A 57206-nucleotide genomic window follows, 5' to 3' on the forward strand; every position below is an offset into this window, starting at 1 on the left:
TCGCTGTGCATCGGCGGCGGCATGGGCGTGGCGCTCGCGCTCGAGCGCGCTTGATGTCACTGCCGGAGCGGACTGCGAGTGGTCCGCTGCGGCGCTTGTGACCAGCGGGGTGACCAATAACCGCGAACGGCGCAGCCGGAAAACGATAATGGAGTGTGGTTTATGTCAGAGCGTATTGCGTATGTAACGGGCGGGATGGGCGGCATCGGCACGGGCATTTGCCAGCGCCTCGCCAAGCAGGGTTTCAAGGTGGTCGCAGGCTGCGGCCCGCATTCGCCGCGCCGCGCGAAGTGGCTGGAAGACCAGAAGGCGCTCGGTTTCGACTTCGTGGCCTCTGAAGGCAACGTGGGCGACTGGGATTCGACGCGCCAGGCGTTCGACAAGGTCAAGGCCGAGGTCGGTGAAATCGACGTGCTCGTGAACAACGCCGGTATTACGCGCGACGTCGTCTTCCGCAAGATGACGCGTGAAGACTGGACGGCCGTGATCGACACCAATCTCACGAGCCTCTTCAACGTCACGAAGCAGGTGATCGACGGCATGGTCGAGCGCGGCTGGGGCCGCATCATCAACATTTCGTCGGTGAACGGCCAGAAGGGCCAGTTCGGGCAGACCAACTATTCCACGGCCAAGGCCGGCATTCACGGCTTCACGATGGCGCTGGCCCAGGAAGTGGCGACCAAGGGCGTGACGGTCAACACCGTTTCGCCGGGCTATATCGGCACGGACATGGTGAAGTCCATCCGTCCCGACGTGCTGGAAAAGATCGTCGCGACGATTCCGGTGCGCCGTCTCGGCGCGCCGGAGGAAATCGCGTCGATCGTGGCGTGGCTCGCGTCCGACGAGTCAGGCTTCGCAACCGGTGCTGACTTCTCGCTGAATGGCGGGTTGCACATGGGCTGATCCCGAGCGCAGCGCGCCTGCAGGGGACGCGCGAAGCTGGGATCGAGGACGGCAGCGGGCCTGTTTGCTCACCGGGGCAGGCCGTTTCCGGGCTAGACCAACGCGCGACGGCAATGGCCGCCGCGCGTTGGCGCTAACAAGGGCGACACATGACGACTACAAAGAAAACCGCCGAACGTCTCATCAAGAAATATCCGAATCGTCGGCTGTACGACACGGAGACGAGCACGTACATCACGTTGACGGACGTGAAGCAACTCGTGCTGGAGCAGGAGGAGTTCAAGGTCATCGACGCGAAGACCAACGAGGATCTGACGCGCAGCATCCTGCTGCAGATCATTCTCGAAGAGGAAAGCGGCGGTCTGCCGATGTTCTCGTCATCGATGCTGTCGCAGATCATCCGTTTCTATGGACATGCGATGCAGGGCATGATGGGCACTTACCTGGAAAAGAACATCCAGGCGTTCATCGACATCCAGAACAAGCTCGCGGACCAGTCGAAGAGCCTTTACGAAGGCAACGCGATGAATCCCGAAGTCTGGTCGCAGTTCATGAACATGCAGGCGCCGATGATGCAAGGCATGATGACGAGCTACATCGAGCAGTCGAAGAACATGTTCGTGCAGATGCAGGAGCAGATGCAGAACCAGGCGAAGAACATGTTCAGCAGCTTCCCGTTCAAGCCCGTGACGCCGGGCGGCGCGGCGGCGCCGGCACAGGGCGCGCCTGAAGGTGGCGAAGAAGAGAAGAAGTAAGCGGCGCGGCGCACACGGCGGGTGGCGCGCGCCGCCAGGTCGCGGTGCGCTGTCGCTTACCCGGCGCGCCGTGGCGGCGCGTTGCCGCGCGAGCGCTGTGCTTCGCTTTGCGAGGCGGCTGGCGCGGGTGCAATGCCGCCGCCCTCATTTGCCATCAAGCGCTTTGCAGGTCGCGCAACGCTTCAGGGTGCGCCACGGCCACCCGCAAGAGGGTTTGCGCGGCGCCGGTCGGCTTGCGGCGGCCTTGCTCCCAGTCCTGCAGCGTGCGCGTGGAAACGCCCAGCAGTGCCGCGAACGCGCTTTGCGAGAGGCCGGCCCCCGCACGCGCGAGCGCAGCGGCGGTGGGCTTGTGGCCGGTGACGCGCAATGCGCCACTCGAGGCACGGCGGCATGCTTTCAACTCGCGCGCCGGCTTTAGCAGTTCAGGCTGAAACAGTTCCATTTTCTCGTTCATGTTTTCGTTCTCTCCGCGCAACGGTCCAGGTTGCGTTGTCCGTGCTCGAGGCGCACTCGGCGAAAATTATCCGGATGCGCAGTTCACAGGCGAGCGATAGCTGAACGAAGTTTGATTCCGTCCATATTCAATCCGACCCCGGCGCCACAACGCGCGCATCCACCATGCTGCGCCGCACGATACGCCAAACGGGTAAAATGGCGGATTGGCTTGACCCCGCGCGGCGCTACCTTCGCTCTGCGCCCCACATCCGGACGTACACGTGAAAAACCCTGTTGAATCAATGACCTCCCGCAATCCTGCTCCGCGCGTCGGGATGGTTTCCCTCGGCTGCCCGAAGGCGCTTGTCGACTCCGAGCAGATCATTACCCAGCTGCGCGCCGAGGGGTACGAAATCTCGGGGTCCTACGACGGCGCGGATCTCGTGGTCGTCAATACCTGCGGCTTCATCGACGAAGCGGTGCAGGAGAGTCTCGACGCCATCGGCGAAGCGCTTTCCGAGAACGGCAAGGTGATCGTCACCGGGTGTCTCGGCAAGAAGGCGAGCGCGAGCGGCTCGAACCTGATCGAGGAAGTGCATCCGAAGGTGCTTGCCGTGACCGGCCCGCACGCCGTGGGCGAAGTCATGCAGGCCGTGCACAGCCACCTGCCTAAACCGCACGATCCGTTCGTCGACCTCGTGCCGCCGGCGGGCATCAAGCTCACGCCGCGCCATTACGCGTACCTGAAGATCTCCGAAGGCTGCAACCACCGCTGCACGTTCTGCATCATCCCGTCGATGCGCGGCGACCTCGTGTCGCGCCCGGTCGCCGAGGTCATGCTCGAAGCGGAAAACCTCTTCAAGTCCGGTGTGAAGGAGCTGCTCGTCATTTCACAGGACACGAGCGCTTACGGCGTGGACGTGAAGTTCCGCACCGGCTTCTGGAACGGCAAGCCGATCAAGACGCGCATGACCGACCTCGTCGCGGCATTGGGCGAGCTGGCTGCGCAATATGGCGCCTGGGTGCGCCTGCACTACGTCTACCCGTATCCGAGCGTGGACGAAGTGATTCCGATGATGGCCGAAGGCCCGTTCAAGGGCCACGTGCTGCCGTATCTCGATGTGCCGTTCCAGCACGCGCATCCCGAGGTGCTCAAGCGCATGAAGCGTCCCGCAAACGCGGAGAAGGTCATGGAGCGCGTGAAGGCCTGGCGCGAAATGTGCCCCGATCTCACGATCCGCAGCACGTTCATCGCCGGCTTCCCCGGCGAGACCGAAGCGCAGTTCGAAACGCTGCTCGACTTCATCCGCGAGGCCGAACTCGACCGCGTGGGCTGCTTCGCCTATTCGCCGGTCGAAGGCGCAACGGCGAACGAGCTCGACGGCGCGCTGCCCGACGACGTGCGCGAGGAACGCCGCGCGCGCTTCATGGAAGTGGCGGAGCAGGTCTCGGCCAAGCGCATCCAGCGCAAGGTGGGCAAGACTCTCAAGGTGCTGATCGACGAGATCAACGTCGACGGCGGCATTGGCCGCACTGCGGCGGATGCGCCCGAGATCGACGGCGTGGTGTATGTCGCGCCGGCGACCAAGGCATCGAAGCGCTACAAGGTCGGCGACTTCGTTTCGGTGAAGATCACCGGCGCGGATGGCCACGATCTCTGGGGCGAGGTCTGAGGGGCATGACGAGCGTCGCTCCGCAAGTCCTCGCTTATGGCGAGGCCATGGTCGAGTTCAACCAGGCGTCGAAAGACCGCCCCGAGTATTTGCAGGGCTTTGGCGGCGACACGTCGAACTTCGCCATCGCGGCGGCTCGCCAGGGCGCACGCACGGGTTTCGTCTCGGCCGTCGGCGACGATCATTTCGGACGCCTCCTGATCGACCTGTGGACGCGGGAAGGCGTCGACACCTCGACGGTGCGAGTGGACGCCACGCCGCCTACGGGCGTCTACTTCGTCTCGCACGGCCCGGCCGGCCATGCCTTCGACTATCTGCGCAAGGGTTCGGCCGCGAGCCGTTACACACCGCGCGATTTGCCGCTCGACATCATCGCGGCTGCGCGTGTGCTGCATCTTTCCGGCATCAGCGTGGCGATCAGCGATAGCGCCTGCGACGCGGCACTCGCCGCCGTCGAGCATGCCCGCGCCAACGGCGTGCGCGTGAGCTTCGACACCAACCTGCGCCTGAAGCTGTGGCCGCTCGCGCGCGCCCGCGCCGTGATGAACGAGGTGCTGCGCCTCACCGATATCTGCCTGCCCAGCTGGGACGACGTGGCGGTGCTCACAGGCCTCGACGATCGCGACGCGATCCTCGATTACCTGCTCGCGCGCGGCGCCCGAGTGGTCGCGTTGAAGCTGGGCAAGGACGGCGCCTATGTGGCGACGCCCGATGAACGGCGCGTCGTGCCGGGCCACGTGGTCGCGGCTGTGGATGCCACGGGCGCTGGCGACTGCTTCGGCGGCGCATTCGTCGCGCGGCTCGCAGCCGGCGACGATCCGTTCGCGGCGGCGCGCTATGCGAACGCGGCCGCCGCGCTTTCGACGCTCGGCTTCGGCGCGGTTGCGCCAATCCCGTATCGCCAGGATGTCGAGCGTTTGCTGGCAAATCTGCCTGAAAGCGCAGCACACGAATAACAAGATTCATCCATCCAGGAAGACGAGGAGCAAGACTATGGAACGCGAAGTAGTGGTGGCAAGTGGCGTGCGCACGGCAATCGGCGACTTCGGCGGCAGCCTGAAGGACTTCTCGCCGACGGATCTCGGCGCGCGCGTGGTGCGCGAAGCGCTCTCGCGCGCGAACGTGGAAGGCGACGCGGTGGGTCACGTGGTGTTCGGCAACGTCGTGCACACGGAGCCCAAGGACATGTACCTCGCGCGCGTGGCCGCCATCAACGGCGGCGTTGCGCAGCACGCGCCGGCCTTGACCGTGAACCGCCTGTGCGGCTCCGGCCTGCAGGCGATCGTTTCGGCGGCGCAAACCATTCTGCTCGGCGACGCCGATATCGCGATCGGCGGCGGCGCGGAAAACATGAGCCGCGCGCCGTACTCGATGCCGGCCGCCCGTTTCGGCCAGCGCATGGGCGACACGCAGCTCGTCGACATGATGACCGGCGCGCTGCACGACCCGTTCCAGACGATCCACATGGGCGTGACGGCGGAAAACGTCGCGAAGAAGTTCGGCATCACGCGCGAGGCGCAGGACGCGCTCGCGCTCGAATCGCATCGCCGCGCCGAGCGTGCGGTCGTCGAAGGCCGCTTCAAGGATCAGATCCTGCCCATCTCGATCAAGTCGAAGAAGGGCGAAGTGCTGTTCGATGCCGACGAGCACGTGCGCCATGGCGCGACGCTCGAGGACTTCTCGAAGCTCAAGCCCGTGTTCGCGAAGGAGAGCGGCACGGTGACGGCGGGCAACGCGTCGGGCATCAACGACGCGGCCGCCGCGGTGCTGCTGATGAGCGCGGACGCTGCCCGCGCGCGCGGCGTGAAGCCGCTCGCGCGCCTCGTCTCGTACGCGCACGCGGGCGTCGATCCGGCGTACATGGGCATCGGCCCCGTGCCGGCCACGCAGAAGGCGCTCGAGCGCGCGGGTCTCGAGGTCAGCGACCTCGACGTGATCGAAGCCAACGAAGCCTTTGCGGCGCAGGCCTGTGCGGTGTCGCAGGAGCTCGGGCTCGACCCGGCCAAGGTCAATCCGAACGGCTCGGGCATCTCGCTCGGCCATCCGATCGGTGCGACCGGTGCGCTCATCACCGTGAAGGCGCTTTATGAACTGCAGCGTATCGGCGGCCGCTACGCGCTAGTGACGATGTGCATCGGCGGCGGCCAGGGGATTGCGGCCATCTTCGAACGGATTTGACGCCGACTCGTGACGCGCGGCTCGCGGCTCGCGCAAGGCCGCTGCGCAAGTGAAGGAAGGATGCAGATGGAAGGATTGACGCAAGCACAGCGGCCGCCGCGCGCGGCCGCCCGACAGCGCAGCGCCAGCAAGGCGCGCGGCTGGATCGTGGCCGTGGCCGCAGCGGCCATGGTCCTCGCGCTGCCGATCGCGGCGCACGCGCAGGACGCAGGCGCGCAGCCGCCGGTCAAATCCACGCTCAAGCCGAACCCCGAGTTCGCGAAGCTGCCGCAATACGTCGGCACGCTCGGCAAGCGCCAGATCGTCATGCGTCTCGGCGCCAAGGCCGGCGACGACGACCCGACCGGCGTGCATGGCGAATACCAGTTCACGGACACCGGCGAGGTGATCCTGATCGCCGGCGATCGCGCCGACGCGACGCTCGAAGCCGAGGACTCGAACGACGGCACGCATATCACCGGCAACTGGGTGGGCACGTTCGCCGAGGACGGCTCGCTTTCGGGCGACCGCATGGACCCGGACGATTCCCATCCGGTGCCGTTCGATCTGAAGCCGCTCGCGGCGGGCGCCGCGGCTCCGGCCGTGTCGACCGGCGCGGCGAGCGCGAGCGCGTCGACGTCGAACGGCGCACATGCCGTGAACGGCGTGAGCAATCTCATCCTCGGGCAGTAAGCGCCGCTGCGGGTGTTACTCTTCGGTATGCGGCGTTGCGCGCGCCATCGCGCAAGCCGCGCGCCGCAACGTCATCGCGCCTCAACCGAATACGCTCCGACATGACCAAATCCGACTCCAGCCGCGCATTGCAGACGCGCATCGTTCATCCGCAAGACGACCTCACGCCCGGCTTCGAGTCGTTCGCCGCGCCAGTCACGCGGGCGTCGACCGTGGTGTTTCCCGACCTCGCTTCGGTTCGCGCGCTCGACTGGCGCAACGACGCGCAATGGCGTTACGGCCTGCACGCCACGCCCACCTCGGCCATGCTGCAAAAGCGCATCGCCGAGATCGAAGGCGGCGAGCATGCGCTGCTGCAACCCTCGGGCCTCTCGGCCATCTCGAACGTCTACTTCGGACTGCTGAAGTCGGGCGACGATGTGCTGATTCCCGATAACGTCTATTCGCCGAACCGCGACCACGGCGATTGGCTCGCGCGAGACTTCGGCCTTACGGCACGCTATTACGATCCGATGATCGGCGCGGGCATCGCTGAGCTGATCCAGCCGAACACGAAGCTGATCTGGCTGGAAGCGCCCGGCTCGGTGACGATGGAAGTGCCCGACGTGCGCGCGATCACCGCGGCGGCGCGCGCACGCAACGTCGTGACGGCCATCGACAATACGTGGTCGGCGGGCCTCGCCTTCAGGCCGTTCGAGCACGGCATCGACATCTCGGTGCAGGCGCTCACGAAGTATCAATCGGGTGGCAGCGACGTGCTGATGGGCGCGACCATCACGGCCGAGCGCGATCTCTATCTCAAGCTGAAGGCCGCGCGCATGCGGCTTGGCATCGGCGTCTCGGTCGACGACTGCTCGCTCGTGCTGCGCGCGCTGCCGAGCATGAAGGCGCGCTTCGAGGCGCACGATCGCACCGCGCTCGGACTCGCGAGCTGGCTCAAGACGCGCCCCGAAATCGCGGTGATGCTGCATCCGGCGTTCGAAGACTGCCCGGGTCACGAGTTCTACAAGCGCGACTTCACGGGCGCGGGCGGTCTCTTTTCCGTGGTGTTCGACGAGCGCTATAGCGCGGCGCAGATCGACACGTTCTGTGAGTCGCTCGAACTCTTCGCGTTGGGCTGGAGCTGGGGCGGGGCGCATAGCCTGGCAATGCCGTACGACGTCGGTTCGATGCGCACGGCCGAGAGCTGGCCGCATCGCGGCACGCTGGTGCGTTTCTACATCGGCCTCGAAGACGAAGCCGATCTGCGCGCCGATATCGAGCGCTCGCTGGCCAGGCTCGCGGAAAAAACAAGCACGCCTGAATAACCTGCATAAAGCCACAACGGCCACTTGCGTCCACACGGACACGAGCGGCCGTTGGCGTATCTGCCTGCCGCGAAACCCGAATCAGAACAGACGCAGCAAGCCGTCGAGCCCGACGAAGTTGAACGCGACGCTCGCCGCCTCGCGTACCACGGGCTTGGCGCGGAACGCGACCGACAAACCGGCCACGCCCATCATCTTGAGGTCGTTCGAGCCGTCACCCATCGCGATTGCGCGGCGCGGGTCGATGCCGATTTCGGCACAGGCTTCGACGAGCGTACGCGCCTTCACGTCGGCGTTGACGATCTCGCCCGTCACGCGGCCCGTGAGCTTGCCGTCGACGATCTCTAGCGTATTCGCGCGCGTGTAGTCGAGCCCGAGACGCGCTTTCAGGCGCTCGGTGAAGAACGTGAAGCCGCCGGAAACCAGTAGCGTCTTCAGCCCCGCGGCCTTCGCGCCCGCGAGCATCGGCTCGGCGCCCGGCGAGAGCTGCAGGCGTTCCTCGTACACGCGCTCCAGCGCGCTCGCGTCGAGCCCCTCGAGAAGCGCCACGCGGCGTGTGAGGCTTTCGTTGAAGTCCTTGATCTCGCCGCGCATCGACGCTTCGGTAATCGCCGCGACCTCGGCCTTCAGACCGCAGAAGTCGGCGATTTCGTCGATGCATTCGATCGTGATGAGCGTCGAGTCCATGTCCATTGCCAGCAGGCCGAAATCGGCGAGTGTGCGGCCGGCGTCGACGAACGCATAGTCGAGCTGATGCGTGCCGCAGTAGACCTCGAGGTCGGCGCGCTGGGCCGGCTCGGCGTTCTCGATGCGCAGCGCGTGGGCGTCGATCGGCGCGAGGCGGCTGCCGCGGGCGAGGCCGAGGAGCGGCTTGTGATGGACGATGTCGAGCGGGGCGGGACTCTGGATGACGAGGTTCATGGCAGGACGGGCAAAGCCGACGCACGGCGTCGCCGGATCGATCGGATGAATAAGGGCGCAGTCGCGCGTGTGCGTGCAAGACCTCGCAGTGCTCCCTGCAGTGCGCGGCAAAGCCCGTCATTGTAACGTCCCGCCGACCGCTGCGGTCGCCTGCGCCGCCCGTCGCGTTGGCGCGCCTGGCGGATGCTTCCCTGTTTTTGGCGTGCGTTTGCGGACACCTTACAGCGACGAAAGCGCCCATTCGAGGCACAATGAAAGTTCATGCGGCGATCCGACGGGGGCGGCCGCCGCGTGCCGTCAACCGAACGTGTCGCGACTCGCGTCGCGCGATGCGTCATGTGCGCCAAGGCGCCAGGGGAACCGGTATGCAGGACGCTCGCAAGGCCCCAACCACGACATCTGCCCGAACGCCGCGCGGCGAGCGGGCCCCGACATCGGACGCCGCCGCACCGGCCACGCCTGGCGCGTCCGTGCACCGCTTGCCTCGTAGCGCACGGCGCCGGCGCGACGACTCGGCCGACAGCGAAATCGACGGCATACGCATCACGAGCGCAAGGCGCGTCATCGATGCGGACAGCGGCACGCACAAGCTCGAACTCGTCCGCTACTACGAGCGCGCCGCGCGCTGGATCCTGCCGCATCTGGCCGATCGCCCCGTGTCGCTCGTGCGTGCACCACGGGGCTTGAGCGGCGAGATGTTCTTTCAGCGCCATCGCGCTCGCGCCCCGCTGCCTGAACTCAGCGAACACGAAGGGCTCGACCCGGGCCATCCGCCGCTGCTCACGATCGATACGGCGCGAGCGCTGATCAGCGCCGCGCAGATGGATGTCATCGAGCTGCACACGTGGAACGCCTGCGTCCACGACATCGAGCGGCCGGATCGGGTCGTGTTCGACCTCGACCCCGATCCGGCACTGGGCTGGGACCGCATGATCGAGGCGGCGCAGTCCACGCGCGCCTTGCTTGCGGAACTCAGGCTGGAATCGTTTTGCAAGACGAGCGGCGGCAAGGGGCTGCATATCGTCGTGCCGCTCACGCCGGAGGCGGGCTGGGACGACGCGAAGGCGTTCGCCCGTGCGGTTGCGCAGCATCTGGCCTCCGTCTGGCCCACGCAGATCACGGCCACCATGGGCCCCGAACACCGCAAGAAGAAGATTTTCGTCGACTATCTGCGCAATGCGCGCGGGGCGAGCACGGCGCTCGCGTATGGCGTGCGGGCGCGGCCGGGCCTGGGCGTGTCCGTGCCGATCGGCTGGGACGAACTGGAGGCGACGACGGGCGGCGCGCAATGGACGCTTGCGACGATCGACGCGCGCCTCGCGCAGATCGGGCAAGCCGACCCTTGGGCCGCCTATGGGCGCGTGCGCCAGACGTTGACGGCGGAACTGACGCTGGGTCTCGAAACCGCCGGCAAGTAGCGGCACCAGGTGAGGGTTGGCGCGTGCCGTGTATGCATGGCGCGTCGACCATACAGACGCCGCCCCAAGCCAGCCGCGCGTCGTCGGACGGCAAGCAAATCGCTCGTGATGACAAGCAGGATAAAACCTGGTCCGCTCGATGCATGTGCTCGGCGCAAGGCGGCGCGCAGCGCGCTAGACTGCTAACAGACCATCCGCCGCACGGGAGCGGAGCGTCGTACCTGGCGTTTCGCGGCTCGCCGCGTTCGTTGCGTACGCCGCTTTTCGCTCGCGGGCGCGGCCGTTCCCGCCAGGAGGTGACGCATGCCTTGCCGCAGCTCCCGCCATACTCGCCGCCGCCACGCGGCGCTCGTCCAGTTTGTCCTCGCCGCTTCCTGCGCGATCGCGCTGCCGGCACTCGCGGCCACGCCGATCACGGTCACCTCGAAGGCCGCAACCGACGGGCCGATCCGCTATACGGTTCGGGTCGCGTCGAAGGCGTTCGGCGACGCCCAGGAGACCCGCACGCTGCGTTCGGGCGATACCGACGACTTCACCTGGCGGACCACGCCGCCGGGCGGCGCGGTCGCGACGCCGCAAGGCTGCCCGGACTACGCTTCGTTGCCGCTCGACGCGAACGGCGCGATGGTCCGGCAGACCCAGTTGCGTCTTGCGCCAATCGTCGCGAGCAATGGCACGGCCACCGTGCAGGTGAGCTTCCGCGCCCAGGCGCCGCACGGCACGCAATCGGTGTCGAGCAACGGCGCTTCGATCACGTGCCCCGCCGTGGTCGCGCATAGCGAAGTCGCCCACCTTACGATGCCGACCAATGGCACCGCGAAGACGCTCAAGCTCGGCGACGGCACGCAGATCACCATCTCGGCGCAGCGCTAGGGCGCGCCTTGAGCGCGGGATGGCCGGCGAGGCGCACAACGCGCGCCGGCCGCGCACGGCGCCCCGGCGTTAAGCGCGTGCCTTGCGCTCGATGAGCCGCGCAGCGAGAAAGCGATGCTGGGGCGAGAAGAGGCGCCGGTACGCGAGCAGCACCGCGCCCACCGTGCCGAGTGCCGACGAAGCCGCGATCAGGAACATGATCACGATCTGATAGCGCACGGCCTGTAGCGGCGATTGCCCCGCGAGCACCTGGCCCGTCATCATGCCGGGCAGGCTCACCACGCCGACCACGGCCATCTGGTTGAGCGTCGGAATCATGCCGGCGCGCACGGCCTCGCGGGCGCTCGCCTGCGCGGCTTCCCAGCGTGTCGCGCCGAGTGCGAGCGCGCTCTCCACACGATCGCGCCGCGCGGTCAGCTCCTGCATCATGCGCTCCACGCCGAGCGACACCCCTGTCAGCGTGTTGCCGAGAATCATGCCTAGGATCGGAATCGCATATTGCGGCTCGTACCACGGCCGGATGCGGATCACCACGAACAGCCCGACCGCCGCGACGAGCCACGCGCTCACCCAGATCGACACGATGCTGTCCGCACGTTGCCCGCCATAGGTGCGCGCGCCGCGCTGCGCCCCTGCGAAGCCCGCGATCAGCGTCATGAGTGCCATGAGCGGCAGCACGACGTACCAGCGGTTGAACGCGAACACCCAGCCGAGCACGTAGCCGATCGCAAGCAGCTGCACGACGGTGCGCACGGCGGCCCACGCCAGCTTGCGTTCGAGATCGAGTTTGAGCAGCACAGAGACCGCGCCGTTGACGAACACGAGCAGCGCCGCAATGGCGACGTCGCCGATGCCGAGGTTCTGCAGCACGCCCGGGCTCATTGTGCGGCTCCCTGTGTGAATGCCGCGCGCGTGGCGGGTTCTTCGAGCACACCTGCGCGCATCGTCAGATGCCGCGCGCCTACGCGCTGTGCCTGGGCGGGATCGTGCGAGACCCAGACCGTGGCGCGCGCCGTGCGCGCTTCGTCGAACCAGCCCGCGACGAGTGCTTCGACGGCGCGCGCCGATTCGGGGTCGAGAGACGCGGTCGGCTCGTCGAGCAGCAGCGCTTCGGGGTCGAGCTGGAGCACGCGCACGAGCGCCACGATCTGCGCTTCGCCGCCCGAAAGCTCGGAGGTGTCGCGCGCGAGGAAGTCGCTGGAACGGCCGGTGGCGGCGAAGAGCGCGCCGACGCGGGCCGGGTCGAATCGCGCGTCGCGGTATACCGCTAGCGTATAGGGGTAGCGCAGATTGTCCTCGACGCTGCCGTCCAGCAGCGCGGGCCGCTGCCGCAGGTACGCAATATGCCGCCGATAGTGGACAATGCGCCCGCGCGTGACCGGTTCGCCATGCCAGCGCACGTCGCCGCCGTCGAGCGGGTCGAGCAGCGCGAGCGCGCGCAGGAACACACTCTTGCCGGAGCCGGACGGTCCCGTCAGCACGGCGCGCTCGCCCGCCCGCAGGGCGAAATCGGTGGGATGCAGCAGCCACTGGCCGCGTTGCGCATTGCGCCGGGCGACCCGGTGCGCCTCGACGAGCGGCGCGCCATCAGTTTGGGGCGGGGGAAGCGGGTTGTGCTTGAGCATCGAAAGATTGCAAACAGGGTCGGCATACAGATCGTGCGAGGCAGACATGCCGATGTAACCGGGCACGCTGACTGCTCTTGCGGTATTGCAACATAGCAGGCCATACAACAACGCATAACGTGGAGTACGCATGACGTCATCGCAGCCCAAGCCTTTCCGCCTTGGCCGCACGCTCGCCAGGATCATCGCATGGCTCGCCGCGGTTGTCGTCGTGTTGATTGTCGTGCTCGTCGTTTTCATCCTGACATTCGACTGGAACCACGCCAAACCCTACGTGAACGAGAAGGTCACCGAGGCCATTGGGCGGCCGTTCGCAATCGAAGGCGACCTCAAGGTAGGCTGGCAGCGGCCGCCCGGCGAAACGGGCTGGCGCGCGTGGGTGCCCTGGCCGCGTTTTTCCGCCACGCAGATCCAGATTGCCAATCCCGAGTGGACCAGGTCCCCGCAGTTCGCCACGATCGACGAGATCGACTTCGAGGTGGCCGTGCTGCCGCTGCTCGCGCACGACATCGTGATTCCGGCGATCAATCTCGTAAATCCGTCGATCGACGTCGAGCGCCTCGTCGACGGGCGCAACAACTGGACCTTCAAGCTGCCCGCCTCGAGCGGGCCGTCGACGTGGCGGCTCGATCTGCACGACATCACGTTCGCGAGCGGCAATATCGCCGTGAGCGACCAGCAGACGAAAACCGACGTGAAGATCGGGGTGAGCCTGCTCGGCCACGGCATCCCGATCGGCAAGGTGATGGAGGAGCAGGCAGCGGCGTCGCGCCGGGGCTCCGAGCAGGTCATCGGACGTGCGGGCGCGAACCGGCTGACCCAGCAGGTCAACAAGGAGCAGGCTTCGGAGGCGGCGGCCGCCAGCGCGGCCAGCGAGGCGAGCGGAGCGGCGGCTTCGGGCGTGCCGGCGGCCGCGAGTGTTGCCGGCGCAACCACGGGTACGTCGAGCGCAACCAGCGCGCCCGCAGCCGGCTCCCAGTCGCTCGCCGCGAGCGGCGCCAGCGGCGCTGTGGTGGGCTCGGGCGCGGCGCCCGCGCAGCCGCCCGTGAAACAGCCGTTTTACGCGATCGGCTGGACGATCAAGGGCACGTATGGCAAGACGGCGCTTTCGGGCGATGGCAAACTCGGCGGCGTGCTCGCCCTGCAGGACGCGAAGCGACCGTTCCCGATCCAGGCCGACGTGCGCGTGGGCGACATGCACATCGCGCTGGTCGGCACGGTCACCGACCCGATGCATCTGGCCGCCGTCGATCTGCGCCTGTGGCTGCAGGGGCAAAGCCTGGCGCATCTCTACAACCTCACCGGCGTGACGTTGCCCGAAACGCCGCCGTATGCCACCGAAGGCCGCTTCGTCGGCAATTTCAAGCGCGGTGCGAGCGTGTTCCGCTATGAGAACTTCACGGGCCGCGTCGGCGGCAGCGATCTGAACGGCACGGTGGTCTACGAACAACGCACGCCACGGCCGTTTTTGTCCGGTCAGCTGGTGTCGAACCTGCTGCAGTTCTCGGATCTCGCGCCGATCATCGGCGCCGACAGCAAAGCGAGCAAGGAAAAGCGCGGCGACACCGTGACCCAACCGGCCGATCGCGTGATTCCGGTCGAGCCGTTCCGCACCGACCGCTGGAACGCCATCGACGCCGACGTCAAGTTCACGGGCCGGCGCATCATCAAGCAGGGCAGCCTGCCGGTTCAGGATCTCTACACGCACGTCATGATGACGAACGGCGTGCTCGTGCTCGACCCGCTGCAGTTCGGCGTGGCAGGCGGCACGTTCGGCACGCGGCTGAACCTGGACGGCGGCGGCGCGCCGCTCAAGGCGCGCGGCACGCTGGAGGTGCGCCACCTGAAGCTCAAGCAGCTTTTCCCGAACTTCAAGACGATGCAGTCGGCGCTCGGCGAGATCAACGGCGACGCCTCGCTCACGGCGACCGGCAACTCGCCGGCGGCGCTCGCTGCGACCTCGAACGGCGAGGTGAAGCTGCTCGTCACGCAGGGCACGATCAGTATGCTGCTCATGGAGGCGGCGGGCCTGAACGTGGCGAACGTGGTCTACGAAAAGCTGTTCGGCTCGCGCGACGTGAAAATCAACTGCGCCGCGGCCGATTTCGTCGCCACCAACGGCGTGCTCGATCCGCGCGTGTTCGCTCTCGACACCGACGACGCCGTGATCGACATCGACGGCCCGATCGATCTGCGCGACGAGTCGATGAACATGAAGGTCCATCCGCATACCAAGGGGTTTCGCGTTTTCACGCTGCGCTCGCCGCTCTACGTGAAGGGCACCTTCAAGAACCCGCACGTGGGCGTGGATGCGACGGCGCTTGCGCTGCGCGGCGGGGCGATGATCGGGCTCGGGCTGATCAACCCGTTCGCTGCACTGATTCCGCTCATCGCGCCGAGCAACAACAAGCCGCTGCCGTGCGACACGCTGTTCGCGCAGATGCATCAGCATCCCGTGGCGCCGCCGCCGGGCCAGAAAATGCACGCGCTGCCGAAGCCCGACCTCGGCAGCGCCGGCACGGGCGCGAGCGCCGCTGCGGCGACTGACAAGGCCGGCAAGGCTGATAGGGGCGATAAGGGTGACAAGGGCGCGAAAGCGGGGCCGGCCACGCGCAACGCGCCGTCGCCCGCCTCGGCGGGTAAGCCGACGCAAGGGCAGGAGCCGCTCTACAAGGGAAGCTGACTCAGGAGGCTTAGGCGGAAAACCACTGCGCCGGGTCAATCGACCGGCGCAGTGGCATGGTGAACTTCGTTGGAAGCGCGCCCTAGCGCAACGAGCGCGGTGCGGTGTCGCCGGCGGCGTCCTGGCGGCGCGTCACGCGCCGTGTGGTCATGGTCGGACGCGCTGCGCCGAACTCGGGCAGGACCCGGCCGCGCGCGCGGCTCGCGAACACCAGAAAGCCGAAGCCGTCCGCCTCGTACCAGTAACCGCCGTTTTCGAGGCCTTCGATCGGCTGCTCGAGCGCGTGAGCGATCGATTCGATGCAGCGCTTGCGCAACTCGCTCGTGCCCGGATAGGGCGGCTGCGCACCGCGCACGCTGCACAGGAGCACGTCGAGCCCCGGCAGGATATGCGCATAGAGCACGGGCTCGTCCTGCGCGCGCGCACGCGCGATCTTGGTATCGAGTTGGCCGAACGGTTTGAAATGACTCAGCACGGCGAGAAATGACTCATCGCCGTCTGCCTTGACGCGTTTGCGCTTTTTCGGGAAGGACATAAAAATTCGCCTGAAAAAGGTGGATTGCAGTACACGCAGCGTTCCCATGCGACCACTCCCGGACTGGTGCGCCGCACGTCGATCCTTTATAGCACACGGATTTGCAGTGTTCATGAGGATAGAGATGGGGACGGTCCGCTTTGACGGCGCGCGGACCGCCTGAAGCGATCCGGCCTGCGCGGCGCGGTTTGCTGCCCCTGTTTCAAAACCCTCATCGCGTTCGCAAACGCCATGCCGGATCGCACGTCGCGCTCATGTAGATATCCCGGCGCTCTCTCGCTTGTCTCCGTCTCAATAATAGACCTGTGTGTGCGCTCGGTGTGGCGAATTGCCGCAAAAAAGCGGGTTTTCCACGACGGGAGTTGTGGGGTGTCACATACATTGTCATCCTGAAAAATCGCGCAGATAATGTTGCGGTTCTGGTGCCCGCGGTTGCCCCAGGGCGCCCTCAGCCAACTGGCATCGCGAGGGCGCACTCGGCGCGAGTACCTGCAAAACGCATTGCAAAAAGCATGGCGAAAAGCACGGCGCGCCGCCCGGACCCGCCACCGAACCGGACCGACATGAAACTCTTCGCCAAGGGGCTCTTGCTGATCGCGATTCCGAGCATCGTCGAACTGGCGCTGCTCGGCGTCGTGTTCGACACACAGGGAAAGGCCGCGCTCGCGGCCAAACGCGCCGAGAACACGCAGCAAATCCTTTGGCAAGCCAACAGTCTCGTCGACCCGTTGCTGCGCGAAGCCGCGCGCGTGCGCACCGGCATCGTGCTCGAAGACCCTTCCTTCATCGATCGTCACGCTGTCTGGACCGAGTTCTCCGATCGCATCACGCTGCTCGCGCGCATGGTCGCCGACAATCCGCCCCAGCTCGCGCGCGTCGAGCGCATGCGCGACGCCGCCTATGCATGGCGCAAGGAAGCGGGTGATATCGCCGATGCGCTGCGCACGGGGCATAGCGCGCCGTTTGCGCGCGCGGCGGCCAACGGCATGCCGCCCGAGATCGAGACGGTGCGCGAGGTGCTGGGCGAGTTCATCGCCGAGGAGACGCGGCTCGACGAGGCCCGCGCCGCAATGCTGCGCGAGACGCGCGAGCGCCAGCAGGACGCGCTGATTTTCGCCGTGGTGGGCTCGATGCTGATCTGGGCGTTCACGGCTATGGCGTTTGCGCGCAACGTGGGTGCGCGCCTCGCCGCGCTCGGCGCGAACGCCGAGCGTCTGGGCGATGGGGCGCCGCTCGCGCCGCCGCTCTCCGGCGACGATGAAATCGCGGCGCTCGATGCGGTGCTGCATCAGACCAGCGCGCGTCTGCGCGTGGCCGAGCGCGAACAGACCGCGCTGAAGGCGCAGCTGCAGGCGCGCGCCGCGGATCTCGCGAGCGCCAACGAGCATTTGCGCCAGGAGAGTCAGGACAACGAGATGTTCATCTACAGCGTGTCGCACGATTTGCGCTCGCCGCTCGTGAACCTGCAGGGTTTTTCGAAGGAGCTGCAGGTATCGTGCGACGACTTGCGCACGCAGGTCGAGGCGGCGGGGCTGCCCGAACACGAATATCGCGCGATGGCCGAAGTGCTCGACGGCGATGTCGACGAATCGCTGAAGTACCTGCGTCAGGCGGTGGCGCGCGCGGCGGCCATCATCGACGCGCTGCTGCGCATCTCGCGCGCCGGACGCCTCGAATACCGCTGGCAGCGCGTCAACGTCGCGCGGCTCGTCGAGCGCGTGCTCGGTGGCCTCGCCGAGGAACGCACGAAGGCCGCGCGTATCGAAGTGGGCGAGTTGCCGCCCGCGTGGGGCGATCCCGCCGCGCTCGAGCAGATCTTCGGCAACCTCATCGAGAACGCGCTGCAGCATCTCGATACCGCGCGCCCGGGCCGGGTCGAGATAGGCGCGCTGGAGGCCGGCGCGCAATCCGCCGGCGAACCCGGCAAAAGCGCGGGAAAGGACCCCGGAAAATCAGCGGGCGGAGCGCCTGGCGAACGTACGCGGACTTATTTTGTGCGCGACAATGGCGTCGGTATCGCGCAGGCGTATCTGCCGAAGCTGTTCCGCGCCTTTCAGCGGCTGCACGGCGGAGAATCGCCCGGGCAGGGCACCGGCCTCGCGCTCGCCAGGCGGATTGCGGAGCGGCATGGCGGGCGCGTCTGGGTCGAATCGACTGAGGGCGCGGGCTCGACGTTCTTCGTCGCGCTGCCGGACCAGCCGTTGCGTACCACATAGCGGGTATTCTGGCCCGCTGCGCGGCAAGCTTTCAACAAGCCTTAAAAAATTCATGCAGGTCGTAGGAGAGTCGAGATGACGAACGGGGAACAGGTCAGCATCGTGCTGATCGAAGACGACGACGGGCACGCCACGCTGGTCGAGCGTAACCTGCGGCGTTCGGGGATCTCGAACGGTTTTCTGCGCTTTCGCGACGGCCAGGAGGCGCTCGATTATTTTTTCGGCACCCCGGGCGATCACCCGGCTGCGCACGCGAACTGGCCGTCGCGCGACACACTCGGCAATTTTGTCGTGCTGCTCGACCTGCGTATGCCACGTGTGGACGGCTTCGAAGTGCTGCGGCGCCTGAAAGCGGAGTCCGCCACGGCGTCGGTGCCGGTGATCGTGCTCACGACCACCGACGACCCGCGCGAAATCGAACGCTGCTATGAGCTCGGTTGCAACGTGTACATCACGAAACCGGTCGAATATGACGCGTTCATCGAGGCCGTTCGCCGGCTCGGCTTCTTTCTCCAGGTCGTCAAGCTGCCGCCGGGACATCGCTTCGTTCAGCCCCGGCCGGGCGGCGCCCGATAACGCACTACGCATGCATCAAGCATGGATTCATCACGCATTGGCAATCGAATGGAACAACGGCGGCAAGAACGGCGGCAAACCGGACCCGTGCCCGAAGGGACGCTTCGCGCATGACTGAGGAACCCACGATGCTGGACGGCGCGCGCGTGCTCGTCGTCGACGACGACGAAGGCATCCTGCGCCTCGCACGCAAATCGCTGCTGCGCGCCGGGGCGCGCGTGGACACCTGCACAGGTGTCGGGGAGGCGCGCGCGCTGCTCGCCGTGCAAACGCCCGACGTGCTGGTGCTCGACTATCAGCTCGACGGCGCGGAAACGGGCCTTGACTTCTTCCGCCGTCTGCGTGCCGACGACGTGCGCGTGCCGGCCATTCTCGTGACCGGTTTCACCGACGAGTCCCGCGTGATCGCCGCGTTGCGCGCGGGCGTCTCGGACGTGGTGCCGAAATCGGGTGACTACCTCGACTATCTGCCTGAAGCCGTCGCGCGCGTGCTATCGCAGGTCGCGCTGCAGCGCGCCTCCGACGAAGCGCTGCTCCTGCGCGACCGCGAAGAGCACTATCGCACGCTCTCCGAAGCCTTGCCGCACCTCGTGCTCACCTGCGGCGCGGACGGCAATTGCGACTTCGTCTCGAAGCAGTGGCTCGACTACACGGGTCTCGACGCGGGCCAGTCACACGGTCTCGCTTGGCTCGACGCCGTGCATGCCGACGACCGCGAAGAGATTCGCCACACCTGGCTCAAGGCCGTGAGCAGCGGCGCCGCCGATTATCGCCACGAATTGCGGATTCGCCGCGACGATGGCGCTTATCGATGGTTCGATGTCCGAATCGTTCCGATGCGCGACCCGCGCGGCGGCGTGAACAAATGGTTCGGCAGTTGCACCGACATCGACGCACAGCGTGAAGCGACCCAGGAGCGCGAGCGCCTGCTCGCCTCGGAGCAGGCCGCGCGGCAGACCGCTGAAGAAGCCAACCGCGCGAAAGACCGCTTCCTCGCCATGCTTTCGCACGAGCTGCGCACGCCGCTCACGCCGGTGCTCGCGGGCACGCGTCTGCTGGAGCAGATCCCGGGCCTGCCCGATGCGGCGCGCGCGGGCGTGCTGATGATCCGCCGCAATATCGAGCTCGAGGCGCGTCTGATCGACGACCTGCTCGATCTCACGCGCGTGGCCAACGGCAAGCTGAGCCTTGCGCTGGAGACCGTCGATGTCCACGAGGTGATCGAGGCCGTGCTCGAGCTCTTCCATAGCGAAATCCAGATCAAACAGCAGGACGTCCACGTCGATCTGCGCGCGCAGCAGCATTACGTGCGCGGCGACCGTGCGCGCCTGCAGCAGATGCTCTGGAACCTCGTGCGCAACGCCGCGAAGTTCACGCCAGACGGGGGCCACATCTACGTGCGCACGCGCGACGAGCGCATGCAGGTAGAGATCGAGGTCGAGGATACGGGCATCGGCATTGCGCCCGAGCAAATCGGCAAGCTCTTTCATGCCTTCGAGCAGGGCAGCCACAATCTCACGCGCCAGTTCGGCGGACTCGGTCTAGGCCTTGCCGTGACGCGGGCGCTGACCGAGGCGCACGGCGGTAACGTGAGCGCGAAGAGCCCCGGCGCGCATTGTGGCGCGACCTTCACGATCGTGCTGCCGACTGCGGCGCGAGGCGAAGGGGCGGCCGCGACCGCCGAGCTGCGCGGGCGGCACCCGGTGGGCGCGATGAACATCCTGTTGATCGAAGATCACGAGGACACCGCCGAGGTCATGTCGCATCTGATGCGCGCGGGCGGCCACGAGGTGGCGGTGGCGGGCAGCGTGGCCGGCGCGCTCGCGCTCACGGCCAGCATGGCCTTTGACCTCGTGGTGAGCGATATCGGCCTGCCGGATGGCTCGGGCATCGACTTCATCCGGGCGTTTCGTGCGCAATCAACGGCGCCCGCTGTTGCGCTCACCGGCTTCGGCACCGACGACGACGTGCGACGCAGCGTGGAAGCGGGCTTTACCGCGCACCTCACGAAGCCCGTCAACTTCGAGCAGCTCGAACGGCTCATTGAAGAGGCCGCAGCGGCGCGCAGCGCGGCGGCCGAGTCCGATTCCGCCGCGCCTCGTCCCTGACGCTGTCTCGATCCGGGCACAAAAAAGCCCGCGCGACCTTGCGGCGGCGCGGGCTTTTGTCTGGGCGCTCGTGCGGGCTTAGCGCGGATTGTTCTGCAACGAATCGCGGATCTCGCGCAGCAGCAGCACGTCTTCCGGCGTGGGCGGCGGCTCGGCGGGCGCGGCGGCTTGCGGCTGGCGCAGCTTGTTGATGAACTTCACCATCAGAAAGATGATGAACGCGAGAATGACGAAGTTGATCACCGCGGTAATGAACGAGCCATAGCCGAACACGGCCACGCCCGCGGTCTGCAGATCCTTGTACGACTCGGGGTTGCCTTTGTAGCTGGCCGGAATATGGCCGAGCCGAACGAACATGTTCGAGAAGTCGAGGCCGCCCGTGATCACGCCGATGACCGGCATGATGAGGTCTTTCACGATCGAGTTGACAATGCTCGAGAACGCACCGCCGATGATCACACCGACGGCGAGATCCATCACGTTGCCTTTGACGGCGAATTCCTTGAACTCCTGGACGATGCTCATGAGCGGGCTCTCCCTGAATGGTGCAGCACGGGGCTGGGGTCAATACGGCGTATTGGCGCAATCATAGCGAACGCATCCGTATCGCGGTAGCAATTTGACATTCCCTGACCTTTTGACGGGGACCGGCGACGGAGTCCCGGCGAACGCATGCGGCGTGCCCACCGCGCGTGCGCTGAGTTAGCGCGCAAGCGAGATCTGCTGGTGAAAGGTCGCTGGATCGGTGTTGGTGCCACACAGCAGCACGCCGACGCGTTTGCCTTGCAGCGTGTCGCGCAGCGGCCCGAGCAAGCCCGCCGTGGCGGTGGCGCAAGCAGGCTCGACGGCGAGTTTGAGTTGCTCGAAGAGCACGCGCATCGCGCTGCGCAAGGCGTCGTCGGAGACCGTAACGACGCGCTCGAGATGACGGCGGCACAGCGTATAGCTGTATTGCTCCGCATGCGGCGCCATGAGCGAGTCGGCGATCGAGTGCATGTGGGTCAGGCGCACCGTATGGTTCGCGGCGAAGCTGCGCGCCATCACGTCCGCGCCCTCGGGCTCGACGCCATACACGTGCACGCGGGGATTCGCGAGCCGCAGCGCGGTGGCGACGCCCGCTGCGAGCCCGCCGCCGCCGATCGGCACGACGACCGCGTCGAGATCGGGCGCCTGGGTGGCCCATTCGTAGCCGAGCGTGGCCGTGCCGAGCACCGTGCGATAGCCGTTGAAGGGATGCACGAAATAGCGTCCCTCGTCGGTCTCGATACGGCGCACGATCTCGAACGCCTCGCTGCTGTTGCCCGCCACGACGATTTCTGCGCCAAAGCGCTTGCACTGCGCGACGCGTGCCGCGCTCGCGGAGCGAAAGAGCACGACCTTCGCGCTGATGCCAAGGCGCATCGCCGCGTACGCCACTGCAATTGCGTGATTGCCGCCCGAAACGCACGTGACGCCCGCGCTGCGTTGCGCGGCGTCGAGGGCGAGCAGATGCGTGAATGCGCCGCGCACCTTGAAGGTGCCGCTCGACTGCAGCAGCTCGAACTTGAAGTTCACGAGTGTCGCTTCGAGCGTGGACAGATCGTGGCGGTCGAACACCGGCGTGCGCAGCACCCACGGAGCGAGCGCGAAATGCTGCGAGGCGATCTCGTCGAGCGTGGGGATCGCCTCACCGTCGATCGTGTGACTGGTGGGCAGCGGCGCGGCGGTGGACATGATGGTGCGCGTCCGACGTGGTTACTGTGCCAGGGCTTCGACGGACATGCCGTGCACGAGCTTGCGCAGGAAACCTTCGCAGGCCGCGAGCTGTTCGAGCGAGACGTATTCGTTCGGCTTGTGCGCCTGCTGGATGTCGCCGGGGCCGCACACCACGCTCGGAATGCCCGCGCGTGCGAACAGGCCCGCCTCGGTGCCATAGGCCACCTTGCGTCGCGCCTGATCGGCAGTGAGCGCGCGCACGAGCTGCGTAATCGCGGCTTGCTCGGTGGCGTCGAGGCCGGGGGCGGCGGCGATCTTCGTGAACTCGATTGCGCCCACCGCGTGCTCGCGCTGCATCTTCGGCACCAGCGTTTCGCGTGCGTACTGCTCGATGCGCGCGAAGATCGTGTCGGGGTCGAGCGTCGGCAGATTGCGGAACTCGAACGCGAAGCGGCATTCGGCGGGCACCGTGTTGATCGCGTTGCCGCCTTCGATCGTGCTCGTCTGCGCGGTCGTGAACGGCACGTCGTAAAGCTCGTCGAACGGACCGTTCGCGCGGAACTCGTCGGCCATGTCGCGGATGTAGCAGATGAGGCGCGCCGCGTACTCGATCGCGTTCAGGCCGCGCGGCGTGAGCGACGAATGAGCGGCCTGCCCGCGCACGCAGCACTGGTACGCGTTGATGCCCTTGTGCGCGACGATGGGGCGCATGCTCGTGGGCTCGCCCACGATGCAGCCTTCAGGCTTCACACCGCGCTTCACGAGTTCTTCGATCATGAGCGGCGCGCCTACGCAGCCTACTTCCTCGTCGAACGAGAGCGCGAGGTGCAAGGGCTTGGCAAGCTTCGTCTGCTGGATCTCAGGCAGGAGCGTGAGCGCCGCGCCGATGAAACCCTTCATGTCGCAGGTGCCGCGGCCATAGAGCAGCCCGTCGCGAATCTCGGGCTTGAATGGGTCGCTGTCCCATTTCTGGCCGTCCACGGGCACCACGTCGGTGTGGCCGGAGAGCACGATGCCGCCGTTCGTTTCGCCGTTGTGCGCGGGGATCGTGGCGAACAGGTTGGCCCATTTGCCGTCGCGGCCATAGGTGAGCGTCGATTCGATGCCGCGCGCGCGCAGATCGTCGCGCACGGTCTCGATCAGGCCGAGATTCGGATGGCGGCTGACCGTATCCATCGAAACCAGACGGGTGACCCAGGCAAGCGAGGCGGGAAGGGAGGCGGAAGGCGTGGACGACTGCGCTGCTTCAGCGGCGAGGGACATGTTGGACTCCAGCTTGCTTGTATTCTTCATCTTACCCAAAAAGAATACGGCAAGCCAAAGCCGCGAGCCGTATGGCGTCCCACGCAGCGGGCGACTGCGCTGGGCATGGCGCGTTGCAGCATGACGTGAAAACGCCCGCGCAGAGGGCAATCCGCGCGGGCGTCCGAAGATGATGAAAAGGCGTTCAGCGCGATGCGCCAGCGCGATTGGGCGCACCGAGCGCGCGCAACGTTTCCTTCACGGTCGCAACACGTACCGCGAGATCGGGGCTGCGCGTTTCGATGCGCAGCTTGTCCTGCCCCGCGAGCTTGATGTGCTTGTGCTTCTGCACCATCTCGATGATGCGCATGGCGTCCACGGGCGGATTCGGCACGAACTGCAGGCCGATGACCGCTTCGCCCGCATCGATCTTCGTGATGCCGAGGGGCTTGGCCGCCAGACGCAGACGGTGCGTTTCGATCAGCGCATGCGCTTGCGCGGGCATCTTGCCGAACCGGTCGATCAGCTCTTCCTGAATGCCGTCGATCGAATCGTCGTGCTCGCAGTTCGCGAGCCGCTTGTAGAGCGACAGGCGCTCCTGCACGTCGCCGCAATAGTCGGCGGGCAGGATGGCGGGCGCGTGCAGGTTGATCTCGGTGGTCGCCGCGAGCGGCGCGTTGAGATCGGGCTCGCGGCCGTCTTTCAGCGCCTTCACGGCGTCGTTGAGCATGTCCGTATACAGCTGGAAGCCGATCTCCTGGATCTCGCCCGACTGCTTGTCGCCGAGCACCTCGCCCGTGCCACGAATCTCGAGGTCGTGCATCGCCAGATAGAAGCCCGAACCGAGTTCCTCCATCTGCTGAATGGCTTCGAGCCGGCGTTGCGCCTGCTTCGTGAGCCCTTGCGGATCGTGCACGAGCAAATACGCGTACGCCTGGTGGTGCGAACGCCCGACACGGCCGCGCAGCTGGTGCAGCTGCGCGAGGCCGAACTTGTCGGAACGGTGGATGAGGATCGTGTTCGCCGTCGGCACGTCGATGCCGGTCTCGATGATCGTCGTGCAGAGCAGCACGTTCGCGCGTTGCGCTACGAAATCGCGCATCACGGCTTCGAGTTCGCGCTCGTGCATCTGGCCGTGCGCCACGGCGATGCGCGCTTCCGGCACGAGCGCTTCGAGCATCGCACGGCGGTTCTCGATGGTCTCGACCTCGTTGTGAAGGAAGTACACCTGACCGCCGCGCTTGAGTTCGCGCAGCATGGCCTCGCGAATCACGCTGTCTTCTTCGCGGCGCACGAACGTCTTGATGGCGAGGCGCTTTTGCGGCGCGGTCGCGATCACGGAGAAGTCGCGCAGGCCTTCGAGCGCCATGCCGAGCGTACGCGGAATCGGCGTGGCGGTGAGCGTGAGCACGTCGACTTCCGCGCGCAGCGCCTTGAGCGCCTCCTTCTGACGCACGCCGAAACGGTGTTCCTCGTCGATGATCACGAGCCCGAGGCGCTTGAACTGTACATCGGACGAAAGCAGCTTGTGCGTGCCGATCACGATATCGACGCTGCCGTCGTTGATCTGCTGGATCGAGCCGCTCACTTCCTTGGCGGACTTGAAGCGCGACAGCTCGGCGATGCGCACGGGCCAGTCGGCGAAGCGGTCCGTGAAGGTCTGCGTGTGCTGCTCGGCGAGCAGCGTGGTGGGCGAGAGGATTGCCACCTGCTTGCCGCCCATCACGGCGATGAACGCCGCGCGCAATGCCACTTCCGTTTTGCCGAAGCCCACGTCGCCGCAGACGAGGCGGTCCATCGGCTTGCCGCTCGTCATGTCGCCGATGACCGCGGCGATCGCGGCGGCCTGGTCCGGCGTTTCCTCGAAACCGAAACTCTCCGCGAACTTGACATAGTCTCGCGGCTCGAGCGCGAACGCGTGGCCCTCGCGCGCGGCGCGGCGTGCGTAGAGGTTCAAAAGCTCGGCGGCCGTGTCGCGGATCTGCTGCGCGGCCTTGCGGCGCGCCTTTTCCCACTGGCCCGAACCGAGCGCATGCAGCGGCGCGCTATCGGGATCGGCGCCGCTGTAGCGCGAAATCACATGCAGTTGCGATACCGGCACGTAGAGCTTGCTGCCGTTCGCATATTCGAGGTGCAGGAACTCGGTGTCGCCTTCGCCGAGGTCCATCGTCACCAGACCGTGATAACGGCCGATGCCATGCTGCGCATGGACCACCGGATCGCCCACTTTCAGCTCGGAAAGGTCGCGCACCATCGAATCGACGTTGCTCGCCTGTTCCTGGCGACGGCGCCCGGCGCGGCGCGCGAGCGGGCCGTAAAGCTCGGTCTCGGTGATGACCGCGAGTTCCTCGCCCGGCAGCGAGAAGCCCGTGGAGAGGGGCGCGACGCCCATCGTGAAACGCTCGTCGCCGGTGAGCCAGTCCTCGAAGCTGTCCGCGCCCGCGGGGCGCAGATGGTTGTCGGCGAGCAACTGCGCGATGGTTTCGCGCCGGCCCGCCGATTCCACCGCGAACAGCACGCGGTTCTTCGTCGTTTCGAGGTACGTGCGCAGCGACGCGAGCGGGTCGTCGGCGTGGCGGTCGATCGCGAGGTTCGGCAGCGCCGTGGCCCAGCCGCCCGCGCTCGTGGCGGGCAGCACGAGACGTGCGAACGGCTTCGCGAACGTAAAGAAGTCCTCGTCGGTCAGGAAGAGTCGCTGCGGCTCCAGGATCGGCCGCTCGCGGTCATGCGAGAGGAAGTTGTGGCGCTGCTTCGTGTCGTTCGTGAAGCGGCGGATCGAGGCGTCGAGGTCGCCCGAGAACACCAGCTGCGCGTTTTCCGGCAGGTAGTGGAAGAGCGTGGCCGTTTCTTCGAAAAAGAGCGGCAGGTAGTATTCGATGCCCGCTGACGGCACGCCGTTGCCCATGTCCTTGTAGATCGTCGCGCGGCTCGGGTCGCCCTCGAACACCTCGCGCCAGCGGCTGCGAAACGCCGTGCGCGCGGCTTCGTCGAACGGGAATTCGCGGCCGGGCAGCAGGCGCACGTCCTTCACGGGATAGAGGCTGCGCTGGCTGTCCGGATCGAACGCGCGGATCGAGTCGACCTGGTCGTCGAAGAGGTCGATGCGGTAGGGCAGCGGCGAGCCCATCGGAAAGAGGTCGATGAGCGAGCCGCGCACGCAATATTCGCCCGGGCGCACCACCTGGCTCACGTGCTCGTAGCCCGCGAGCGTGAGCTGCGACTTGAGCTTCGCTTCGTCGAGGCGTTCGCCCTGCGAGAACGAGAACGTATACGCCGCGAGGAACGAGGCGGGCGGCATGCGGTAGAGCGCCGTGGTGGCCGGCACGATGAGAATGTCGCAGCGGCCTTCGCCGAGATCGTGCAGCGTCGCGAGGCGCTCGGAAACGAGGTCCTGATGCGGCGAGAACGTGTCGTACGGCAGCGTTTCCCAGTCGGGCAACAGGCGCACGCGCGCCTCGGGCGCGAAGAACGGAATCTCCTGGGCGAGGCGCTGCGCGTCCACGGCGCTCGCGCAGATCACGGCCAGCAGCGGCGCACGGGCGGCGCTGGCGCGCGCGGCCTCGCGGTAGCGGGCGATCAGGAGCGCGTCGGACGAGCCGTGCGTGCCGTCGAACGCGTAGCGCTGCCCCGGCTTGACGACGGCAACGGGGGACGGGGATTGCGAGGAAGCGGCGATATCGGACATGGGCAACAGGGTGGCCGACGTTTGTGTCGGCGCTTGTGTCGGTATGGTGGCCAGTTCAGTTCGGGCACGGTGCAACACCGGGATATGGGGGCCGGTTTGCGGTCTTCAAGTGAATTCGGCGCGCTTTTCCTTACGTTGCGCGGGCATTCCAGGGCCGTTTTGCGGGCGTCCGGCGTGCGGGTAAGGGACCTATTATAAAATCCGTCCTTTAATTTGACTCATGCGGCTCGCGACACCGTGACTTCACGCCTCTTTGCCCTGATTCCGTGCGCCGGTACCGGCAGCCGGTCGGGCTCGGCCATGCCGAAACAATATCGAATCGTTGCCGGACGCGACCTCCTGCACTATACGCTTGCCGCTTTTGACGCCTGCAACGAATTCTCGCAGACGCTCGTGGTGATTTCTCCCGACGATAACCACTTCGACGCCCGGCGCTTCGGCGGCCTGCGCTTTGCCGTGCGCCGCTGCGGCGGCGCCTCGCGCCAGGCTACGGTCTATAACGGCCTCGCCGCGCTCGCCGAATTCGGCGCAACCGACGACGACTGGGTGCTCGTGCACGACGCCGCGCGTCCCGGCATCACGCCGGCGCTGATCCGCGCGCTCGTCGAGTCGCTCAAGGACGACCCCGTGGGCGGCATCATGGCGCTGCCGGTGGCCGACACGCTCAAGCGCGTCGCGCCGAAGGACCCCGCGGCGCCCGGCGCGCATATCGCGCGCACCGAATCGCGCGACGGCCTCTGGCAGGCCCAGACCCCGCAGATGTTCCGCATCGGCATGCTGCGCACGGCCATCGAGCGCGCGCAGCAGGACGGCCACGATCTCACTGACGAAGCGAGCGCGATCGAGTGGCTCGGCCACGCGCCGCGACTCGTGCAGGGCAGCCTGCGCAACTTCAAGGTGACGTACCCCGAAGATTTCGCGCTCGCCGAAGCGATCCTCAGCCGGCCCGCGGAGTAAGCGCGCCGCAATCCCTTTACCCGGAACCCCAAACATGGACATCAGAATCGGACAAGGCTACGACGTGCACGCGCTGGTGCCGGGCCGCCCGCTCGTGCTCGGCGGCGTGACGATCCCCTACGATCGCGGCCTGCTCGGCCACTCGGACGCCGACGTGCTGCTGCACGCCATCACCGACGCGCTGTTCGGCGCCGCCGCGCTCGGCGACATCGGCCGCCATTTCCCCGATACCGACAAGCAGTTCTACGGCGCGAACAGCCGCGTGCTGCTGCGCGAATGTCTGCGCCGCGTGCAGGAGGCGGGCTTCACCCTCATGAACGTCGATACCACGGTGATCGCACAGGCGCCCAAGCTCGCGCCGCACATCGAATCGATGCGCAAGACGATCGCCGAAGACCTGAACCTGCCGGTCGAGCGCGTCAACGTGAAAGCGAAGACGAATGAAAAGCTCGGCTATCTCGGCCGCAGCGAAGGGATCGAAGCGCAGGCGGCGGTATTGCTGCAGCGCGCATGAGCGGTTATTCAACCGTCATTTTGAAGGGTTGAACGGCGCGAGCAGGACCCGTGCCTGCTCCGCACCTGACGGCGATGATTGCAGCTGCAATCATCGCCGTTGCTTTTCTTGCCGATTAATTTCCGTTTTTTTCGTCCCATACTGAACCGGTATCCGGAAGTGGGGAGGACGATGGCGGGAGTTGAAAGACGCGTGAAAGGCCTCGATGGCCTGCGGGCGCTGGCAGTGGTGCTCGTGTTCCTCTCGCACAAGGCCCACGTCGACGCGGTCGATGCGGGCAAGATCGGCGTCTGGCTGTTCTTTCTGATCAGCGGCTATCTGATCATCGGTGAGTTGCATCGCAATCGGGTCCGCATCGAGCAGCACGGCGCGCGCACGGCCGCGCTGCTGTACGTCTTTTTCATGAAGCGCACGCTGCGCATTTTTCCCGTGTATTACCTGCTGCTCGTGGCGCTCACCATCGCGCATGCGAGCTTCTATCAGCGCGATGTCGATCTCGGGCTAGCATGGCATTTCGTATTCCTCTCCAATTACTGGATCGGCGTGGTGCACGACGGTTGGCCCGGCACCGTGTCGCATTTCTGGAGCCTCGCGGTCGAGCAGCAGTTCTATCTCGTCGCGCCGTTTGCGCTGCTGTTCGTGCGCGCGTCGCGCCATCTCGCGCTCTGCGCGGTGGTCATCGCGGCGGCGGCGTGCGCGCATCTCGCGCTCTACGAAGCAGGGGCGATCGCGCCGCTCATCTACGCATTCTCGCCGTGGAATTTCGCCATGCTTGCGCTCGGTGGCGCACTGGCGATCGGCGGCGCGCGCGTGCCATTACGCCCGGGGGTGTTGAGCGCGTTGTGGTTCGTCGGGGCGTGTGCGGCGGTTGCCGGCTTCGCGCTGGCGCGCGCCGATTGTGCTGACTGCGCCGAAGGCGTGACGAGCGTGACGATGCTGCCGGGCTGCTTCGACATCGGGCTCGCGCTCTCGCTCGGCGCGCTGTTCCTGTGGCTCGTGCGCCGACAGGACAGCGTACTGGTCGCAGCGCTGGAACTGCGGCCGCTCGCATATCTCGGCACGATCAGCTACGGCTTCTATCTGTTTCACAACCTCGTGCCGGCGCGCCTTGGCATGGCGCCGGGGCTCTATGCGAGGCTCCATGTGCCCGATATTGCACAGCCGGCCCTCGCGCTCGTTTTGCAGTTCGCGCTGGCCGTGTTGCTCGCCCATCTGTCGTGGCAGGTGCTGGAAAAGCGCGTGCTCGAGTGGAAGCGGCCGCTCGAAACGGCCATACGCAACCGCCTGCCCACCCGCACCGCCGCGAGCCAGACGTGATGCGCCACGGCGCGAGGCCTAGAGCGTTCCGCCGCCGACTTCGCGCCCGTCCGGACACAGCTCGCCGGTCTGCAACCCATCGAGGACGCGCAGCACTTCTTCGGCGCTGCGCCCGACGTTCAGGTTGTTCACCGTGACATGCTGGATCGTGTTGTCGGGATCGACGATGAACGTCGCGCGCAGCGCCACGCCCGCTTCCTTGTCGCGTATGCCGAGCTGATCGATGAGTTCGCCCTTCACGTCGCCGAACGAATAGTGATTGAGGCGATCGAGCGTCTTGTCCTCGCGTCGCCAGGCGAGCTTCACATATTCGTTATCGCAGCTGCCGCCCATCACGACCGTTTCGCGGTCATCGAATTCCTTGATGAGCCGTGCGAACGCGACGATCTCGGTGGGGCAAACGAGCGTGAAATCCTTGGGGTAGAAGTAGATGACCTTCCACTTGTTGGCGAAGGTCTGCTCGGTGATCTCGGTGAACGCCGACTCGCCGTTTTCTTCGGGATGGTTGAAGCCGGGCTTCGCGGCCGTGACGGTAAAGGCTTCGAGTTTGTCGCCGACGGTTTTCATGGCGGAGGTCCTCAGACGAGAGACGGGCCGGGCGGCCCGCTTTGACGCCACGCGCTGCGTGGCGTGCCCAGGAAAACGATTGTCGCAGGTGCGGGCGGCGCGTGGTGCGGCGGTGCGCCGCCGCCGGGTCTCGATCAGGAGGGGACGAGCCTCAGGCGCCCTTGGCGAGCGGGAACTCGATCGTCACTTCGAGGCCCGGGCCCGGCAGCCGGTTGCGCAGGCGCAGCGCGCCGCGATAGCGGCCCACGAGGCGCTGCACGATGGCCATGCCGAGTCCCGTGCCGTTGGCCTGCGTGCGGGCCGTATCGACGCGGTAAAACGGCCGCGTGACGAGCGGGAGCTGATCCTCGGGAATGCCCGGGCCTTCGTCGACCACCGAGAGCTCGACGCGCGAATGCGAGACGCGCGTTTCGAGCATGATGTGCGGAATGCCGTCCGTTTCGCTCGCGCCGTACTTGCGCGCGTTCTCGATCAGGTTGCCCACGACGCGGCGCATGTCGGTGTCGTCGGCTTCGATCATGGCCGAGGGCGCGAGTCGCGTGATGAGACGCACGCCGTCTTCGCTTGCCATGCGCGCGGCCATCTCGCCGGCAATGACCGAGAGGTCGACGCGCTCGGGCATGCGCTGGGTGGGCCGAGCGTAGTCGAGGAAGCGGCCGATGATCATGTCCATCTGCTCGATGTCGTCGATCATCGCGTCCTTGGTGGCCTGGTCGGACGGACTCATCTCCGTCTCGAGGCGCAGGCGCGCGAGCGGCGTGCGCAAATCGTGCGAGATGCCCGCGAGCATCAGCGCGCGGTCGGCCTCCAGCTGCTCGAGGTCGCGCACCATCTGGTTGAACGAGCGATTCGTTTCGGCTGCGACACCCATGCCGCTCTCAGGCAAGGGCGCAGGCGGCTGCCCCGAGCCCAGCATGCGCGCCGACATGGCGAGCCGCGCGAATGGCCGGTTCACGAGACTCGTGATGAAGGCCGCCCCGAAAAGCGATAGCGCAAGCGCCGAGACGCCCCATCCGACCCACTGCAAACCGGTGACATTGTCGAGCTGGTCGCGGTCGAGCGCGACCCAGTAGTCGTCTTCGTCGATCTTGAAGCTGATCCACACGCCCGGAATGTCGTTCACGGACTGCGCGATCACGGTGTCGTCGCCAAGACGGCCGCGGATGTCGTGCTCGATCAGGCGATTGAGCGACTCATCGGGCTGGAGCTTGTATTTGTCGGTGGTTTCGCGCGGGTACACGCGCACGCCCTCGTTACTCTCGAGATCCTGCAGCAGTGCGCGGCGCAGATCGGGATCGGAGTAGAGGAGTGCGGTGCGCGTGAGCTTCACGATCGCGACGAGCTGGAGCGCCACGCGCTGCGCGCGCGGCTCCCGTTCGATCACGCGAAAGCTCTGGAACCACGCGGCGAGACTGACCGCGATGAGAAGGGCGATCAGCAGGAAGGTGCGCCAGAACAGATCGCCGAACGCGAGCGTGAGCAAACGCCGGTCAATCCGCATGGGCCCTTCCCGTTTCAACAGAGGCAGTGCAGACAACGAGACACCATTCAGGATCACGCGGCGCCGTCGGGAATGAACACATACCCGAGGCCCCAGACCGTTTGAATGAAACGCGGGCTGCCCGGATCGGGTTCGATGAGCTTGCGCAGGCGCGAGATCTGCACGTCGAGGCTGCGGTCGAACACTTCGTATTCACGGCCGCGCGCCAGTTCCATGAGCTTTTCGCGCGAGAGCGGCTGGCGCGGATGACGCGCGAACACCTTGAGCACCGAGAATTCGCCCGTGGTGAGCGGAATTTCCTGGCCGGCCTTGGTGAGCGTGCGCGTGGCGAGGTTCAACGCGAATTCACCGAACTCGAACACTTCGGTGGTTTCCGAGGGCGCGCCCGGCAGTTCGGACGGCGCCTGACGGCGCAGCACCGCGTGAATGCGGGCGACGAGTTCGCGCGGGTTGAAAGGCTTGGGCAGATAGTCGTCGGCACCCATTTCGAGGCCGACGATGCGATCCACGTCCTCGCCCTTGGCGGTGAGCATGATGATGGGCGTGCGGTCGTTGCTACCGCGCAGGCGGCGGCAGATCGACAGGCCGTCTTCGCCTGGCAGCATGAGGTCGAGCACCAGCAGGTCGAAACGCTCGCGCACCCACAGCTTGTTCATGGCGGGGGCGTTTTCGGCCACATAGACGTTGAAGCCTTGCTCGCCGAGGTAGCGGCGCAGCAGGTCCCGCAGTCGGGGATCGTCATCGACAACGAGAATTTTGGACGGGTTTTTGGTTTCCATGCCTGGCATCTTAGCGCGATTGGATAGTGGTGCGAGTTTGCACCAATTATCAGGTTACAGTCAGTTACAAAATTTACCCGTGCTGTGCCACGACCGCAAGCACCGACAGATAGACTTCTTTACGGAAAGCGGCAGTTCGGTAGATACTTCATTCGACTTTAAAATTCATGCCCGCGCCGAGCCGGGTTCGCACATGTATTCGAGGTAGCCGTTTGCCGCGTCAAGAAGGGAACAAAACGATGGGAGGGGTCAGGCCGACAATGCGCCACACCATGCTTGCACTGGCGCTAGCCGGTGGCGTGGCGGCTGCACTGGAGTCGGTGCCGGCCCGGGCCCAGCCCTCCGCAGACCGCTACGAGAACTCGCAGTCCTCCGCTCGCTCGCCGTTCGGCAAATCGTCGATGCGGCGCGTACGCAGCGACACGATCCCGCGCCCCGCGTCGGACATCAACCAGCGTCCCGCGGTTCCCCCCGATCTCGATCAGCGTCGCCGCGACGGCCATATGACGCCTGATGAGCGGCGCCTCCTGCGCCAGCATATCGAAGACGCCGTGCGCGAACTGTACAAGCGCTAATGCCGCTGAGGCGGTGTAAATGCCGCTCTGCTGCGAAAGTGCCGCAATAACGTTTACGCGATTTTCTCTTCGCACCTCATGCACGCCTTTCTCACGCCTTTCATGATTTTACCGGCTTCGAAGCGCGCATTCGCGCGCTTGCGCCGCCGAAACGCGCTGAAAAATACCGTAGCAATTGCACTGTCAACATCCGTTTCGTCGCAGCCGTTAAGCCGGTACCTTCAATGATTGCGCCGGCGGATTCGTCGTGCGCCCATTCATCATGAGCGACTCCAGACGGTCGAAGGCAAGCGCGCAGTCCGCCGCCCGCGCAGCGGCGCCCGACGACGGCGCGGATGCACTGCTCGATGCCGATGACGCCCGCCATCTTCTCGTGCGCACGGGCTTCGCGCCGCGCGAGAGCGAAGTCGAGCCTTATGTGGGGCTCTCGCGAGAGCAGGCTGTCGCGGGGCTCATCGGCAGCGCGCGCAGCGAGGCGCTCACGCCGCTGCCCGCGTGGACCGCCGAAGTCCCGCCGAGTCGGGCGCAGCGCAACGCGTGGACCCCAGAAGAGCGCCAGCAAGCGCAGCGCCAGCGCGGTGCGCGCTATGACGAATTGCGCGCATGGTGGCTGCGCGAGATGCTCGTCACGCCTTCGCCGCTGACCGAGCGCATGACGCTCTTCTGGCACAACCACTTCACCTCGGGTCAGGACAAAGTCGGCGAACCGCAGTTGATGGCCGCGCAAAACGCGCTGTTGCGGCGCGATGCGCTGGGCAGTTTCGCGAGCATGCTGCATGCGGTCGCGAAGGACCCCGCGATGCTGCTTTACCTCGACGGCGCGAGCAATCGCAAGGGCCGGCCCAACGAGAATTTCGCGCGTGAAGTGATGGAGCTGTTCACGCTGGGCGAAGGACAGTACGCGCAGCGCGACGTTGCCGAAGCGGCGCGCGCCTACACGGGTTGGAGTCTCGATCCCGACACCCAGGCGTTCGTCTGGCGCGCCGATTTGCACGACGACGGCGAGAAGACCGTGCTGGGACGCAGCGGGCCGTTCGACGGCGACCAGGTGCTCGACATCCTGCTCATGCAGCCGCAAACTGCCAGGTATGTGTCGGCGAGGCTTTGGCGCGAGTTCATCTCCGCGACGCCCGACGATGCGCAGCTTGCAAGCGTCGCCGATCGTTTTCGCGCAAGCGGTTATGACGTCGGCGCCGCGCTTCGCGCGCTCTTCGTCACTCCCGCGTTCTGGGATGAGCGCAATCGGGGTGTGCTCGTCAGTTCGCCTGTGGAGTTCATCGTCGGCACGCTGCGGCGCTTCGATGTGGCCTATGGCGATACGCTGCCGTTCGCGCTCCGCTCGGCCGCGTTGGGCGAGAACCTGTTCTATCCGCCGAACGTGAAGGGGTGGCCCGGCGGGGCATCGTGGATCAATAGCTCGACGCTGCTCGCGCGCAAGCAGTTCGTCGAGCAGCTGTTTCGTGCGACGGAAGCAGGGCGGCCGCATGCTTCGGCCGCAGCGACCAGGATCGCCGCAAGCATGCCGCAAAACATGCAGAACGCGCCGAACGCGATGCGGCGTGACGCGTTGCAAGGCGGCATGCGCTTCGATCTGGATGGCTGGCTCTCGCGCTACGGTCTCACCGCCGATGCCACGCCAGGCTTGTCCGCGCAGTTGCAAATGCAGCATGCAGTCCTGCCGCTGGCGCCCGTCGATGCGATTGCAGTTGGCAGCCGTGCGGGTTCGTATCTCCAGGCACTGCTGATGGATCCGGTGTATCAGTTGAAGTGAAGCAATGAATACGAATAGCCGAATCCCTGGCGGCAATGTGCGCCGCCGCACTGACGAGCGAGGCAAGCCATGAAGCGACGCGACTTTCTTGCAGCCGGTGCGACGGCCGCCGCGGTGGCGGGTACTACGCTATGGTTGCCTCGCGCTGCGCGCGCGCAAGGCACGGTGTCCATGCATGCGGGCACGGCGAGCGGCTACGAGAACCTGCTGATTCTCGTCGAGCTCAAGGGCGGCAACGACGGCCTCAACACCGTCGTGCCGTTTGCCGATCCGCTCTACTACAGCTACCGGCAAACGATCGGCGTGCCGCGCGCACAGGCGATTCAACTGGACGAGCGCACGGCGCTGCATCCGGCGCTCGCGCCGCTCATGCCGATGTGGCGCGCGCACGAGCTCGCGATCGTGCAGGGCGTGAGCTACCCGCAGCCCAATCTTTCGCACTTTCGGTCCATCGAGATCTGGGACACGGCTTCGCGCTCCAACGAATATCTGCGCGAGGGCTGGCTTACGCGCGCGTTTGCACGCGAGCCGGTGCCGTCCGGATTCGCCGCCGATGCGCTCGTGCTCGGCAGCGCCGAGATGGGGCCGCTCTCGAACGGCGCGCGCGCCATCGCGCTCGTCAATCCGGCACAGTTCGCACGCGCTTCGCGCCTCGTGACACCGGTCTCGCTCAAGGAACGCAATCCCGCGCTCGCGCATATCCTCGACGTCGAGAACGACATCGTGCATGCCGCCGATGCGCTGCGGCCCCGCCCGGGCAATTACGCGCTGAAGACTGCGTTTCCGCCAGGCGCGTTCGGCACCTCGATCAAAACGGCCATGCAGGCGCTCGCCTCGAGCGACACCCCGCAAGGTACGCCGATGGCGGGGCGCGGTGTCGCGGTGATTCGTCTGACGCTGAACGGCTTCGACACGCATCAGAACCAGCCGCAGCGTCACGCCGACTTGCTGCGCCAGTTCGCGACGGGCATGGCGGCGATGCGCTCGGCGCTCGCAGAACTCGGGCGTTGGGACCGCACGCTCATCGTGACGTATGCGGAATTCGGGCGGCGGGTGCGCGAGAATCAAAGCCGCGGCACCGATCACGGTACGGCTTCGGCGCACTTCGTCGCGGGCGGGCGGGTGGCGGGCGGGCTCTATGGCCAGGCGCCGCAACTCACGCGGCTCGACGGCAACGGCAATCTGCCGGTGGGCGTCGATTTCAGGCAGATCTATGCGACCGTGCTAGGCCCGTGGTGGGGCCTCGACGCGCAGGCCGTGCTGCAGCAGCGCTTCGAGCCGCTGCCCTTGCTGCGCGCGTAGCGCGGGCGTCAACCGCGCCGCGCGGCGCGCCAGGCGATCCAGAGCTTGCGCACTGGCGTGAGCACGATCTGCTGATGCAGCACCTGGTAGCCTTCGCGCTCGACTTCGTCGAGCAACGCGAGTTCGAGCGCAGCGAGCGCACGCAAGGTGCTCTGGTCCCGCCGTGCCGAAGCGGGAATCGCGTCGAGCGCTGCCTGAACCGATTCGCGCGCACGCGAGGTCTCGAACTGCATCAGCTCGGTGAACTCCGCGCTATAGCGCCGGTTGATGAGATCGGCGGCGGTGACGTTGTAGCGCTGCAGTTCGTCGATGGGCACGTAGATGCGGCCATGGCGCGCGTCGTTGCCGATTTCCGGCACGAACTGCGCGAGCATCAGCGCGTTGCCGAGCGGCGCGGCCCAGCGTGCAGCGTTCTCGCGGTCCTCGTCGGTGCGCGCGCTCAGTTGCGCGACGAGGGAGGCGAACGTGCCACCCACGCCCTGCATATAGCGGCGCAGGTTCGGCAGATCGAGATAACGCGCCTGCTCGAAGTCCATCTCGAAGCCGGCGAGCAGCGCCTGCAGATCGGGATAGACGGCGCTCGCATCGCCGAGATGCGCGGCGAGCGCCTGGGTGACCGGATGCGCGGGTTTGCCCGCGGCGAGCGCGGCCAGTTCCTTTTGCCACCAGGCGAGCTTCGTGCGGCCGACGGTGGGATCGCTCGTCTCTTTCGCGGTTTCCTCGAGTTCGCGGCGCAGTGCGAAGAGGGCGGTCAGGAGCGGCTGGCGCGCAGCGCGGGCCTGACGCAGCGCATAGTAAGTGCTCGAACCAGGGGGAGCCGCCTTTTGCAGGCAGTAGTCGTCGAAGTTCACGGCGTTCGGAGATGTGGGGCGAAGCGGCTTGCGCGGCGGCCAGCGCGCGCCGCGACGGTAGAGCCGCGATTCTAGCATCGGCGCGGCTTTCGGCCGGCCCTGGAGGGCGCCCCGGCGCGTGGGTCGATGCGCTGTCGTGCCCCGTCGTGCACTGTTTTCGGGATGCAGACAAGCGCCAGTCAATCGGTTAGAATCTCGCGCTTGCGCTTTCTGACGCTTAGCTGGAATCGCGTAGCCGGCCCATAATGAAGCATCGCTGCCGGCGGGCGCAGTCAGAAAGCAGGCTGTATTGCGGGCGAGGTGGACAACACCGCGCCCGGCGTCTCACGAGGACTCGATCAGTCGGCATGTCGCACAGGGTTGTATCGCACGCGTTGTTGGCAGCGGTCCTGCCGGGCGCAAGAAGACAAGCGCAAAGAATTCGCGTGAGTGGCGAAATTGGTAGACGCACCAGGTTTAGGTCCTGACGCCCGCAAGGGTGTGCCGGTTCGAGTCCGGCCTCACGCACCAAAACAAAAAGGCCATGTACCTTCCGGTACATGGCCTTTTTGTTTGTGCGCGGCTTGGGCGCGTTCTACGCGAAGCACTCGCGATGGCGGCTTGACTCTGGCCGCCATCTGTTTGACTTATTGCCTCTGCTTGTTCGGACTGCCTTACGGTTCGGTCTGCATGGCTTCGATCACCTTGTCGAGCGCACGTGCGAGTGCGTCGCGTTCCTTGTCGTCGAGGCTCGCGAAGAGGTCGACATTCCACTTGCGCGCGATGGGCATGACCTTGCGATACAGCGCGCGTCCGTCGGTTGTGAGCGAAACGAGCACGAGGCGTCCATCCTCCTCGCTCGTGTCGCGCTGCATGAGGCCGCGGCGCATCAGCGCCTCGGCTGCACGGCTTGCCTGGCTCTTGTCGAGATTTGCGTGACGCGCAAGCTCCATCACGGAAAACGGGCCGAACGCCCCCACAGCTGCAATGAGCCGAGCCTCCGGAAGTGTGATGCCGAGCTTCGCCTGGTAGCGTTCGCTCGCGCCACGTTCGGAGAGTTTGTTCAGGACATGCAGCCGATAGGTGAGGAATTGTTCGAGTCCGGCTTTGCTTGCCTTCATGGGAGTCCTGGTCTGGTCGCTTGGGAAGGGCGCGACACGTGTCGCGATTCCATGATTGTTGCCCCATCTTGCGCGCCGGTCAACGCATCCTAACCCTTGTCCAGCGCATCCGGTGCGGTGCACGAATCTATTAATCGCTTACTGTGGAATGCGTGTCGCGCCGAGGGTCAAGAATCTGGCCGCGACCTGGCCACGCGGATGCGGGCGACGAAGCCGGGGCGGCGGGCCCCGGCCGGTCTGCCCGGATCTCAGTTGGATGTACGCGCAGCGTATTTGAGGCGGGCGAGCTGCTCGGCTTCGTTGGCGAGCAGGCGCGCGGCGTCGCGAATCGCGGTTTCGAGCGTGATGGGGCCTGGCGCGGGCGAGAAGCAGCCGCTGAAATGCTCCGCGAGCCGCGGCAGGGCGGCTGCGTCCACGGCGCCCGAGAGCAGCGTGGCCGGCACGCCCACGGCCGCGGCGCGGCGGCAGGCGATGAACGGCGCCTTGCCGTGCAGCGTTTGCACGTCGGAGCGGCCTTCGCCGGTGATGAGCCAGTCCGCGCGATCGAGCGCTTCGTCCAGACCGATGGTGCGCGCAACGACCTCGGCGCCGGGCTCGAAGCTCGCGCCGAGCATGCGCAGCGCGAAACCCAGGCCGCCCGCCGCGCCGGAACCGGCTTCGTCGCGCTCGCGACGGCCCAGCGCCGCTTCGAGCAGATCGGCGAAACGGCCGAGCGCCGCGTCGATCGGTGCGACCTGCTCGGGCGTCACGCCTTTTTGCGGGCCGAACACGGCGGTTGCCCCATGCTCGCCCGTAAGGGGATTGTCCACGTCCGACATACCGACGAACGATGCCTCGCGAAGCCGCGCGTCGAGCCCGGAAACGTCCACGCGCGCTACGTGCACAAGCGCTTGCGGCGTGGGTTCGAGGGGCTTGCCGACGGCATCGAAGAGTTGCAGGCCGAGGCCCGCGAGCAGGCCCGCGCCGGCGTCGTTGGTGCTGCTGCCGCCGAGCGCCACGTAAAAGCGCCGCACGCCTTCGTCGAGCAGTGCGCGGATCGCCTCGCCCATGCCGCGCGTGCTGCGCGCGTCGACCGGCACGCCCATGCCCACGGGGTCCGTGATGCCGACGATCTCGGCCGTTTCGACGATCGCGCTGCCGTCGTGCAGCAGGCCCACCGCGGCGTCGCGCTTCGGCCCCGCGGCGCCTTCCACGGTGAGCACGCGGCGCTCGCCGCCCATCGACAGCATCGCGTCGAGCGTGCCTTCGCCGCCGTCGGCCATCGGGCGGATGCGGATGTCGGCGTCGGCGCGCACGCGGCGGATGCCCTCGGCGATCGCGGCGGCGACCCCGTCCGCGCTGAGCGAGCCTTTGAAAGAATCAGGAGCAATGACGATAACGGGAGCGTCAGTCGACGAATTCGGCATGGTGTCTCTGCTGGAAGAATTGTGTTGGGAGCGGCTGCGGCCGGTGGGGCGTCCGGCGCGAGCGTAAGCTTAACAGCCTCGCCGGGTGGGCTGGATAGCGGCGTTGCGATAGCGCGCATCGGAGTGCATTTGAGGCTCGCAGCGGCTCAAAAGCAGGTCGAAACCGGGTCAAAAACAGCCACATAGCACACTCAAACGGCAATTCCAGTGGGACCGGGAAATAGTTTGCTAAAATACTTGGCTCTTTTGACGCAACCGCACCGCAAGCCGCCCGTTTCGGCGCTGTTGAGCGGCGCACGAGGCGCCTGCGTTCAGCTCCAAAGCGGGTTGCTGGACCACATCGGATCCAGGCGGACCGCGGCTCGCAAAGACCACAGATTACTGATTCGCTCGAACAATTTTAGGACGATTGAAGCCATGGCTAACGTTGTTGAAAACCTCGGCAAGCTGGAACGCCGCGTGACGATTTCCCTGCCGAAGGACGCCGTGCAGAAAGAAATCGATTCGCGCATCCGTAAACTCGCGAAAAACGTGCGCATGCCGGGTTTCCGCCCGGGCAAGGTGCCGCTCAAGATGGTCACGCAGCAGTATTCGGGCCAGGTCGAAGCCGAAGTCCTGAGCGACAAGGTCGGCAAGGAATTCTTCGACATCAGCCGCGCCGAGAACCTGCGCGTCGCCGGCCAGCCGAGCTTCGCACCGAAGTCGGAAGCCGCTGAAGGCGACTACGCGTTCGACGCGACCTTCGAGGTCTACCCGGAAGTGAAGCTCGGCGACGTCGCGACGGCCGAAATCGAGCGCACGACCACGACCATCACCGAAGCGGAAATCGACCGCACGCTCGACATCCTGCGCAAGCAGCGCGTGCACTTCCACGCTCGCGGCGAAGCTGGCGAGCACGGTGACGGCGGCGCCGACACCGCAGCGAAGGAAGGCGACCGCGTGACGGTCGACTTCGTCGGCAAGATCGACGACGTCGCGTTCCAGGGCGGTACCGCGGAAGGCTTCGCGTTCGTGCTGGGCGAAGGCCGCATGCTGCCGGAATTCGAAAAGGCGGCAATCGGCCTGAAGAAGGGCGAGTCGCGCGAATTCGACCTCGCGTTCCCCGAGGACTATCACGGTAAGGACGTCGCCGGCAAGACGGCGAAGTTCACGATCACGATGCAGCAGATCGAGTGGCCGCACCTGCCGGAAATCGACGCTGAATTCGCCAGGTCGCTCGGCATCGCCGACGGCGACCTCGTGAAGATGCGCGCCGAAATCAAGGACAACCTCGAACGCGAAGCGAAGCGCCGCACGCAGTCGATCGTCAAGAACCAGGTGATGGACGCGCTCCTGAAGATCGCCGAACTCGACGTGCCGAACGCGCTCGTCGAGCAGGATCAGGAACGCCTCGTCGAAATGGCGCGCGCCGACCTCGCGCAGCGTGGCGTGCCCAACGCCAAGGACGCACCGATCCCGGCCGAAATGTTCAAGGAACAAGCCGAGCGCCGCGTGAAGCTCGGCCTCGTGCTCGCCGAACTCGTGAAGGCCAACGGCCTCGAGGCGAAGCCGGAGCAGATCCGTGCTGAAGTCGACGAATTCGCGAAAAGCTATGAGGACCCGAAGGAGGTCGTGCGCTGGTATTATTCCAACCAGCAGCGTCTGGCCGAAATGGAAGCCTATGTCGTCGAATCGAACGTCGTCGACTTCGTGCTCGGCAAGGCCAAGGTGACGGACAAGCAAGTTAGCTTCGAAGAACTGGCAAGCGCGACGGCGCAGGCTTAAATCTGCCCGCTACGGCGTGCCGGCTGTCGGAGCGACCGACGGCCAGCACGCCGTTTTTGCATCCGCAGGTTTTAGCCATGCTGTCCGTGTGGTTGATTTAGCCGGGGTCCGTCGCCATACGGGTATATAGAAGAACTTTTCCAGACAAGGATGCATCGCATGACCATTCGCGCTCAATCGCTGGATACGTTGACCTCCCACTCGTCGCGGGACTTCGACCCGCAGGCGCTCGGCCTCGTGCCGATCGTCGTCGAAACGAGCGGCCGCGGCGAACGTTCCTACGACATCTACTCGCGCCTGCTCAAGGAGCGCGTGGTGTTCATGGTCGGCGAAGTGAACGACCAGACGGCCAACCTCGTGGTCGCCCAGCTGCTGTTCCTGGAAAGCGAAAATCCGGACAAGGACATCAGCCTGTACATCAACAGCCCGGGCGGCTCGGTGTCGGCCGGCATGGCGATCTACGACACGATGCAGTTCGTCAAGCCGGACGTTTCGACCCTTTGCATGGGCCTCGCGGCCAGCATGGGCGCGTTCCTGCTGGCGTCGGGCGCCAAGGGCAAGCGTTTCGCGCTGCCGAACTCGCGCGTGATGATTCACCAGCCGCTCGGCGGCGCGCGCGGCCAGGCTTCGGACATCGAAATCCAGGCTCGCGAAATCCTGTACCTGAAGGAGCGCCTGAACCAGTTGCTCGCGCACCATACGGGTCAGCCGGTCGAGCGCATTGCGCGCGACACGGATCGCGACAACTTCATGTCGGGTGACGACGCCCAGGCCTACGGTCTCGTCGATCAGGTCCTGCACAAGCGTCCTTGATCTGCGCGAGCGGTTTTGCGCGTCCGACCCTGCGAAGGGCGCGCAAGCCGTGACAACGGCACGTAAAGGAACAGCTCGGCCCCCGTACAAAAGGGGATAGCCGACGCCGCGCAGACCTTGTGAAATAATCGGCAAACGCGCTTCGCGGCCTGCGGCCCCCAACGCCGTCACAGCAAGCGGTTCACGCACCCTCCGGCCTCGCCGGGGGAAACGGCGTATCATGTAACAGAGTGTCCGGAGGCTCATTTATCCATGGCGGACAAGAAAGGTTCTAACAGCGAGAAGCTGTTGTATTGCTCGTTCTGCGGCAAGAGCCAGCATGAGGTGAAAAAGCTCATCGCTGGTCCGTCGGTATTCATCTGCGATGAATGCATCGACTTGTGCAACGAGATCATTCGCGACGAAGCCGCCGGTGCCGGCGTCGACGCGGCGCTGTCGCGCTCGGACCTGCCGAGCCCGCAGGAGATCCGCGACATCCTCGACCAGTACGTGATCGGGCAGGAGCGCGCGAAGAAGATTCTCGCAGTGGCGGTGTACAACCACTACAAGCGTCTGAAGCATCTCGACAAGAAGGACGACGTCGAACTCTCCAAGAGCAACATCCTGCTGATCGGGCCCACGGGTTCGGGCAAGACGCTGCTCGCGCAGACGCTCGCGCGCCTTCTGAACGTCCCGTTCGTGATCGCCGACGCCACCACGCTGACCGAAGCCGGTTATGTGGGCGAAGACGTCGAGAACATCATTCAGAAGCTGCTGCAGAACTGCAATTACGAGGTCGACAAGGCCCAGCGCGGCATCGTCTATATCGACGAAATCGACAAGATCAGCCGCAAGTCGGACAACCCGTCGATCACGCGCGACGTGTCCGGCGAGGGCGTGCAGCAGGCGCTGCTCAAACTCGTCGAGGGCACGATGGCTTCGGTGCCGCCGCAGGGCGGCCGCAAGCATCCGAACCAGGATTTCATCCAGGTCGACACGACCAATATCCTGTTCATTTGCGGCGGCGCGTTCGACGGTCTGGAAAAGGTCATTACCGACCGCACGGAAAAGACCGGCATTGGCTTCGGCGCGAGCGTGAAGAGCAAGCAGGAGCGCGACACAGGCGAAGTGCTGCGCGAAACGGAACCGGAAGACCTGATCAAGTTCGGCCTGATTCCCGAACTGATCGGCCGTCTGCCCGTGGTCGCCACGCTCGGCAAGCTCGACGAGGCCGCGCTCATGAAGATTCTGGTCGAGCCGAAGAACGCGCTCGTCAAGCAGTATCACAAGCTCTTCAACATGGAGCGCGTGGAGCTGGAAATTCGCCCGGCTGCGCTGCAGGCCGTCGCCCGCAAGGCGATCCGACGCAAGACGGGGGCTCGTGGCCTGCGCTCGATCCTGGAACAGGCATTGCTCGACGTGATGTACGAGCTGCCGGCCATGAAGGGCGTGAGCAAGGTCATCATCGACGACAACGTGATCGACGGCGACGGCAAACCGCTGCTGATCTACGAAGACGCTCCGAAGGTTGCAGGGTCGAACTGATGGTGGTGATCGGCTAAAGAGTTCCGGAAAAGGGCCGTTCATACAATGGGATGAACGGCTTTTTCGTTTAATCTTGTGGTCGATGGCGCACTATTTTGGAGTCACTGAACTTTTCCCACACGCGCGAGGCTTGCAATCGGTATCTCAGGCCTCAATTACCGAACAATTGATTCCACTCATGGGGAAATGAAATGTCAGGAACCCAACTCCTCCCGCCGGAACGCACCACGCTCCCGCTGCTGCCGCTGCGAGACGTCGTCGTCTTCCCGCATATGGTGATTCCCCTTTTCGTGGGCCGACCGAAATCGATCAAGGCCCTCGAAGCGGCTATGGAAGGCGGCAAGCACATCATGCTCGTCGCGCAGAAGACCGCCGCGAAGGATGAGCCGACCGAAAAAGACATGTATGAAGTAGGGTGTGTCGCCAACATCCTGCAAATGCTCAAGCTGCCCGACGGCACCGTGAAGGTGCTCGTGGAAGGCCTGCAGCGCGCGAAGACGCTTTCCATCGAAGAGCAGGAAACGCAGTTCTCGTGCGAAGTGATGCCGCTCGAACCGGACCACGCCGACAGCGCAGAAACCGAAGCGCTGCGCCGCGCGATCGTCTCGCAGTTCGACCAGTACGTGAAGCTCAACAAGAAGATCCCGCCTGAGATCCTGACGTCGCTGTCGGGCATCGACGAGGCCGGTCGTCTTGCTGACACCATCGCCGCGCATTTGCCGCTCAAGCTCGACCAGAAGCAGCACATCCTCGAGATGTTCCCGGTCGTGGAGCGTCTGGAACACCTGCTCGCGCAACTCGAAGCCGAAATCGACATTCTCCAGGTGGAGAAGCGCATTCGCGGCCGCGTGAAGCGCCAGATGGAAAAGAGCCAGCGCGAGTACTACCTGAACGAGCAGGTCAAGGCCATCCAGAAGGAACTGGGCGAAGGCGAAGAGGGTGCGGATCTCGAAGAACTCGAGAAGCGTATCACGGCTGCGCGCATGCCCAAGGAAGCCAAGAAGAAGGCCGACGCCGAGCTCAAGAAGCTCAAGCTGATGTCGCCGATGTCGGCGGAAGCGACCGTCGTGCGCAACTACATCGACACGCTGATCGGCCTGCCGTGGCGCAAGAAGAGCAAGGTCAACAACGACCTCTCGAATGCAGAAGCCGTTCTCGACGAAGACCACTTCGGTCTCGAGAAGGTGAAGGAACGCATTCTCGAGTATCTCGCGGTGCAACAGCGCGTGGACAAGGTCAAGGCGCCGATCCTGTGCCTCGTCGGGCCTCCGGGCGTCGGCAAGACCTCGCTCGGGCAGTCGATTGCGCGCGCAACGAACCGCAAGTTCGTGCGTATGGCGCTGGGCGGCGTGCGTGACGAAGCCGAGATTCGCGGTCACCGTCGTACGTACATCGGTTCGATGCCGGGCAAGATCCTGCAAAGCCTGACCAAGGTCGGCGTGCGCAATCCGCTCTTCCTGCTCGACGAAGTCGACAAGATGGGCATGGATTTCCGCGGCGATCCGTCGTCGGCGTTGCTTGAAGTGCTCGATCCGGAACAGAACCACACGTTCGCCGATCACTACATCGAAGTCGATTTCGACCTCTCCGATGTGATGTTCGTCGCCACGTCGAACTCGCTGAACATCCCGCCGCCGCTGCTCGACCGGATGGAAGTCATCCGTCTGTCCGGTTACACGGAAGACGAGAAGGTCAGCATCGCCCAGCGTTATCTCCTGCCGAAGCAGAAGAAGAACAACGGGCTGAAGCCGGGCGAGATCGAGGTGACCGAAGGCGCGATCCGCGACATCATTCGCTACTACACGCGTGAAGCGGGTGTGCGTTCGCTCGAGCGCGAAGTGTCGAAGATCTGCCGCAAGGTCGTGAAGATGCTGCTGCTGAAGAAGGCCGACAAGGCCGTCACGGTGGACAGCGCCAATCTCGACACCTTCCTCGGCGTGCGCAAGTACGACTTCGGTCTGGCCGCGAAGGAAAACCAGATCGGTCAGGTCACGGGTCTTGCGTGGACGGAAGTCGGCGGCGATCTGCTGACGATCGAAGCGGCGGTCATGCCCGGCAAGGGCAACGTGATCCGCACGGGTTCGCTCGGCGACGTCATGAAGGAATCGGTCGAAGCGGCACGCTCGGTGGTGCGTTCGCGATCGCGTCGTCTCGGTATCAAGGACGAGGCGTTCGAGAAGCAGGACATCCACATCCACGTGCCGGAAGGCGCGACGCCGAAGGACGGTCCGTCCGCAGGCGGTGCGATGACGACGGCGCTCGTGTCGGTGCTCACGGGCATTCCGGTGCGTGCCGACGTGGCGATGACGGGCGAGATCACGCTGCGCGGCGAAGTGCTGCCGATCGGCGGGCTGAAGGAGAAGCTGCTCGCGGCGCATCGCGGTGGCATCAAGCTCGTGCTGATCCCGGAAGAGAACGTCAAGGATCTCACCGAGATTCCGGACAACGTGAAGAACTCGATCGAAATCGTGCCGGTCCGCTGGATCGACAAGGTGCTCGAACTCGCGCTCGAACGTGTGCCGCAGCCGCTGCCGGAAGAAGAAGTGAAGGCCGAGGACGCCAAAGCGCCCGTGGCCGAATCGAAGGACGCCGGCGCGACGGAAGTCGTCAAGCACTAAGCCTTCGGTACACCTTCAGTACGCCTTCGACAAGCCGCGCTCTGCGCGGCGCGTTGGACCCCAAAAAAGCCCGCGGCATGGTCCGCGGGCTTTTTGCTTGCGTCGCGATTCTTGACGTTGTGATGACAACCAGCGCTTTTTTCGGCCTTTTCCCACTTGTTCGAAGACTCCATCGAAAAATCCCTCGAATCCCGCGCCAAATCAGGCTCAACCCCGCTTGACACGGCATTTGCGGCCCCGTTAAATGAGCGGGCCCCGCGCTATGCCGGGGACGTCTATCCAACAAGTTGACCTTCTTTCTTACGTTTACCCAAACACATTCTCGGGGGCTGGAATGAATAAAACGGAACTGATTGACCATATTGCGCAACAAGCCGACATTTCGAAGGCGGCTGCGGGGCGCGCACTCGACGCCGTGATCGGCGGCGTCAAAGGCACGCTCAAGAAGGGCGGCTCGGTCACGCTCGTCGGCTTCGGCACGTTCGCCGTCGGCAAGCGTACGGCGCGCACGGGCCGCAATCCGCGGACTGGCGACGCGATCAAGATCAAGGCGGCGAAGGTGCCCAAATTTAGGCCTGGCAAAGCGCTGAAGGATGCGCTAAACTAGCGGGCTCGCTACCTGATGGGTAGCGCAGCAGAAGTCGCACTACAGGAAGCAGCGCAGGAAAGCATGAAGCTGGGTGCTTAGCTCAGTTGGTAGAGCGGCGCCCTTACAAGGCGTAGGTCGGGAGTTCGAGCCTCTCAGCACCCACCACAGCTTCAGTTCCGGTACGTAGCGCACCCGCACGGAGCGGTAGTTCAGTTGGTTAGAATACCGGCCTGTCACGCCGGGGGTCGCGGGTTCGAGTCCCGTCCGCTCCGCCAAGGATATCTCGACAAGAAGGCGAACTCCGGTTCGCCTTTTTTGTTGGCCGCTGTTGTAATATCGGGCGTTCCGTTTTTTGGCGCCCTCAACGTCTGGTCACGCATGCTCGACTTTTTCCGCAATCACAAACGCCTGATGATGTTCATGCTGCTCCTGGTCGTCCTGCCAGGGCTGGGCTTCGTCGGTATTCAAGGTTTCCGCGGCTTCTTCGATGAAAGCGCGAACGTCGCGAGCGTCAACGGGCACAAGATCACGCGTGTCGAATACGACAACGCCGCGCGCCAGCAGCTCGACCAGGCCCGCCAGGTCCTTGGCGCGCAATTCGATGCGAGCATGTTCGACACGCCCCAGCACCGCAAGGACATCCTCGACGGTCTGATCCAGCAGCGCGTGCTCGTGGACGAAACGCAGCGCCTGCACCTGACCGCCTCGGACGACGCCGTGCGCCGCGCGCTGCTCTCCGACCCGGTGATCTCGTCGCTCAAGAATCCTGACGGTTCGATCAACCTCGACCAGTACAAGCAGCTGCTCGCCATGCAGGGTATGACGCCGGAGCAGTACGACGAGCGCGTGCGCTATAGCCTCGCCATGCAGCAACTGCCGGCGTCGATCATCAGCAGCGCGTTCACGCCGAAGGCGCTCGCGCAGCAGCTCACGGGCCTCTCGGAGCAGCAGCGCGAAGTGCAGGGCCTCGCGTTCCACACGAGCGACTATGCGCCCAAGGTCCAGCCGACCGACGCGCAATTGCAGGCGTACTACGACGCGAACAAGAACGCGTTCGCCACGCCGGCGACGGCGCAGATCCAGTATCTCGTGCTCTCGGCGGCGACGGTTGCCGCCGGCGTGCAGCCGAGCGACGCCGATCTCAAGAAGTACTACGACGACAACATCGCGCACTACCGCACGCAGGAAGAAGTGCGCGCGAGCCACATCCTGATTACGGTGCCGAAGGACGCCAGCGCCGACGGGCGCAACGCCGCGAAGCAGAAGGCCGAATCGATCCTCGCCGAAGTGAAGGCGCATCCGGACCAGTTCGCGCAGATCGCGCAGAAGGAATCGCAGGACCCCGGTTCGGCCTCGAAGGGCGGCGACCTCGGCTACTTCGGCCCCGGCATGATCGCGGGCGGCCAGGCGTTCGACGCCGCGGTCTTCAAGCTCAAGAAGGACGAGATCAGCGACGTGATCCAGTCGGACTTCGGCTATCACATCGTCAAGGTCACGGACCTGAAGCCGGCGGTCACGAAGCCGTTCGACGACGTGAAGGCGCAGATCACGAACGACGTGAAGACGCAGCAAGCCGCGAAGCTGCTCGCCGACGCGAGCGATGGCTTTACGTCGGTGGTCTACGAGCAGGCCAAGAGCCTGCAGCCGGCCGCGGACAAGTACAGGCTGACGATCCAGACGGCGACGGTCACGCCGAAGCCGAATGCAGCGCTGCCGCCGGACAGCCCGCTGAACAACCAGAAGTTCCTCGACGCGGTATTCGCGAGCGACTCGGTGAACCAGCACAACAACACCCAGGCGATCGATGTCGGCAACAACACGCTGATCTCGGCTCACGTGACGAACTACCAGCCGGCCGCCGTGCCCGCGTTCGCCGCGGTCAAGGACGCGGTGCGCCGGAAGGTGGTCGCGCAGCAGGCCGCCGACATCGCGCACAAGGACGGCGAGGCGAAGCTCGCGGAGCTGCAGAAGTCGAAATCCACCGACGGTTTCTCGTCGGCGCTCAAGGTGTCGCGCAACGACGCACAGGGCCTGCCGCCCAGCGCGCTGTCCGCCGTCTTCAAGGCCGATGCGCAGAAGCTGCCCGCTTACGTGGGCGTGGACCTCGGCAACGACGGCTATGCGATCTACCGCGTGAACAGCGTGACCAACGGTGCGGCCGCAGAAGGCCCGCGTCTGGCCGCCGCGCAGCAGCAGCTGGCCCAGGTGGACGGCCAGTCGCAGGTGCAGGCGTACCTCGACGCGCTGCGCGAGCGCGCGAAGGTGAAGCTCTACGGCTCGCTCAGCTCGGCCAGCCAGTCGGGCGACGGCGACAACGCCCAGTAAGCCCGATCCGCGTATCCGCCCGCCGGCGTCGAGAGCCGGCACAAAAAAAGCCCCGCGAGACATCGCGGGGCTTTTTGCGTTCTGGCGAGCGCGAAATCAGAGGCAGGCGCTGATGTCACTGGTGGCGTCCCCACCGGCGCCGCCGCCTGAGCGGAAGCCGACCCACGTCTTCGCGCTGGCGCTCCATGCCGGGCGCACCGTTGCGGCTGCGCCGTTAGGCGGCTGCTGGCCAGGGACGTAGACGTCGACAGCCTGGCCGTTGGCGAGCACGGACTGCGAGACGACTTGCTGTTGCGACTTGTCGGCCCATTTTTGCGCGATGCATTGGGCAACCGTCGCAGGCGGTTGCTGGCTCGTGCCGACGGACTGTGCTCCGCTCGGCATTGGCTGATTGGCGCAGGCAGCAAGGGCTGCCGTAACGACAATGAGAGGTAAATATTTCATGCTTCTTCCCTCCAGTCAGGGTCGGTCGGATTCAGACAGCGAAGCTTCGCGGGCTCGCGTGTCTGACGCAAACGGTGGCCAATGGCGGGACGCGGTTGCCCGCCGCCACGCTGGCCGAGAGGCTCGAGCGGCTTGAACGCGCCGAGGGCGGGCCCTGAGAATGGGCGCCCGGTGAGGACGCCCGCGCGTTTGTCCCGCTGCCGCCTCAGCGCCGCACGCCGCTGCCTAGCAGCGGCTTGAGCGTTGGCCACACGTTATCGAGCAGCAAAGGCTGTGCCTGCTGCGTGGGATGGATCTGATCGGCCTGGAAGAGTTCGGGCTTGTCGGCGAGACCGGCGAGCAGAAAGGGCACGAGCGGCACGTTCAGTTCTTTCGCCAGCCGCTCGTAGATGGCGTGGAAGTCACGCGTATAGTCGACCCCGTAGTTGGGCGGCACATACATGCCGACGAGCACGGGTTTCGCACCGCCCGTGCGGATCTGCGCGACGATGGCGCGCAGATTGCTCTCGGTCGTCGTGAGCGGTACGCCGCGCAGTGCGTCGTTTGCGCCCAGTTCGACGATCACGATTGCGGGCTTGATGCGCTGCATGACGAGCGGCAGGCGCGTGAATCCCCCGCTGGTCGTGTCTCCGCTGATGCTCGCATTCGCAACGTTATAATCGATCCGCTCGCTGGCGAGCCGCTGGCGCAGCAGGGCCACCCAGCCCGTATCGCGCGGCAGGCCGTATTCGGCCGAAAGGCTGTCGCCGAGCACGACGATGTTCGGCTTCGCCGTTGCGGCGGGGTTTGTCGCCGCGTTGGCAGTAGAGACGGGCGTGGCAGCGAGCGCGGTGCCGGTCGTGCCGCATAAGGCGCCCAGCAACGCAGCAGCGGTCAAGGTGGCGATAGCGGCAAGCGCGCTGAAGCGGGACCAAGCGCGGGAAAGGGCGGCGCGCCGCGCGGCGCGCTTCTGGTTCACGGCTAACCTGTGCGTCATCATGTGCGAATGAATAGCGATCCAGTCATCGAAGTACGGGGTTTGACCAAGCGGGTCACCGACGCGACCGGCGAACTGACGATCCTCGACGGCATCGACCTCACCGTGCAGGCGGGCGGGAGCGTGGCGATCGTCGGCGCTTCCGGGTCCGGCAAGTCGACGCTGCTCGGCCTGCTGGCCGGCCTCGACAGCGCGAGCGCGGGTTCGGTGCGCCTGCTAGGCCATGAGCTTACCGGCATGGCCGAAGATCAGCGCGCGGCGCTGCGCAACGGCTCGGTGGGCTTCGTGTTCCAGTCGTTCCAGCTGATGCCGCATCTCACCGCTCTGGAGAACGTCGCGCTGCCGCTCGAACTGCAGGGCGGCATGTCGACGCGTGACGCGTTCTCCCGCGCGCGCACGCTGCTCGAGCGTGTGGGTCTTGCCGAGCGCACGGGCCACTATCCGAAGCTGCTCTCGGGCGGCGAGCAGCAGCGCGTGGCGCTCGCCCGCGCATTCGTGACGCGCCCCGCGGTGCTGTTCGCCGACGAGCCCACTGGCAGCCTCGACGCCGCCACCGGCCACGCCGTCATCGACCTGATGTTCGAACTCAATCGCTCGAACGGGGCGACGCTCGTGCTCGTCACCCACGACGTCGATCTCGCGCAGCGCTGCGACGCCATCATCACGATCGAAGCGGGCCACCGCGTGCCCAACGCGCCGCATGGCGCGGCATCCTCGCGCAACGCGAGCAATGTCGAAGCCGGGCGTTAGCGTCTGTCCGGTGAACGGCGTGCGCAGTGCATGCGCACGCCGCTTCTGCCCGATTTAGCGCTTGAGCGCCGCACGGGCGCGCGCGATCAGCGCGGCCGTGGACGAATCGTGCGGCTTCACATCGGCGCTTGCCGCGTTCAAGTCCGCTTCCACCACCTTGCCGAGGATCTTGCCGAGTTCCACGCCCCACTGGTCGAACGGGTTGATGTCCCACACGGAAGCCTGCACCAGCACCTTGTGCTCATAGAGCGCGATCAGCGCGCCGAGCGAGCGGGCCGTGAGCGCATCGACGAGCAGCGTCGTGGTCGGGCGGTTGCCGGGGAACATGATGTGCGGCACGAGCTCGGGCTTGTCCGGGCCGGCAATCTTCTTCGCTTCTTCCTCGGTGCGGCCAAGCATCATCGCCTCGCTCTGCGCAAAGCAGTTTGCGAGCAGCTTCGGATGATGGTCGGCCAGCGGATGCTCGGGCGTGAGTACGGCGATGAAGTCGATCGGCACGATCGTCGTGCCCTGGTGCAGCATCTGGAAGAACGCGTGCTGGCCGTTCGTGCCGGGCTCGCCCCAGGTGATCGCCGAGGTCGCGTAATCGACGAACTTGCCGTCGAGGCGCGCCGACTTGCCGTTGCTCTCCATTTCGAGCTGCTGGAGATACGAAGGCAGGAAGTGCAGCGCTTCGGAGTAGGGCGCAACGAGATAGCTCTGCGAACCGAAGAAGTTGCGATACCAGATGCCGATCATGCCGAGCAGCACGGGCAGGTTCTTCTCCAGCGGCGCTTCGCGGAAGTGCTTGTCCATGTCGTGCGCGCCGGCGAGCAGTTCGTCGAACTGCTGCGGTCCGATGGCGATCATGATCGAGAGGCCCACGGCCGACCACAACGAATAGCGGCCGCCAACCCAGTCCCACATCTCGAACACGTTTTCTTTGGCGATGCCGAACTTCACGACTTCGGCCGGATTGGCCGAGACGCCCACGAAGTGCTTCGCGAGTTCGCCTTGCGGACAGCCGTGCTTGACGAACCAGTCGCGCATCGACAGCGCGTTGGTCATGGTTTCGAGCGTCGTGAACGTCTTCGAGACGATGATCGCCAGGGTCTCTTCCGGATCGATGTCTTCGATCGTGCGCCACAGGTCCGCGCCGTCGACGTTCGAGACGAAGTGCGAGGTGATCTCGGGCAGCTCGAGATGCTTGAGCGCGTGCACGACCATTTTCGGCCCGAGGTCCGAGCCGCCGATGCCGATATTCACGATATGGCGGATGCGCTTGCCCGTGTAGCCGGTCCATGCGCCGCTGCGCACGGCGTCGGCGAACTTCGCCATCTTCGCGCGTTCGGCGGCGATCTGGGCGTGGTACGGGGCGTCGGCTTCGGTGGCGCGCAAGGCGGTGTGCAGCGCCGCGCGGCCTTCAGTCGGGTTGACGGCTTCGCCCTTGAACATCGCATCGCGGCGCGCTTCTACGCCGGCCTCGCGAGCGAGCTGCACGAGCAGCTTGAGCGTGGCGTCGGTGATGCGGTTCTTCGAGAAGTCGGCGCCGAGACCGGCGCCTGCGAACGTGAAGCGTTCGGCGCGCGTCGGCGCAGGGTCGTTGGCGGGGGCGAACCAGTCGCGCAGCTTTTCGTCGCGGATCTGTTCGTAATGCGTCTGTAGCGCGGACCAGGCGGGGAGCGGATTCGTCATGTTCGTCTAGCGAGGGATCACGAATGGAGGGCGGCAGGTGCGGTTCGCCGGTCTGGCCGAACGCGCGCTTCGCGCGCCGCGGGCAAGCACGGACCGCCTCCGGTGGAAGACGGCGTGCGGAGGATCAGTATAGCGGCCTCGCGCGACACTGCGCAGCGTTGTGATGCCTGCGGCTGTGCCGGGAGCGGGAGGTAGGGCCAGCGTCGCCGTGAAGCAAGCCGCGTGCCGTGCGACCGGACGCGCGGCATGCGGCTTCAGGCGGCATAAGACGGCGCGTAAAAGAGCCGGTTCATGAGCTTGCGCACCGCTGGCGCGAGTTCGCCTGCCGTGAGGCCCGCGGGGCCGTCGCCTTGTGCGCACAGCGTGTCGGCGGCGAGGCCGTGCAGGTAGACGCCCGCGAGCGCCGCTTCATAGGGCGGCACGCGCTGGGCCAGCAGCGCGCCGATCATGCCGCCGAGCACGTCGCCGGTGCCGCCCGTGGCGAGGCCCGCGTTGCCGGTGGGATTGACGGCGACGCGGCCGTCGGGCGCGGCGACCACGGTGCCGCTGCCCTTGAGCACGGCAACCGCCGCGTAGCGGGCCGCAAGTGTTCGCGCAGCGGCGAGGCGGTCGCGCTGCACCGCGGCGGTGTCGCAGCCCAGCAGGCGCGCCGCTTCCAGCGGATGCGGCGTGAGCACGCAAGGCGCGCCGCGCGCGGTGGCCGACTGCGCGACGTGCGCCGCGAGCGCCTCGTCGCGCGCGACGAGATTGAGCGCATCGGCATCGAGGAGCACGGGGGCGTGAAGGCGCAGGATGGCGTCCACGAGCTGGCGCGCCGACGCGCTGCCGCCCATGCCGCAGCCCGCCGCGACGGCGTCCATCGCGCCGAGCGAGAGCCTGGCCGCCGCGTGCAGCATGAGTTCGGGGTGCGGGGCGTCGTAGGGCGGCGCGTCGCTGCCGAGAAAGCCCACGTGAACCTTGCCCGCGCCGGTGAGGAGCGCCGCGCGCGCCGCGAGAATCGGCGCGCCGCACATGCCGGTATCGCCGCCGACGACGGCGAGCGTGCCGAACGTGCCCTTGTGAGTGGCGAAGTCGCGGGCGGGCAGCGCGGCGGCGAAGAGCGCGGGCGCGTTCAGGTGTGCGGCGCCCGGTGTGCCTGCGGTGTCGATGCCGATCGGCGCGACCGCGACGGCGCCTGCGTAGTCGCGCCCAACGCCCGTGTACAGGCCGGGCTTGGCGGCGATGAAGGTCACGGTATGGGTTGCGCGCACCGCCGGACCGCTGCCGACGACGTTGCCTGTGTCGCTGTCGAGGCCGCTCGGCACGTCGAGCGCGAGCACGTGGCCATGGCTGCGCGCGCGTGCCGAGAGCGTTACGGCGAGTTCGGCGAACACGCCCTCGAGCCCGCGCGCAAGGCCGATGCCGAACATGCCGTCGACGAGCCAGCCGTATGCATCGAACGATCCGGGCACCGACGCGGCGATGGGCACGCCCGCCGCACGCGCCTCGGCGAGCGCCCAGCGCGCGTCGTCGGGCTTGACCTCGACGGGCATGCAGACTTCCACGGCGACGCCCGCGCGATGCAGCTCCGTGGCGACGACGAGCGCGTCACCACCGTTGTTGCCGGGCCCGGCGGCGAACCAGACGGGCTTGTCGCTCGCCGACGAGGGCGCGTGCGCGAGTTGCTCGCTCAGGAAGTGCGCGGCGGCGGCGCCTGCGCGCGCCATGAGCGTGTGGGCAGGCAGAGCCGACTGCGCGGCGACTTCGGCCACGCGCAGCGGTTCGACGGTAAGCAGCGGGACCGCACGGTCGTGCGGGTAGACGAGCACCGGTTGCCCGGCGCCGGAGGAATGTAGAGCGTGCGTCATGACGATGCGGTCCTCGGAGGCGACATCGCAACGATACCCGAGCATGCCTTCAGACGGCACGCCCCAGGCGCGGGCTGGACTGGCGCGGCGGCGCGGCAATGCCGCACACGCGTGCGCGGCTCAATCGCGGCCCGGCGAGAGCGCCTTGATGGTATCGGCCGGCAGGTCAGGCGCCGCGTTGGAGATCTGCTGGGCGATGAGACGCGCGGAGCCGAGCGAAAGTGCCCAGCCTGCCGGCCCGTGGCCCGCGTTGACGTACAGGCGCGGATGGCTCACGTTGCCGACCGCCGGCAGGCCGTCGGCGGAAAGCAGCTTGATGCCTTCCCACGCGAGCGCCGCCGAAATGCGCGCGGCGCCCGGCGCCCAGTCGCGCGACGCCTCGCCGAGCAGCGCGAGGGCGTCTTCGGTGAGCCCCTCGGGCAGCGCGTCATCGACCTCCTGTGCGCGCAGCAGCACGGCGGCGCCCGATATGCGCAGCCGGTGATTCATGCGCGCGATGGCGATGCGCTTGCCGGCGTCGACGATGGTCGTCTGCGGCACGCATTCCTCGTGCGCCACCGGCGAATTGAGCGTGTGCATGCGCAGCGGATAAAACGGCACCTTGAGGCCGAGCGGCGCGAGCAGGCGCGGCGTTTGCGCGCCCGCGGCGACCACGACGGCGTCGCCCGAGATCACCTCGACGTCGCGCGAGCGGCCCGCTTCGTGCGCCGGCGGCGCCAGCTCCACGGCTGCGCGCCGGTCTTCCAGGCGTATCGCATTGACCTCGCGGCTCATCTCGAACTGCACGCCGCCCTGGGCGTCGAGCACCTGCTTGAGCAGCTTCACGAAGAGCGGGCAGTTGGCCACCCGGCCGGTTTCGAAATGCACGCCGCCCGCAAACGGCGGATCGGCGGGGATGGCATGGTCGAAAGCCACGCATTCCGCGGGCGAAAGCGCGTGGTGAGGCGTCTCGAAGCGGCGCAGCAGTTCGAGGGCCGGTTGCGTGAGCGACCATTCGTCGTTGCCGCGCACGAGGTAGAGCAGGCCGTCGCGCTGCTCGTAGTCGAGCTGGAAGCGCGCGTCGATGTCGGCGAGCGCCGCTTGCGCCGAGTCGATGAGCGGGCGCAGCAGCGCATAGCGCTCGGCAAACGCCTCGGAGCCGTGCAGCGTGGCGAGGCGCTTAACGAAACCGTGCGCGTGCCCGCGCCAGCCCGTCTTGCTGATCACGCCGCCGGACGATTGACGGCCATTGCGCAGGAAGGTGGGGCCGAACCAGACGTCGAGCGGCGTGGGCAGCGCAATGCCGCTATGCCCATAGGTCGCGCCTTGCGCAACGGTGGCGTGGCGTTCGATTACGCAGACGCGATGCCCGGCCGCGCGCAGCTGCCAGGCGGTAGCGATGCCGGCGATTCCGCCGCCGATGACGATGACATCCATGACGATACGATCTGCAGGCAGGCGGCGCTCGCTCGGGTGAGGGCGTCCTGCCGAAGGTGGGGCGTGCGGCGCGCCGAAGCCATGCCCGGGTGCGCCGATCAGACGAAACGCGCAATCATAGCAGCGAAAGCGTCCGCGTCGCCATGCGCGAGGCCGGCTTGCCACACGCGTGTCGCACGGCCACCGGGGCGGTCAGGACAGGCCTTCCGGGTTATAATCGCGGTCTCCCTTCGCCTGACCGTCGCCATCCCCCGCGCGACGCATCGCCACCTTGCGACGTGTTTCGCGCGAGGCGAAGCCGCGACGCAACTCTGACGCAACCTCGA

At 66.1% G+C, this 57206-nt stretch carries 46 protein-coding genes and 3 tRNA genes; 29 read left to right on the top strand and 20 right to left on the bottom strand.

The genetic code is table 11. The features are described from left to right. Positions 1-162: 162 nt before the first annotated feature. Both ACOJB8_RS30110 and phaR read left to right on the top strand, forming a co-directional pair. On the top strand, positions 163-903 hold the full coding sequence (locus ACOJB8_RS30110) for a 3-ketoacyl-ACP reductase (protein ID WP_069268124.1): 741 nt from the start codon (positions 163-165) through the stop codon (positions 901-903). Positions 904-1052: 149 nt separating this feature from the next. Beyond that, entirely contained in the window at positions 1053-1658 is a 606-nt protein-coding gene (gene phaR, locus ACOJB8_RS30115) for a polyhydroxyalkanoate synthesis repressor PhaR (protein WP_133186007.1), read from the top strand. Positions 1659-1812: 154 nt separating this feature from the next. Here phaR and ACOJB8_RS30120 read toward each other — a convergent pair whose 3' ends face one another. After that, complete coding sequence (locus tag ACOJB8_RS30120) at positions 1813-2112, bottom strand: helix-turn-helix domain-containing protein (protein WP_069268122.1); 300 nt, start codon at positions 2110-2112, stop codon at positions 1813-1815. A 283-nt stretch (positions 2113-2395) separates the two neighbouring features. Between ACOJB8_RS30120 and rimO the strand changes: the two genes are divergently transcribed. The 5 genes from rimO to ACOJB8_RS30145 all read left to right on the top strand — a co-directional run bounded on the left by rimO (position 2396) and on the right by ACOJB8_RS30145 (position 7923). After that, complete coding sequence (rimO, locus tag ACOJB8_RS30125) at positions 2396-3766, top strand: 30S ribosomal protein S12 methylthiotransferase RimO (protein WP_475015898.1); 1371 nt, start codon at positions 2396-2398, stop codon at positions 3764-3766. 5 nt (positions 3767-3771) lie between these two features. Beyond that, a complete protein-coding gene (locus tag ACOJB8_RS30130) occupies positions 3772-4722 on the top strand; it encodes a sugar kinase (protein ID WP_475015899.1) in 951 nt (316 codons plus the stop codon). A 37-nt stretch (positions 4723-4759) separates the two neighbouring features. Further along, positions 4760-5944 (top strand): beta-ketothiolase BktB, encoded by a 1185-nt coding sequence (gene bktB / locus ACOJB8_RS30135; RefSeq protein WP_342945705.1) that lies wholly within the window; start codon positions 4760-4762, stop codon positions 5942-5944. A 66-nt stretch (positions 5945-6010) separates the two neighbouring features. Beyond that, positions 6011-6616: a hypothetical protein gene (locus ACOJB8_RS30140; protein WP_069268118.1), complete on the top strand. Its 606-nt coding sequence runs from the start codon at positions 6011-6013 to the stop codon at positions 6614-6616. A gap of 101 nt (positions 6617-6717) precedes the next feature. Beyond that, positions 6718-7923: a cystathionine beta-lyase gene (locus ACOJB8_RS30145; protein ID WP_475015901.1), complete on the top strand. Its 1206-nt coding sequence runs from the start codon at positions 6718-6720 to the stop codon at positions 7921-7923. Between the two features lie 81 nt (positions 7924-8004). Here the strand turns inward: ACOJB8_RS30145 and serB are convergent, their stop codons facing one another. Then, positions 8005-8844 (bottom strand): phosphoserine phosphatase SerB, encoded by an 840-nt coding sequence (gene serB / locus ACOJB8_RS30150; RefSeq protein ID WP_069268116.1) that lies wholly within the window; start codon positions 8842-8844, stop codon positions 8005-8007. 470 nt (positions 8845-9314) lie between these two features. Between serB and ligD the strand changes: the two genes are divergently transcribed. Together ligD and ACOJB8_RS30160 are read left to right on the top strand one after the other, a co-directional pair. Beyond that, on the top strand, positions 9315-10262 hold the full coding sequence (gene ligD, locus ACOJB8_RS30155; RefSeq protein WP_475015903.1) for a non-homologous end-joining DNA ligase: 948 nt from the start codon (positions 9315-9317) through the stop codon (positions 10260-10262). A gap of 303 nt (positions 10263-10565) precedes the next feature. Then, entirely contained in the window at positions 10566-11135 is a 570-nt protein-coding gene (locus ACOJB8_RS30160; RefSeq protein ID WP_069268114.1) for a DUF6013 family protein, read from the top strand. 69 nt (positions 11136-11204) lie between these two features. On the opposite strand, the gene ACOJB8_RS30165 is transcribed toward ACOJB8_RS30160, so the two are convergent. Together ACOJB8_RS30165 and ACOJB8_RS30170 are read right to left on the bottom strand one after the other, a co-directional pair. Then, positions 11205-12017, bottom strand: coding sequence for an ABC transporter permease (locus ACOJB8_RS30165; protein WP_069268113.1), 813 nt, complete (start codon positions 12015-12017; stop codon positions 11205-11207). Continuing rightward, complete coding sequence (locus ACOJB8_RS30170) at positions 12014-12760, bottom strand: ABC transporter ATP-binding protein (RefSeq protein WP_475015943.1); 747 nt, start codon at positions 12758-12760, stop codon at positions 12014-12016. The genes ACOJB8_RS30165 and ACOJB8_RS30170 overlap by 4 nt, the downstream gene beginning before the upstream one ends. Positions 12761-12890: 130 nt before the next feature. On the opposite strand from ACOJB8_RS30170, the gene ACOJB8_RS30175 reads away from it, so the two are divergent. Continuing rightward, positions 12891-15443: an AsmA family protein gene (locus ACOJB8_RS30175; RefSeq protein ID WP_475015905.1), complete on the top strand. Its 2553-nt coding sequence runs from the start codon at positions 12891-12893 to the stop codon at positions 15441-15443. Between the two features lie 82 nt (positions 15444-15525). Here the strand turns inward: ACOJB8_RS30175 and ACOJB8_RS30180 are convergent, their stop codons facing one another. After that, positions 15526-16026: a hypothetical protein gene (locus ACOJB8_RS30180; protein ID WP_028206958.1), complete on the bottom strand. Its 501-nt coding sequence runs from the start codon at positions 16024-16026 to the stop codon at positions 15526-15528. 515 nt (positions 16027-16541) lie between these two features. Between ACOJB8_RS30180 and ACOJB8_RS30185 the strand changes: the two genes are divergently transcribed. The 3 genes from ACOJB8_RS30185 (at position 16542) to ACOJB8_RS30195 (ending at position 20878) form a co-directional block, all read left to right on the top strand. Then, a complete protein-coding gene (locus tag ACOJB8_RS30185; RefSeq protein ID WP_368616233.1) occupies positions 16542-18194 on the top strand; it encodes a sensor histidine kinase in 1653 nt (550 codons plus the stop codon). 75 nt (positions 18195-18269) lie between these two features. Further along, positions 18270-18770 (top strand): response regulator, encoded by a 501-nt coding sequence (locus ACOJB8_RS30190; protein ID WP_342945710.1) that lies wholly within the window; start codon positions 18270-18272, stop codon positions 18768-18770. A gap of 110 nt (positions 18771-18880) precedes the next feature. Beyond that, complete coding sequence (locus tag ACOJB8_RS30195; RefSeq protein ID WP_475015907.1) at positions 18881-20878, top strand: hybrid sensor histidine kinase/response regulator; 1998 nt, start codon at positions 18881-18883, stop codon at positions 20876-20878. A gap of 78 nt (positions 20879-20956) precedes the next feature. Here the strand turns inward: ACOJB8_RS30195 and mscL are convergent, their stop codons facing one another. The 4 genes from mscL to mfd all read right to left on the bottom strand — a co-directional run bounded on the left by mscL (position 20957) and on the right by mfd (position 27500). Next, a complete protein-coding gene (gene mscL / locus ACOJB8_RS30200) occupies positions 20957-21403 on the bottom strand; it encodes a large conductance mechanosensitive channel protein MscL (RefSeq protein WP_069268109.1) in 447 nt (148 codons plus the stop codon). Positions 21404-21580: 177 nt separating this feature from the next. Continuing rightward, positions 21581-22591, bottom strand: a complete 1011-nt coding sequence (locus ACOJB8_RS30205; RefSeq protein ID WP_069268108.1) for a threonine/serine dehydratase — start codon at positions 22589-22591, stop codon at positions 21581-21583. A 21-nt stretch (positions 22592-22612) separates the two neighbouring features. After that, the gene (gene argE, locus ACOJB8_RS30210) at positions 22613-23836 is read right to left on the bottom strand and encodes an acetylornithine deacetylase (protein WP_069268132.1); all 1224 of its coding nucleotides are present in this window, start codon (positions 23834-23836) and stop codon (positions 22613-22615) included. A gap of 184 nt (positions 23837-24020) precedes the next feature. After that, positions 24021-27500 carry a transcription-repair coupling factor gene (mfd, locus tag ACOJB8_RS30215; protein ID WP_342945713.1) on the bottom strand — a complete coding sequence of 1160 codons (3480 nt, stop codon included), beginning with the start codon at positions 27498-27500 and terminating at the stop codon, positions 24021-24023. Positions 27501-27737: 237 nt separating this feature from the next. On the opposite strand from mfd, the gene ispD reads away from it, so the two are divergent. The 3 genes from ispD (at position 27738) to ACOJB8_RS30230 (ending at position 30288) form a co-directional block, all read left to right on the top strand. Next, positions 27738-28457: a 2-C-methyl-D-erythritol 4-phosphate cytidylyltransferase gene (gene ispD, locus ACOJB8_RS30220; RefSeq protein WP_069268106.1), complete on the top strand. Its 720-nt coding sequence runs from the start codon at positions 27738-27740 to the stop codon at positions 28455-28457. Between the two features lie 34 nt (positions 28458-28491). Beyond that, on the top strand, positions 28492-28971 hold the full coding sequence (ispF, locus tag ACOJB8_RS30225; RefSeq protein WP_028213079.1) for a 2-C-methyl-D-erythritol 2,4-cyclodiphosphate synthase: 480 nt from the start codon (positions 28492-28494) through the stop codon (positions 28969-28971). Between the two features lie 171 nt (positions 28972-29142). After that, on the top strand, positions 29143-30288 hold the full coding sequence (locus ACOJB8_RS30230; RefSeq protein WP_475015911.1) for an acyltransferase family protein: 1146 nt from the start codon (positions 29143-29145) through the stop codon (positions 30286-30288). Positions 30289-30306: 18 nt separating this feature from the next. Here ACOJB8_RS30230 and ACOJB8_RS30235 read toward each other — a convergent pair whose 3' ends face one another. The 3 genes from ACOJB8_RS30235 to ompR form a co-directional block, all read right to left on the bottom strand. Beyond that, on the bottom strand, positions 30307-30855 hold the full coding sequence (locus ACOJB8_RS30235; protein ID WP_069268103.1) for a peroxiredoxin: 549 nt from the start codon (positions 30853-30855) through the stop codon (positions 30307-30309). Positions 30856-31006: 151 nt separating this feature from the next. Then, positions 31007-32356, bottom strand: a complete 1350-nt coding sequence (locus ACOJB8_RS30240) for an ATP-binding protein (protein ID WP_069268102.1) — start codon at positions 32354-32356, stop codon at positions 31007-31009. Between the two features lie 53 nt (positions 32357-32409). Beyond that, entirely contained in the window at positions 32410-33144 is a 735-nt protein-coding gene (ompR, locus tag ACOJB8_RS30245; RefSeq protein WP_027814652.1) for an osmolarity response regulator transcription factor OmpR, read from the bottom strand. A gap of 251 nt (positions 33145-33395) precedes the next feature. Here ompR and ACOJB8_RS30250 point away from each other — a divergent pair, with 251 nt between their 5' ends. The 3 genes from ACOJB8_RS30250 to ACOJB8_RS30260 all read left to right on the top strand — a co-directional run bounded on the left by ACOJB8_RS30250 (position 33396) and on the right by ACOJB8_RS30260 (position 36783). After that, positions 33396-33710, top strand: coding sequence for a hypothetical protein (locus tag ACOJB8_RS30250; protein ID WP_069268101.1), 315 nt, complete (start codon positions 33396-33398; stop codon positions 33708-33710). Positions 33711-33972: 262 nt separating this feature from the next. Further along, positions 33973-35481: a DUF1800 domain-containing protein gene (locus ACOJB8_RS30255; protein WP_475015945.1), complete on the top strand. Its 1509-nt coding sequence runs from the start codon at positions 33973-33975 to the stop codon at positions 35479-35481. A 69-nt stretch (positions 35482-35550) separates the two neighbouring features. After that, complete coding sequence (locus tag ACOJB8_RS30260) at positions 35551-36783, top strand: DUF1501 domain-containing protein (protein WP_368616237.1); 1233 nt, start codon at positions 35551-35553, stop codon at positions 36781-36783. An 8-nt stretch (positions 36784-36791) separates the two neighbouring features. Here ACOJB8_RS30260 and ACOJB8_RS30265 read toward each other — a convergent pair whose 3' ends face one another. Continuing rightward, positions 36792-37634 carry a squalene/phytoene synthase family protein gene (locus ACOJB8_RS30265; RefSeq protein ID WP_475015947.1) on the bottom strand — a complete coding sequence of 281 codons (843 nt, stop codon included), beginning with the start codon at positions 37632-37634 and terminating at the stop codon, positions 36792-36794. A 423-nt stretch (positions 37635-38057) separates the two neighbouring features. On the opposite strand from ACOJB8_RS30265, the gene ACOJB8_RS30270 reads away from it, so the two are divergent. Continuing rightward, positions 38058-38144: transfer RNA gene (locus ACOJB8_RS30270), tRNA-Leu, on the top strand. A 143-nt stretch (positions 38145-38287) separates the two neighbouring features. Here the strand turns inward: ACOJB8_RS30270 and ACOJB8_RS30275 are convergent. Beyond that, on the bottom strand, positions 38288-38734 hold the full coding sequence (locus ACOJB8_RS30275) for a MarR family winged helix-turn-helix transcriptional regulator (RefSeq protein WP_069268099.1): 447 nt from the start codon (positions 38732-38734) through the stop codon (positions 38288-38290). Positions 38735-38982: 248 nt separating this feature from the next. Next, a complete protein-coding gene (locus ACOJB8_RS30280; RefSeq protein WP_342945718.1) occupies positions 38983-40140 on the bottom strand; it encodes a glycerate kinase in 1158 nt (385 codons plus the stop codon). A 417-nt stretch (positions 40141-40557) separates the two neighbouring features. Between ACOJB8_RS30280 and tig the strand changes: the two genes are divergently transcribed. From tig to ACOJB8_RS30320, 8 genes are all read left to right on the top strand, one after another. Next, positions 40558-41904 carry a trigger factor gene (gene tig / locus ACOJB8_RS30285; protein WP_069268097.1) on the top strand — a complete coding sequence of 449 codons (1347 nt, stop codon included), beginning with the start codon at positions 40558-40560 and terminating at the stop codon, positions 41902-41904. A 159-nt stretch (positions 41905-42063) separates the two neighbouring features. Further along, on the top strand, positions 42064-42717 hold the full coding sequence (clpP, locus tag ACOJB8_RS30290) for an ATP-dependent Clp endopeptidase proteolytic subunit ClpP (protein WP_069268096.1): 654 nt from the start codon (positions 42064-42066) through the stop codon (positions 42715-42717). A gap of 252 nt (positions 42718-42969) precedes the next feature. Further along, positions 42970-44241, top strand: coding sequence for an ATP-dependent Clp protease ATP-binding subunit ClpX (gene clpX / locus ACOJB8_RS30295; RefSeq protein ID WP_028216418.1), 1272 nt, complete (start codon positions 42970-42972; stop codon positions 44239-44241). Between the two features lie 191 nt (positions 44242-44432). Next, positions 44433-46859 (top strand): endopeptidase La, encoded by a 2427-nt coding sequence (gene lon, locus ACOJB8_RS30300; RefSeq protein ID WP_069268095.1) that lies wholly within the window; start codon positions 44433-44435, stop codon positions 46857-46859. A gap of 262 nt (positions 46860-47121) precedes the next feature. After that, a complete protein-coding gene (locus ACOJB8_RS30305) occupies positions 47122-47466 on the top strand; it encodes an HU family DNA-binding protein (RefSeq protein WP_368727133.1) in 345 nt (114 codons plus the stop codon). Between the two features lie 71 nt (positions 47467-47537). Beyond that, a tRNA-Val gene (locus ACOJB8_RS30310) sits at positions 47538-47613 on the top strand. A 33-nt stretch (positions 47614-47646) separates the two neighbouring features. Beyond that, positions 47647-47723: transfer RNA gene (locus tag ACOJB8_RS30315), tRNA-Asp, on the top strand. 103 nt (positions 47724-47826) lie between these two features. Next, entirely contained in the window at positions 47827-49773 is a 1947-nt protein-coding gene (locus tag ACOJB8_RS30320; protein ID WP_475015915.1) for a SurA N-terminal domain-containing protein, read from the top strand. A 96-nt stretch (positions 49774-49869) separates the two neighbouring features. Here ACOJB8_RS30320 and ACOJB8_RS30325 read toward each other — a convergent pair whose 3' ends face one another. Beyond that, on the bottom strand, positions 49870-50217 hold the full coding sequence (locus tag ACOJB8_RS30325) for a hypothetical protein (RefSeq protein WP_028206982.1): 348 nt from the start codon (positions 50215-50217) through the stop codon (positions 49870-49872). A 205-nt stretch (positions 50218-50422) separates the two neighbouring features. After that, positions 50423-51103: an arylesterase gene (locus tag ACOJB8_RS30330; protein WP_475015949.1), complete on the bottom strand. Its 681-nt coding sequence runs from the start codon at positions 51101-51103 to the stop codon at positions 50423-50425. 99 nt (positions 51104-51202) lie between these two features. Here ACOJB8_RS30330 and ACOJB8_RS30335 point away from each other — a divergent pair, with 99 nt between their 5' ends. Next, positions 51203-51943, top strand: a complete 741-nt coding sequence (locus tag ACOJB8_RS30335; protein ID WP_069268093.1) for an ABC transporter ATP-binding protein — start codon at positions 51203-51205, stop codon at positions 51941-51943. 54 nt (positions 51944-51997) lie between these two features. Here the strand turns inward: ACOJB8_RS30335 and pgi are convergent, their stop codons facing one another. From pgi to ACOJB8_RS30350, 3 genes are all read right to left on the bottom strand, one after another. After that, entirely contained in the window at positions 51998-53617 is a 1620-nt protein-coding gene (gene pgi, locus ACOJB8_RS30340; RefSeq protein ID WP_406952218.1) for a glucose-6-phosphate isomerase, read from the bottom strand. 254 nt (positions 53618-53871) lie between these two features. Beyond that, the gene (locus ACOJB8_RS30345; protein WP_475015918.1) at positions 53872-55464 is read right to left on the bottom strand and encodes an NAD(P)H-hydrate dehydratase; all 1593 of its coding nucleotides are present in this window, start codon (positions 55462-55464) and stop codon (positions 53872-53874) included. A 120-nt stretch (positions 55465-55584) separates the two neighbouring features. Further along, entirely contained in the window at positions 55585-56880 is a 1296-nt protein-coding gene (locus ACOJB8_RS30350) for an FAD-dependent oxidoreductase (protein ID WP_406952216.1), read from the bottom strand. Between the last annotated feature and the right edge of the window lie 326 nt (positions 56881-57206).

The organism is Paraburkholderia sp. BR10141, assembly GCF_056155635.1.

What these genes read in the sequence shown, in the direction of transcription:
- ACOJB8_RS30110 (WP_069268124.1), top strand. Translation starts at nt 163, where the DNA reads ATGTCAGAGCGTATTGCGTATGTAACGGGCGGGATGGGCGGCATCGGC.
- phaR (WP_133186007.1), top strand. Translation starts at nt 1,053, where the DNA reads ATGACGACTACAAAGAAAACCGCCGAACGTCTCATCAAGAAATATCCG.
- ACOJB8_RS30120 (WP_069268122.1), bottom strand. Translation starts at nt 2,112, where the DNA reads ATGAACGAGAAAATGGAACTGTTTCAGCCTGAACTGCTAAAGCCGGCG.
- rimO (WP_475015898.1), top strand. Translation starts at nt 2,396, where the DNA reads ATGACCTCCCGCAATCCTGCTCCGCGCGTCGGGATGGTTTCCCTCGGC.
- ACOJB8_RS30130 (WP_475015899.1), top strand. Translation starts at nt 3,772, where the DNA reads ATGACGAGCGTCGCTCCGCAAGTCCTCGCTTATGGCGAGGCCATGGTC.
- bktB (WP_342945705.1), top strand. Translation starts at nt 4,760, where the DNA reads ATGGAACGCGAAGTAGTGGTGGCAAGTGGCGTGCGCACGGCAATCGGC.
- ACOJB8_RS30140 (WP_069268118.1), top strand. Translation starts at nt 6,011, where the DNA reads ATGGAAGGATTGACGCAAGCACAGCGGCCGCCGCGCGCGGCCGCCCGA.
- ACOJB8_RS30145 (WP_475015901.1), top strand. Translation starts at nt 6,718, where the DNA reads ATGACCAAATCCGACTCCAGCCGCGCATTGCAGACGCGCATCGTTCAT.
- serB (WP_069268116.1), bottom strand. Translation starts at nt 8,844, where the DNA reads ATGAACCTCGTCATCCAGAGTCCCGCCCCGCTCGACATCGTCCATCAC.
- ACOJB8_RS30160 (WP_069268114.1), top strand. Translation starts at nt 10,566, where the DNA reads ATGCCTTGCCGCAGCTCCCGCCATACTCGCCGCCGCCACGCGGCGCTC.
- ACOJB8_RS30165 (WP_069268113.1), bottom strand. Translation starts at nt 12,017, where the DNA reads ATGAGCCCGGGCGTGCTGCAGAACCTCGGCATCGGCGACGTCGCCATT.
- ACOJB8_RS30170 (WP_475015943.1), bottom strand. Translation starts at nt 12,760, where the DNA reads ATGCTCAAGCACAACCCGCTTCCCCCGCCCCAAACTGATGGCGCGCCG.
- ACOJB8_RS30175 (WP_475015905.1), top strand. Translation starts at nt 12,891, where the DNA reads ATGACGTCATCGCAGCCCAAGCCTTTCCGCCTTGGCCGCACGCTCGCC.
- ACOJB8_RS30180 (WP_028206958.1), bottom strand. Translation starts at nt 16,026, where the DNA reads ATGGGAACGCTGCGTGTACTGCAATCCACCTTTTTCAGGCGAATTTTT.
- ACOJB8_RS30185 (WP_368616233.1), top strand. Translation starts at nt 16,542, where the DNA reads ATGAAACTCTTCGCCAAGGGGCTCTTGCTGATCGCGATTCCGAGCATC.
- ACOJB8_RS30190 (WP_342945710.1), top strand. Translation starts at nt 18,270, where the DNA reads ATGACGAACGGGGAACAGGTCAGCATCGTGCTGATCGAAGACGACGAC.
- ACOJB8_RS30195 (WP_475015907.1), top strand. Translation starts at nt 18,881, where the DNA reads ATGACTGAGGAACCCACGATGCTGGACGGCGCGCGCGTGCTCGTCGTC.
- mscL (WP_069268109.1), bottom strand. Translation starts at nt 21,403, where the DNA reads ATGAGCATCGTCCAGGAGTTCAAGGAATTCGCCGTCAAAGGCAACGTG.
- ACOJB8_RS30205 (WP_069268108.1), bottom strand. Translation starts at nt 22,591, where the DNA reads ATGTCCACCGCCGCGCCGCTGCCCACCAGTCACACGATCGACGGTGAG.
- argE (WP_069268132.1), bottom strand. Translation starts at nt 23,836, where the DNA reads ATGTCCCTCGCCGCTGAAGCAGCGCAGTCGTCCACGCCTTCCGCCTCC.
- mfd (WP_342945713.1), bottom strand. Translation starts at nt 27,500, where the DNA reads ATGTCCGATATCGCCGCTTCCTCGCAATCCCCGTCCCCCGTTGCCGTC.
- ispF (WP_028213079.1), top strand. Translation starts at nt 28,492, where the DNA reads ATGGACATCAGAATCGGACAAGGCTACGACGTGCACGCGCTGGTGCCG.
- ACOJB8_RS30230 (WP_475015911.1), top strand. Translation starts at nt 29,143, where the DNA reads ATGGCGGGAGTTGAAAGACGCGTGAAAGGCCTCGATGGCCTGCGGGCG.
- ACOJB8_RS30235 (WP_069268103.1), bottom strand. Translation starts at nt 30,855, where the DNA reads ATGAAAACCGTCGGCGACAAACTCGAAGCCTTTACCGTCACGGCCGCG.
- ACOJB8_RS30240 (WP_069268102.1), bottom strand. Translation starts at nt 32,356, where the DNA reads ATGCGGATTGACCGGCGTTTGCTCACGCTCGCGTTCGGCGATCTGTTC.
- ompR (WP_027814652.1), bottom strand. Translation starts at nt 33,144, where the DNA reads ATGCCAGGCATGGAAACCAAAAACCCGTCCAAAATTCTCGTTGTCGAT.
- ACOJB8_RS30250 (WP_069268101.1), top strand. Translation starts at nt 33,396, where the DNA reads ATGCGCCACACCATGCTTGCACTGGCGCTAGCCGGTGGCGTGGCGGCT.
- ACOJB8_RS30255 (WP_475015945.1), top strand. Translation starts at nt 33,973, where the DNA reads ATGAGCGACTCCAGACGGTCGAAGGCAAGCGCGCAGTCCGCCGCCCGC.
- ACOJB8_RS30260 (WP_368616237.1), top strand. Translation starts at nt 35,551, where the DNA reads ATGAAGCGACGCGACTTTCTTGCAGCCGGTGCGACGGCCGCCGCGGTG.
- ACOJB8_RS30275 (WP_069268099.1), bottom strand. Translation starts at nt 38,734, where the DNA reads ATGAAGGCAAGCAAAGCCGGACTCGAACAATTCCTCACCTATCGGCTG.
- ACOJB8_RS30280 (WP_342945718.1), bottom strand. Translation starts at nt 40,140, where the DNA reads ATGCCGAATTCGTCGACTGACGCTCCCGTTATCGTCATTGCTCCTGAT.
- tig (WP_069268097.1), top strand. Translation starts at nt 40,558, where the DNA reads ATGGCTAACGTTGTTGAAAACCTCGGCAAGCTGGAACGCCGCGTGACG.
- clpP (WP_069268096.1), top strand. Translation starts at nt 42,064, where the DNA reads ATGACCATTCGCGCTCAATCGCTGGATACGTTGACCTCCCACTCGTCG.
- clpX (WP_028216418.1), top strand. Translation starts at nt 42,970, where the DNA reads ATGGCGGACAAGAAAGGTTCTAACAGCGAGAAGCTGTTGTATTGCTCG.
- lon (WP_069268095.1), top strand. Translation starts at nt 44,433, where the DNA reads ATGTCAGGAACCCAACTCCTCCCGCCGGAACGCACCACGCTCCCGCTG.
- ACOJB8_RS30305 (WP_368727133.1), top strand. Translation starts at nt 47,122, where the DNA reads ATGCCGGGGACGTCTATCCAACAAGTTGACCTTCTTTCTTACGTTTAC.
- ACOJB8_RS30320 (WP_475015915.1), top strand. Translation starts at nt 47,827, where the DNA reads ATGCTCGACTTTTTCCGCAATCACAAACGCCTGATGATGTTCATGCTG.
- ACOJB8_RS30325 (WP_028206982.1), bottom strand. Translation starts at nt 50,217, where the DNA reads ATGAAATATTTACCTCTCATTGTCGTTACGGCAGCCCTTGCTGCCTGC.
- ACOJB8_RS30335 (WP_069268093.1), top strand. Translation starts at nt 51,203, where the DNA reads ATGAATAGCGATCCAGTCATCGAAGTACGGGGTTTGACCAAGCGGGTC.
- pgi (WP_406952218.1), bottom strand. Translation starts at nt 53,617, where the DNA reads ATGACGAATCCGCTCCCCGCCTGGTCCGCGCTACAGACGCATTACGAA.
- ACOJB8_RS30345 (WP_475015918.1), bottom strand. Translation starts at nt 55,464, where the DNA reads ATGACGCACGCTCTACATTCCTCCGGCGCCGGGCAACCGGTGCTCGTC.
- ACOJB8_RS30350 (WP_406952216.1), bottom strand. Translation starts at nt 56,880, where the DNA reads ATGGATGTCATCGTCATCGGCGGCGGAATCGCCGGCATCGCTACCGCC.